The 57671-nt window shown below is 36.0% G+C and carries 39 protein-coding genes (2 of these 39 cut by a window edge); 28 read left to right on the forward strand and 11 right to left on the reverse strand.

Annotated elements, in window-relative coordinates:
- Positions 1-297, reverse strand: partial view of a hypothetical protein gene (locus HHU12_RS04950; protein ID WP_169655550.1) — the beginning only. 402 nt of this gene lie to the left of the window's left edge; only the first 297 of its 699 coding nucleotides appear in the window; its start codon is at positions 295-297; the stop codon falls past the left edge of the window.
- Between the two features lie 191 nt (positions 298-488).
- On the opposite strand from HHU12_RS04950, the gene HHU12_RS04955 reads away from it, so the two are divergent.
- The 3 genes from HHU12_RS04955 to HHU12_RS04960 all read left to right on the forward strand — a co-directional run bounded on the left by HHU12_RS04955 (position 489) and on the right by HHU12_RS04960 (position 3489).
- Complete coding sequence (locus tag HHU12_RS04955) at positions 489-1970, forward strand: SDR family oxidoreductase (RefSeq protein ID WP_169655552.1); 1482 nt, start codon at positions 489-491, stop codon at positions 1968-1970.
- Positions 1971-2577: 607 nt separating this feature from the next.
- Complete coding sequence (locus HHU12_RS35590) at positions 2578-2700, forward strand: hypothetical protein (RefSeq protein WP_262889372.1); 123 nt, start codon at positions 2578-2580, stop codon at positions 2698-2700.
- 462 nt (positions 2701-3162) lie between these two features.
- The gene (locus HHU12_RS04960) at positions 3163-3489 is read left to right on the forward strand and encodes a nucleotide pyrophosphohydrolase (RefSeq protein WP_062619048.1); all 327 of its coding nucleotides are present in this window, start codon (positions 3163-3165) and stop codon (positions 3487-3489) included.
- Between the two features lie 63 nt (positions 3490-3552).
- Here HHU12_RS04960 and HHU12_RS04965 read toward each other — a convergent pair whose 3' ends face one another.
- The gene (locus HHU12_RS04965; protein ID WP_169655554.1) at positions 3553-4293 is read right to left on the reverse strand and encodes a shikimate dehydrogenase family protein; all 741 of its coding nucleotides are present in this window, start codon (positions 4291-4293) and stop codon (positions 3553-3555) included.
- A gap of 252 nt (positions 4294-4545) precedes the next feature.
- On the opposite strand from HHU12_RS04965, the gene HHU12_RS04970 reads away from it, so the two are divergent.
- Positions 4546-5631, forward strand: coding sequence for a sensor histidine kinase (locus HHU12_RS04970; RefSeq protein WP_169655556.1), 1086 nt, complete (start codon positions 4546-4548; stop codon positions 5629-5631).
- An 82-nt stretch (positions 5632-5713) separates the two neighbouring features.
- Here the strand turns inward: HHU12_RS04970 and HHU12_RS04975 are convergent, their stop codons facing one another.
- Both HHU12_RS04975 and HHU12_RS04980 read right to left on the reverse strand, forming a co-directional pair.
- Entirely contained in the window at positions 5714-7909 is a 2196-nt protein-coding gene (locus HHU12_RS04975; protein ID WP_169655558.1) for a B12-binding domain-containing radical SAM protein, read from the reverse strand.
- Positions 7910-8246: 337 nt separating this feature from the next.
- Entirely contained in the window at positions 8247-8618 is a 372-nt protein-coding gene (locus tag HHU12_RS04980; protein WP_169655560.1) for a DUF4296 domain-containing protein, read from the reverse strand.
- A 171-nt stretch (positions 8619-8789) separates the two neighbouring features.
- Between HHU12_RS04980 and HHU12_RS04985 the strand changes: the two genes are divergently transcribed.
- The 4 genes from HHU12_RS04985 to mrdA are packed head-to-tail and all read left to right on the forward strand — an operon-like array spanning position 8790 to position 13622.
- On the forward strand, positions 8790-9662 hold the full coding sequence (locus HHU12_RS04985; protein ID WP_044207638.1) for a DUF58 domain-containing protein: 873 nt from the start codon (positions 8790-8792) through the stop codon (positions 9660-9662).
- A gap of 30 nt (positions 9663-9692) precedes the next feature.
- Complete coding sequence (locus HHU12_RS04990; protein WP_169655562.1) at positions 9693-10598, forward strand: hypothetical protein; 906 nt, start codon at positions 9693-9695, stop codon at positions 10596-10598.
- Positions 10599-10622: 24 nt separating this feature from the next.
- Positions 10623-11657: a vWA domain-containing protein gene (locus HHU12_RS04995; protein ID WP_169655564.1), complete on the forward strand. Its 1035-nt coding sequence runs from the start codon at positions 10623-10625 to the stop codon at positions 11655-11657.
- Positions 11658-11675: 18 nt separating this feature from the next.
- Positions 11676-13622 (forward strand): penicillin-binding protein 2, encoded by a 1947-nt coding sequence (mrdA, locus tag HHU12_RS05000; RefSeq protein WP_169655566.1) that lies wholly within the window; start codon positions 11676-11678, stop codon positions 13620-13622.
- Positions 13623-13847: 225 nt separating this feature from the next.
- Here the strand turns inward: mrdA and HHU12_RS05005 are convergent, their stop codons facing one another.
- Both HHU12_RS05005 and HHU12_RS05010 read right to left on the reverse strand, forming a co-directional pair.
- Complete coding sequence (locus HHU12_RS05005) at positions 13848-15140, reverse strand: amidohydrolase family protein (RefSeq protein WP_169655568.1); 1293 nt, start codon at positions 15138-15140, stop codon at positions 13848-13850.
- Between the two features lie 57 nt (positions 15141-15197).
- Positions 15198-18206: an amidohydrolase family protein gene (locus tag HHU12_RS05010; protein WP_169655570.1), complete on the reverse strand. Its 3009-nt coding sequence runs from the start codon at positions 18204-18206 to the stop codon at positions 15198-15200.
- Positions 18207-18336: 130 nt separating this feature from the next.
- Here HHU12_RS05010 and HHU12_RS05015 point away from each other — a divergent pair, with 130 nt between their 5' ends.
- From HHU12_RS05015 to guaA, 13 genes are all read left to right on the forward strand, one after another.
- Positions 18337-19215 (forward strand): TIGR01777 family oxidoreductase, encoded by an 879-nt coding sequence (locus HHU12_RS05015; protein WP_169655572.1) that lies wholly within the window; start codon positions 18337-18339, stop codon positions 19213-19215.
- A gap of 1040 nt (positions 19216-20255) precedes the next feature.
- Complete coding sequence (locus HHU12_RS05020) at positions 20256-23435, forward strand: SusC/RagA family TonB-linked outer membrane protein (RefSeq protein WP_169655574.1); 3180 nt, start codon at positions 20256-20258, stop codon at positions 23433-23435.
- Between the two features lie 21 nt (positions 23436-23456).
- Positions 23457-24962, forward strand: a complete 1506-nt coding sequence (locus HHU12_RS05025; protein ID WP_169655576.1) for a SusD/RagB family nutrient-binding outer membrane lipoprotein — start codon at positions 23457-23459, stop codon at positions 24960-24962.
- Positions 24963-25395: 433 nt separating this feature from the next.
- Entirely contained in the window at positions 25396-28593 is a 3198-nt protein-coding gene (locus HHU12_RS05030) for a SusC/RagA family TonB-linked outer membrane protein (protein WP_169655578.1), read from the forward strand.
- 11 nt (positions 28594-28604) lie between these two features.
- A complete protein-coding gene (locus HHU12_RS05035) occupies positions 28605-30047 on the forward strand; it encodes a SusD/RagB family nutrient-binding outer membrane lipoprotein (protein WP_169655580.1) in 1443 nt (480 codons plus the stop codon).
- An 814-nt stretch (positions 30048-30861) separates the two neighbouring features.
- Positions 30862-34056, forward strand: a complete 3195-nt coding sequence (locus HHU12_RS05040) for a SusC/RagA family TonB-linked outer membrane protein (protein ID WP_169655582.1) — start codon at positions 30862-30864, stop codon at positions 34054-34056.
- A 10-nt stretch (positions 34057-34066) separates the two neighbouring features.
- Positions 34067-35560, forward strand: a complete 1494-nt coding sequence (locus HHU12_RS05045; RefSeq protein ID WP_169655584.1) for a SusD/RagB family nutrient-binding outer membrane lipoprotein — start codon at positions 34067-34069, stop codon at positions 35558-35560.
- Between the two features lie 543 nt (positions 35561-36103).
- Complete coding sequence (locus tag HHU12_RS05050) at positions 36104-39304, forward strand: SusC/RagA family TonB-linked outer membrane protein (protein WP_169655586.1); 3201 nt, start codon at positions 36104-36106, stop codon at positions 39302-39304.
- Between the two features lie 83 nt (positions 39305-39387).
- The gene (locus tag HHU12_RS05055; RefSeq protein WP_169655588.1) at positions 39388-40875 is read left to right on the forward strand and encodes a SusD/RagB family nutrient-binding outer membrane lipoprotein; all 1488 of its coding nucleotides are present in this window, start codon (positions 39388-39390) and stop codon (positions 40873-40875) included.
- A gap of 508 nt (positions 40876-41383) precedes the next feature.
- Complete coding sequence (locus tag HHU12_RS05060) at positions 41384-44452, forward strand: SusC/RagA family TonB-linked outer membrane protein (protein WP_169655590.1); 3069 nt, start codon at positions 41384-41386, stop codon at positions 44450-44452.
- A gap of 89 nt (positions 44453-44541) precedes the next feature.
- Entirely contained in the window at positions 44542-46290 is a 1749-nt protein-coding gene (locus HHU12_RS05065) for a SusD/RagB family nutrient-binding outer membrane lipoprotein (RefSeq protein ID WP_169655592.1), read from the forward strand.
- A gap of 27 nt (positions 46291-46317) precedes the next feature.
- The gene (locus HHU12_RS05070; protein ID WP_169655594.1) at positions 46318-46794 is read left to right on the forward strand and encodes a hypothetical protein; all 477 of its coding nucleotides are present in this window, start codon (positions 46318-46320) and stop codon (positions 46792-46794) included.
- Positions 46795-47174: 380 nt separating this feature from the next.
- Positions 47175-48704 (forward strand): glutamine-hydrolyzing GMP synthase, encoded by a 1530-nt coding sequence (guaA, locus tag HHU12_RS05075; RefSeq protein ID WP_169655596.1) that lies wholly within the window; start codon positions 47175-47177, stop codon positions 48702-48704.
- 304 nt (positions 48705-49008) lie between these two features.
- Here the strand turns inward: guaA and HHU12_RS05080 are convergent, their stop codons facing one another.
- Both HHU12_RS05080 and HHU12_RS05085 read right to left on the reverse strand, forming a co-directional pair.
- On the reverse strand, positions 49009-49539 hold the full coding sequence (locus HHU12_RS05080; protein WP_169655598.1) for an RNA methyltransferase: 531 nt from the start codon (positions 49537-49539) through the stop codon (positions 49009-49011).
- 5 nt (positions 49540-49544) lie between these two features.
- The gene (locus tag HHU12_RS05085; protein WP_062619791.1) at positions 49545-49943 is read right to left on the reverse strand and encodes an ArsR/SmtB family transcription factor; all 399 of its coding nucleotides are present in this window, start codon (positions 49941-49943) and stop codon (positions 49545-49547) included.
- A gap of 374 nt (positions 49944-50317) precedes the next feature.
- On the opposite strand from HHU12_RS05085, the gene hemC reads away from it, so the two are divergent.
- Genes hemC through HHU12_RS05100 form a run of 3 tightly spaced genes read left to right on the forward strand, consistent with a single transcriptional unit; the run spans position 50318 to position 52282 of the window.
- Entirely contained in the window at positions 50318-51247 is a 930-nt protein-coding gene (gene hemC / locus HHU12_RS05090) for a hydroxymethylbilane synthase (protein ID WP_169655600.1), read from the forward strand.
- Between the two features lie 28 nt (positions 51248-51275).
- Positions 51276-51788 carry an NADH-quinone oxidoreductase subunit NuoB gene (gene nuoB, locus HHU12_RS05095; protein ID WP_240970851.1) on the forward strand — a complete coding sequence of 171 codons (513 nt, stop codon included), beginning with the start codon at positions 51276-51278 and terminating at the stop codon, positions 51786-51788.
- Between the two features lie 2 nt (positions 51789-51790).
- Positions 51791-52282 (forward strand): NADH-quinone oxidoreductase subunit C, encoded by a 492-nt coding sequence (locus HHU12_RS05100; protein ID WP_169655604.1) that lies wholly within the window; start codon positions 51791-51793, stop codon positions 52280-52282.
- Positions 52283-52451: 169 nt separating this feature from the next.
- Here the strand turns inward: HHU12_RS05100 and HHU12_RS05105 are convergent, their stop codons facing one another.
- From HHU12_RS05105 to HHU12_RS35270, 3 genes are read right to left on the reverse strand one after another with little or no spacing between them, the layout of a single operon-like run.
- The gene (locus HHU12_RS05105) at positions 52452-53387 is read right to left on the reverse strand and encodes a hypothetical protein (RefSeq protein WP_169655605.1); all 936 of its coding nucleotides are present in this window, start codon (positions 53385-53387) and stop codon (positions 52452-52454) included.
- A 36-nt stretch (positions 53388-53423) separates the two neighbouring features.
- On the reverse strand, positions 53424-54005 hold the full coding sequence (locus HHU12_RS05110) for a non-canonical purine NTP diphosphatase (protein WP_169655607.1): 582 nt from the start codon (positions 54003-54005) through the stop codon (positions 53424-53426).
- A gap of 39 nt (positions 54006-54044) precedes the next feature.
- A complete protein-coding gene (locus HHU12_RS35270; RefSeq protein ID WP_169655609.1) occupies positions 54045-54701 on the reverse strand; it encodes a GNAT family N-acetyltransferase in 657 nt (218 codons plus the stop codon).
- Between the two features lie 18 nt (positions 54702-54719).
- On the opposite strand from HHU12_RS35270, the gene HHU12_RS05120 reads away from it, so the two are divergent.
- The 4 genes from HHU12_RS05120 to lipB form a co-directional block, all read left to right on the forward strand.
- Positions 54720-55346, forward strand: coding sequence for an L-threonylcarbamoyladenylate synthase (locus HHU12_RS05120; RefSeq protein WP_169655611.1), 627 nt, complete (start codon positions 54720-54722; stop codon positions 55344-55346).
- A gap of 53 nt (positions 55347-55399) precedes the next feature.
- The gene (locus HHU12_RS05125; RefSeq protein ID WP_169655613.1) at positions 55400-56335 is read left to right on the forward strand and encodes a UDP-glucuronic acid decarboxylase family protein; all 936 of its coding nucleotides are present in this window, start codon (positions 55400-55402) and stop codon (positions 56333-56335) included.
- A 241-nt stretch (positions 56336-56576) separates the two neighbouring features.
- On the forward strand, positions 56577-56948 hold the full coding sequence (locus HHU12_RS05130) for a hypothetical protein (protein WP_044211452.1): 372 nt from the start codon (positions 56577-56579) through the stop codon (positions 56946-56948).
- 111 nt (positions 56949-57059) lie between these two features.
- Positions 57060-57671: the 5' portion of a lipoyl(octanoyl) transferase LipB gene (lipB, locus tag HHU12_RS05135; RefSeq protein WP_262889373.1), read on the forward strand. Its footprint extends 147 nt past the window's final position; only the first 612 of its 759 coding nucleotides appear in the window; it begins with the start codon at positions 57060-57062; its stop codon lies beyond the right edge, outside the window.

The following is a 57671-nucleotide window of genomic DNA, read 5'->3' on the forward strand; positions in this document are numbered from 1 at the left end:
AAAAAGTCTAGAAACCATAAAACTGGAAGATCCATAATAGACTTTACCATCATAGGGCTTAGTATAATCTATTGCTCCCCTTATAAACCACTTATCAGTAGTATAGTTGACAATGTTTTGAAGCTCTACTTGATTAGGTTTAAAACGCCCAATCTGATAAGCATTCAATCCTTTAGATAGAGGATTACTCGCATCGACTTCCTCTTCAGGACTGTGAACAGCAGTGCTGTCTTGTCCCATTGTGATTGTTGTACTGATGATTATGGATAGTAGGGTAAATAAAATTTTCTTGTACATATCTGTTTAATTGTGTTTATGATAGTACAAATCTTGAATAATTAAGTTTAATATTAAACAATTTAAAGTTATAGATCATAACATTTAGTTATATCAAGAACTTATTAGATTGGAATGGAAAAATCAGAGTTGCTGATAACAATTTGAATGCTTTTATTGTTGATGTTTTACACCAATACACTATTTCACTTATGAGAATACTACTTACTGGATCAACAGGATATATAGGAAGACGTTTGTTGCCTTTATTAGTAGAGGCAGGGCATGAAGTTATTTGTGTGTGCAGAGACCCGAGGCGGTTTGACTTTGAAGACTTCGATTACTCTTTCTTGGATTCGGTGACAGTGGTGAAAGGTGACTTACTTAATGCAGATTCCTTAGAGAATATCCCTAAAGATTTTGATGTCGCTTATTACTTGGTGCACTCCATGAGTAACTCTTTTGATGATTTTGAGAAAATGGAGAAAACAGCAGCGATTAACTTTAGAGATTTTATCAAGACCACAGAATGTCAGCAAATTATTTATTTGGGAGGGATAGCCAATTGCAAAAAGCTATCAAGGCACCTACAATCAAGAGTGGAGGTGGAGCATATTTTAGGTGAAACTCAGAGTGCATTGACGGTTTTAAGAGCAGCGATAATTATTGGTTCAGGTGGAGCTTCTTTTGAGATCATTAGAGATTTAGTGGAAAAATTGCCTGTGATGGTGGCCCCAAAATGGCTGTTGACCAAATGCCAGCCCATAGCTATTCGTAATGTAATGGATTATTTGATGGGTGTCATGCTCAAAGAGGAAGCCTATAATAAAGTCTTTGATATAGGTGGAAAGGACGTTTTGAACTATAAAGACATGCTATTGCAGTTTGCGAAAGTAAGAGGATTACAAAGGCGGATTCTCGTAGTTCCTGTCTTTACACCTAATCTGTCTTCTTATTGGTTGTATTTCGTGACATCTACAACTTATTCATTGGCTCGAAGCCTTGTAGAAAGTATGGGAAATGAAGTGGTTTGTAATGATAGTGAGATTCAGAAAATCGTTCCTGTAAAACTCTTAACCTATGAAGAGGCATTAGAAAGTGCTTTTCAGAAAATTGCTCAAAATGAAGTAGTATCAAGTTGGAAAGAATCTATTATTGGTCCTATTCGTGAAGACTTTTTAGATATGATTCAAGTACCTAAATATGGCTGTTTTGTCGACTTTAGAAAATTTCAAATTCAACGTCCTGTAGATGAAGTATTGGATAATGTTTGGGCTATTGGTGGTGAAAGAGGGTGGTATTATGGTACATGGCTTTGGAAAATTCGTGGCTTTATGGATAAAATGGTAGGAGGTGTTGGATTAAGAAGAGGAAGAAGAAGCCAATACGATTTGAAAACAGGTGAAGCGTTGGACTTTTGGAGAGTGATCTTAGCAGATAAAAAACATAAGAGGCTATTGTTGTTTGCCGAGATGAAATTGCCGGGTGAGGCTTGGCTGGAATTTAGAGTGAAGAACAAAGACGGAAAACAATGGTTGGAGCAAAAAGCAACTTTCAGGCCTTTGGGAGTTTGGGGCAGATTGTATTGGTACTTAGTATTTCCATTGCACATGTTTGTCTTTCCAGGCATGGCCAAAAACATTTTAGCTTATCAAGATTCACATCATGTGAAAAAGCGTCTAAAAGTCACTTAACTACAAAGAGTTACATTTTCGGAGAGATTTTACTGGAAATTCGAGGAATTAAAACATTAACAATTTGTTAACATTGAAAATTTCGATTAAGTGTACACTCAGACACTTGCATCAATTCTATAAATGATGCGTGTACACTTCTATTTCTTTTTCCTTTTATAAGTTTAAATGTCAAAATAAAATATAATAAAGTGTGTAAATGAGCATTATTAATATTTCGTTTATTTAGCTTTTAATTGTATAAATACACTTTATTAATTCGAAACTTTCCTACACCTTTGTCGTGTAATAATAATGAAAACAAAATCGAAAACATTTAAACAAAAAGAAAAATGAATAAGTTAGAAAACACAATCGTAATAATGACTCCAACAGGATTTCCAGTTGTAATTAAAACAGTAAAATAATTTGTATAACAATTAAAATAAAAAAATCATGAAAATTACATTCGTAACAATAACACCGACAGGTTACCCAGTAGTAATCAGAAAATAATTTAAACTATATCAAAAATTAAAATTTAAGAATTATGAAAAATACAGTAATCACAACAACCCCATCAGGTTTTCCAATAGTAATTAAAACAAACAAATAAATATTTAAAATTATGAAAACAATTATAACAGTAACACCAACAGGCTTTCCTGTAAGAATTGCGGTAGCAGAGCCAAAAGTAAAAACAGCAACAATCTCTAAGGAGATAAAGGGTACGGTTAAGCAAGGAGCTTAAGCAATACCCGACTTTCCAATCGGTGGAAAGTCGAAATATGATAATGATTTGATGCCCTTGAGGGCTTTTTTTATACCCAAATATTTCAATCAATCCGGCGACCAATTTCAAAATAGGGCGTAACATAATTTCATCTTTACCCTTCCAAATACTGTCTTCTTCATTTTTTCCATTGATGAAAAAACGAAGCAAAAAAATCTAGGTTGTGATTGCAAAAGCTAAATTTCATTTCTCTTGCCTAAATGATTTTAAACTCGCTGTGCTCAAACAAGAAAATCATTTTTAACGGCTCAATCCATGAAATTCTTAACGCTTTTCCATTCAATGCCACTAGGAAAAAATCTGCAAGTACAAAATCAACTCATCGATGAATTTATGAGTAATATTTTATCGTTCATTTTCTTAATTCTTCATTGTTAATTTTTAATTCCTTTATTTTACCCCAAAATAAAATAAGAAATCATGACACTAGAAGAAGTACAAAAAGTTGTTGATGAATGGATCAACACTACAGGCGTTCGCTATTTCAATGAACTGACTAATACTGCTATTTTAATGGAAGAAGTGGGGGAAGTGGCTAGAATTATGTCTAGAAAATATGGGGAGCAATCTTTCAAAAAGTCTGACGAAGAAGTGGATTTAGGTGATGAGATGGCAGATGTATTATTTGTATTGGTTTGTTTAGCGAATCAAACGGGTATTGATCTGACAGAGGCATTAAAGAAGAACCTTGAAAAGAAATCAATCAGAGATGCTGACCGTCATAAAAACAATGAGAAATTGAAATAAAAATTAAGAATGTAGAATGAAGAATTAGGTCTACATTCTTCATTCTACACACTTCATTCAAATTTAAAACTCTCCGTTCCAAATTTTCCAAGAGGCTTCTGCTTGACCAATTAGCATATCTAAACCATTTAAGGTTTTTGCACCATTTTCAGCACCTAATTTCATGAATTCGGTAACAGATGGATTATATACTACATCAAAGAAGTAGTGGTTTTCAGTCGTCAATTCATAAGGCAACTTGGGAGCAATTCCTTCATTAGGATGCATACCAAGAGGAGTTGTATTGATCACTAAAGTGTGAGTGGCGTAAATCTCTTCTGTAATATCAGCATAAGAAATACTTTCCTCAGTCCTATTTCTAGAAACATACTGATATGGAATGTCCAAGTCTTCTAAAGTTACTTTGATGGCTTTTGAAGCACCGCCCGTACCTAAAATCAAAGCCTTGAATTTTGTATGAGGTAAAAACTCTAAAAGTGATGTTTTAAATCCATAATAATCTGAGTTGTAGCCTGTTTTTGTGCCGTCTTCCTCAAATTTAATAACGTTGACTGCTCCAATTTTACCTGCAGTGGCAGGGTCCAATCGATCTAAGTAAGGAATAACATCCTGTTTGTAAGGAATAGTTACATTCAGGCCAGTTAACTCAGTATTAGAAACTAAATCAGAGAAAATGTCAATTTTTTCAAGCTCGTAAAGTTCGTATTCGCACCCTTCAATTCCTTCCTCTTGGAATTTTTCTGTAAAGTATTTTTTTGAAAAAGAATGACCCAAAGGGTATCCTATTAAACCAAATTTTTTCATAGTCTTATATTAATTTGGCCTACAATTTACGAACAACTTTTCTTTTTTCACGCTTTCCATTTTTCTTTCATCATTCAAATGGATCAGGAAATTTGAGGTTTGAGTCTTTAAAACAATATGCAATGATATCCTCACAACATTTTGCACTTTTTGCACAAAGTGTTTTGATGTTTCATTATAGGAGGAATGATAGCAGGTGTAATTTTGTATTTGAGGAAAAGAATAGCTAAAATCTGAAAAGATCTGACCAAAATGAGTGAAACTCTAAACGCATTATACATTTTAGAAAAGTTACCTATTCCTCTGGTTGTATTTAAACTTTTGGATAGGGAAACACGAGACTTTGAATTTGTCTATGCCAATCAAGCAAATCAAAAAGCCTCAAGAGTAGATATAAAAGAATTTATCGGAACAAGGCTTATTGATTCTTTTCCAGGAATTTATGAATTAGGATTGCCAGAACTTTACCTTCAATGTATTGAAAAACAAGAAGCTGTAGATGTAGGGGAGATTGAGTTTGGAGATGAAAAAGTAAATTATATAAAGAGATCTTACCGTATAAAGGCCTTTCCATTGACAGACAATGAATTGGTGATTTTATATGAAGACGTTACGTCTTTAAAGAAAGCAGAAAATGAGTTGAGAAAGAAGAATGAAATTCTCGAAGAGAAGAATAAGTCCTTGGAAGAATTTGCTTATATCACCTCTCATGATTTGCAAGAACCGCTGGGTACAATTGCAAGTTTTGTGGAAATGTTACTGTTGGGATATAAAGACCTTCTGGATGATCAAGGAGAGCAGATATTAGATTATATCGGTACTTCAACTTTGCGTGTGAAAGGAATGGTCCACAATATATTGCAGTACTCTAGATTGGGCAGTGAAAAGGAGATGGTTACTGTGGATTGTAATGTGGTGCTTTCGGAAATAAGAAGTGATTTGAAGAAGTTGCTGGATGATAAAAAAGTGGATCTAAAAGTGGATGAACTTCCTTCTATCGTTGGTGCTGAATCTGAAATCCGAATGCTTTTCCAGAACTTAATTACTAATGCCATAAAATATCAATCCAAAGATAATGTACCAGAGGTGGGGATCTCGGTAAAAGAAGAAGTGGACAGACAAGTATTTTCCGTAAGAGATAATGGTATTGGGATAGCGGAGGAAAACCAGAAGAAAATCTTTAGAATGTTTCAGCGTCTACATTTAGAAAAGGAATATGAAGGAGTAGGGATTGGATTGGCCAACTGTCAGAAAATCGTAGATGGTCATAAAGGAGAAATCTGGGTAGAATCTGAATTGGGAAAAGGAAGTACTTTTTACTTTTCCATTCCGAAATAAACGATCATTCATCAACATAAAAAAAGTCTGTCATTGCCTTAAATTGGTGCATGACAGACTTTTTATTTATTGGAAAATCGGATTAAAGTCGAATAACCAATAAACCATTTTCTCTTAAGGTTTTCCAAACTTCACTTTCTGTAAAATCGATAAAGGAGAATCCTGTTTCTTCTTCAAAGGCCTCAGCAATCTCTTCTATTTTTAAGAAACCTTCTTCATTATAGATACTAAATGTCTCAATATTGTTAGCAATCCATTCTGCTAAAATAGGATGGCATTCAATTTCTAAATCTTCCTTTTTATTAATGAAAATAAGTTGACCGAAATCTTCCTCTTCATCAATTTCCAGCATTGGTGTTTTTCCAAGCCAAATCAATGAATGCTTTGAGAGTTCATGATCTTCTTTTCCTTTTTCAGCTAAATAATCTTCAATGAGATTAGGAGCTAATGAAGTAGAAGAGGTAGAGAAATTAAACCATCGGTGAACCGGCAAGTCTAATTCCACTCCGTGCATATAATTGAAAATTGAAGCTTTCAAACCTTCACTGAAACGGGTATGCTTTGCTCCAGTGGGGTCTTTGTGTGGAAGATCATTCCATGCAAAACCTTCAAACTCAAAATCTTTTTGCTCCACTTGATAAACCTCTGGGTCCAACCCTACAGGGGCATGTGCCGTCATGGCAAATTGATGCCAGAAGCCAGAGTGAAGACAGTGATTACTGAACATTTGTCGAACTACTTCCAATGAATCAATCGTCTCTTGTGTGGTTTGAGTAGGGAAACCATACATCAAGTAAGCATGAACCATAATTCCCGCTTCGCTGAATGCACGAGTCACCTGTGTGGCTTGTTTTACCGAAACTCCTTTTTTCATCAATTGGAGTAAACGGTCAGATGCTACCTCAATTCCTCCTGATACGGCCACACAGCCCGAAAGTTCTAGTAACTTACAAAGGTCAGGAGTAAATGTTTTTTCAAATCGAATATTTCCCCACCAAGTAATTTTAGTCCCTCTGCGGATCAGTTCAATAGCAATATCTCTTAAAGCCAAAGGAGGAGCGGCTTCATCTACAAAGTGAAAGCCCGTCTGTCCTGTCTCTGCAACAATCTTCTCTATTCTGTCTACAATCATATTGGCAGGAGCAGGATCATATCTTCCGATATAATCAAGAGAGATGTCACAGAAAGTACATTTTTTCCAGTAGCAACCATGAGCGACCGTCAGTTTATTCCAACGTCCGTCATTCCAAAGTCGGTGCATTGGATTGGCTACATCAATTACAGAAAGGTATTGATCCAGAAGCAGGTCAGAATAGTCTGGTGTGCCTACTTCAGCATGTGGAATTACACTCTGTACTTTTTGGTCTATAAACTGCAACGTTCCTTCCTCATTGATAAGGTAAGTGCGTTGTAATTGTTGTGAAGCTATTTTCCCTTCTAGGAATTTAAGAAGGTTGATTAGTGGTCCCTCGCCATCATCCAGTGTGATGAAATCAAGGTATTGAAAAACGCGTTGATCTTGCAGTGATCTTAATTCAGTATTAGGATAACCGCCACCCATAGCCACTTTTACATCAGTGTGATTTTCTTTGATGTATTTACCGCATTTCAATGCACCATAAAGGTTGCCAGGGAATGGAACTGTGAGCGCTATAAGATCAGGATTGACGAGTTGAATTTTCTCTTCAAGAATTTCTAATAACCATTGGTCAAGTATATGAGAAGGCTGTTGTAATGCTTCCTCGATTGGAGAGAAATTCGTTGCCGACATTGCTATTCGTTCGGCGTATCTGCTAAAACCAAAATCTTCTGTGATGGCCTCAATAATAAAGTCACCTAGGTCTTCAAGGTATAAAGTAGCCAAATACCTTGCTTTGTCATTGATGCCCATAGTACCAAAAGTCCAGTCCACATTATTGACTTGCTGAAACCTTTTAGCTCTTGGCAGGAAGTTTTCCTGACAGATACTATGAGCGAGCGTGTTGTCTTTATTTTGAAGAAAACGAACTACGGGAGTGATCGTTTCCAGGTAATCATCCTGCAGCATAAATATCCTCTGCACATTGTCAGAACAATCGCCGATGACCTCTTCAGCTTCGTCAAACAAAGCCGAAAGTCCCTCCTCACTGAATATTTTCAATACCAATTCCAAGCCTAAATCGACCTGAAAAGCATCAATATTCTTCTCTCTTAAAAAGCCCTTCAAATACGCAGTAGCAGGATAGGGTGTGTTCAACTGTGTAAGTGGAGGGGTGACTAATAATGTTTTTATGGACATTTATGAATGATCTATTGATTTCATAATTTTCTATATCAAGTTTATGCCTGATATAAACAGAAAAAGGCACGCAAAGGTGCCTAAAAGCCTTCTTTACCATAAGATAATTAAAAAAGGCTTTGAAAAGGAGTTAAAGTACTAGGACAGAGGAAAAGGGATAATTTTAGGATAAAAAAGATAAAATAAAATGTCCGTTTTCATTTGCCCTGGTACTTAAGATAGTTGAATTATTAAATTCAGCCTTAAAAAAAGCATTATCAATACTTCGACTATATATCCTCTCTCAATATTTTGATCAAGCTGCCACGGACTATACCGTTTTAGGCTCACTTGTTTTTTACTTTTTTGACGAGCTGGCTTTCGCTTCAGCCAATGCTTCTTTCGCCTTTTTTAATTGCTCAACAACTTCCTTCTGGATTTCAGCGGCAGTTTCCACATCTTCCTTCAAGTAGTATGCATAGCTTTTATTGAAAGCAGCAGAGTCGATATCGTTTTTAGAGTATACTCCACCTTCCAATTGCTGGTAAGCGTTCATTGCTTCATCCTTCGGAAGGTGTTGCGTAGAAACGGTAGCTTCCGCTTTGTAGAGATCTATTAATACTTCAACCATTTTATCCTTTGGCACTAAATCCGCCGGAGCTTGTGGTTTTTCAGGACCGCAACCGATAAGTAAAAGTCCTAATGCGAGTACATTAAATATTCTTTTCATAAAGGCAAAAATACCCAAAGTGTTTAAATGCAGGAATCATATTTTGTTACCACAGCTAAAATTGTGGTTAAATAGTGTTAAATGAGCTTTCAAGTTGCTCACAACAATATGGTTGAACTAAATTTGGTAACTCGGAAAAGAGAAAATGTTAAGAAGAAACACCGAATTGTAATGAAAGAACTGCTCAAAAAGCTAAGACGCTACGAAATTCGTATCAGAAAAGCGATCGACTCGCATATGCAAGGCGATTACCACTCTGTATTCAAAGGGTCAGGTTTGGAGTTCGATGATGTGAGGTTGTATCAGTACGGAGACGACATCCGACATATAGATTGGAATGTAAGCGCAAAGGGACATGGAACTTTTGTCAAGACATTTAAGGAAGAAAAAGAACAAAGTGTTTTCTTTGTAGTGGACGTGAGTGCCTCTCAGGATATTGGTAAGCAGGGAAGGAAAAAAATAGATATCTCCAAAGAAATAACAGGTGTATTGTCTCTATCAGCCATCAAGGAAGCAAGTTCTGTAGGACTGCTTTGTTTCTCTGATGACAAGGAAAGATACATGAAGCCCAATAAAGGTCAGAAACATGCTTATCAGCTTTTTGGTGAGTTGTTCAGGCTAAAACCACGATCGCCTAAAACAAATATCGGCAGGGCTTTGGGACAAGCTTTGGCTATGCTGAAAAGAAAAACAATTGTGATTGTGATTTCCGATTTTGTGGACGAGGGTTATGAAAGACACTTGAAAGCATTGTGCAGAAAACATGACCTGATTGTGATTCACGTGGGCGATGATAGAGAAACCACTTTCCCAAGAATCGGTATTGCACCTCTTTTTGATAAAGAAGCAGGCAAGACGATTTGGGTCAATACCTCTTCAAAACAATTCAGAGACCGTTTGGATAAGTTCTATGCTAAAAACAGAATAGCTCTGAGTGATCTGATCAGAAGAAATGGAGGCAACTATCTTTTTGTAAATGCGCAGGAAGATTATGTACCAAAGCTGATCAACTTGTTTAAAGTCAGAAATGCATCAAAAAAATAAAAATTAGAGTGACTGATAATGCGTATTCTAATGAATAAGATTTTAACTAATATACTTTTTATCACATTCATACTAACAGCAAATGCAGTAGTAGGGCAACAGGACAATCTTCCTTATGGCCGTTTTAATACTGACAGTATTATGCTGGGTGAAGAAGTGAAATACACGCTCCGTTATGAACACTCTTCAGATGCGGAAGTCTTATTTCCTGATTCTACCTATAATTTTGCTCCTTTTGAACTGTTGGATAAGACTTATTTCCCCACAAGAACCACCAATGACGTCAGTGTGGATTGTGTGGAATACACTTTAGCGGCGTATGACATCGATTCGGTTTATGAATTAGGTTTGCCGGTTTGGGTATACAATCAGGGAGAAAAAGATTCTGTGATGGCTATGCTGGACGGTATTTTCTTTAAAGATTTAATTAAAGTAATGCCTGATTCCTTACAGTTGTATGCCAATGCGGAATATGTTCCTTTAGAAGAGAAATTCAACTACCCTTATTACCTGATCTTTTTGGGAATATTAGTAGTCATTGCTTTGGTGGTCTTAGTTGGATTTGGTGGAAAGATCAAAGAGTATTTCAGAAGGAAAAAACTTCAGAAACGTTACGAGCAGTTCTTGCAGAATTACAGCAGTCATTTAAATGGAGATATGACTGTCAACAACGTAGAAGAATCGGTGGTCATCTGGAAGTCATTTATGTCTTCTGTGGTAGATGTGCCTATTCAAGCCATGACTTCTAAAGAAGCAGGACAGGCGTTGCATTCCAAAGAACTTGAAGGACAACTCAAAGTACTGGATAGAGTGATCTACGCCGGACAGGGTGAGGAAGAGGTAAAGGATATCCTTGAAGGATTAAAAGAGTGGGCAGAACAAGGGCAGGAGTATGCAATGGCTAAGCCTGAGGGAGCATTTGTTTTTAAGAAATAGAAAAGATTAAGTACGAAGACAATCATGTACGAAAATATATTATCACTTGACTGGTTTACACCTGCGGTCTTAAAAGGTTATGATTGGGGAAATATTATTTTCTTATACGGCATTTTAGGTATACCAATTCTCTTCTTATTAAGATGGTTATTTCGCTATAGAGTACGTCAGAAATTAGATGTAGCTTTACCTGAAGGCCATTTGAAAGCGGATTGGAGTACTTTATTGCGCTTTTTACCGCCTTTGATGCTTTCTATTGCTATAGCGTTGATGATGGTGGCAATGGCAAGACCTCAGAAAACCAATGAGCAGGTGGAACAATGGACGGAAGGTATTGACATTATGTTGATTCTCGATATCTCTCATTCCATGAAAATTGAAGATTTTGTACCGAATAGAATGGAAGCTGCCAAAAAAGTAGCCACTCGTTTTATTGATGGTAGAATTCAAGATAGAATCGGTTTGGTAATTTTCTCTGGAGAGGCCATTTCTTATGCACCTTTAACGACGGACTACAGCCTTCTGAAGAACTTGATCAAGGATATTGATTTTGATATGATCAAGGAGCCAGGAACGGCGATTGGTTCTGCTTTGGGTGTGGCAATTAACCGTATGAGAGAGTCTGAAACGAAATCAAAAGTTGCGATTTTGCTTTCAGATGGTGAGAATACAGCGGGTAGTATTGATCCAAAAACAGCCGCTGAATTGGCTTACGGTTACGGTGTGAAAGTATATGCTATTGGTGTGGGGAAAGAAGGTAGAGTACCTTACGGAACGGACATGTTTGGCAGACCAAGATATATTGAGCAACATTTGGATGAAACAGCGCTCAGAGAAATTGCAAAAATTGGTAAAGGGAAGTATTTTAGAGCTACGAATAATAAAGCTTTAACAGCCATCTTTGACCAGATTGATCAATACGAGAAAGCTGAAATCAAAGAAACAAGATATAAGGATACGAAAGATTTTTACCACATTTATTTAGTTTGGGGTATTGTTTTCTTCCTGATATGGATGGCGCTGAAGAGCACATTCCTTACAAATGCTTTAGAAGATTAAGAAGAACGAAGGGGAAGAATGGAAGTAAGACGTTGGCATATAATCATTGGCTTTTCTATACTATTTATCACTTATGCAATAGTGCTATTGAATATTCAGGTATTCAGTAAGAACTATAAAACAAGGGCAGAAGCCAACATTGTGGAAAGAGTGGTAGAATATCCATTGCGCGGTATGATTTACGACCGTAACGGAAAGCTACTGGCATCAAACGCAGCGGTGTTTGACATTATGATTGTACCCAAATATTTCAAGCTCGCTCCTGAAGATTCTACAGGACTTGCGCAAATGCTGGATTACACCATGGAGGAATTCAGGGATAATATCAAAAAAGCCAAAAGATATTCTTGGTATAAGCCTTCCATTTTCAAAAAGCAATTGACAGAACAGGAGTACGCTCAAATTCAGGATAGAATTATTTCTTTCAAAGGACTCAGTATACAAGCAAGAACTATCCGTTCTTATCCTCATAAAAGTTTAGCCAATGCACTTGGTTATGTAAAGGAAGTTTCGTCAACTTTTTTACAGAAAGATACAGCTAAATATTACCAAAGTGGTGACCTTATCGGTAAGAGTGGTGTAGAGAAATATTACGAAGAGCAATTGCGTGGTCAGCGTGGTGTAAGCTACATCATGAAAAACGTAAAAGGCGTTACGAAAGGTAAATTTGAAGATGGTAAGTTTGATACCATTCCTAGAGTAGGTGCCACTTTAACCTCTTCTATTGATCTTGATCTTCAAGCTTACGGAGAGCAGTTGATGAGAAGAAAGAAAGGGGCAATTGTAGCCATTGATCCAAGTACAGGAGAGATTTTAGCGATGATTTCAGCACCTTCTTATGACCCCAACGAATTGACTGGAGAAGGTAAAAGAGTCTCAAAAATATACAGTGAACTGTCGAGAAGTGAGGATAAACCACTTTTCAACAGAGCCATGCAATCCCGTTATCCTCCCGGATCTACTTTTAAAACCGTTATGGCAATGATTGGATTGCAGAACAGAGCTGTTGATACCTTGACAACTTATTTCAGCTGTAATAAACACCTGGTGGGCTGCCATGATCATAAATCACCATTAAATGTTTCTGGTTCTATTGTCAACTCTTGTAACCCTTGGTATTATCAAGAGATCCGAAGAATGTTGAACGACGAAGGAAAACGTTATGAGACGTCGGACCTTCTGCGTAAGACATTGGATGAATGGAAAGAAGAAGTGATGGAATATGGTTTAGGTCGTAAGCTTGGGGTGGATATGCCTTATGAGAAAGGTGGTTTAGTACCAAGTTCTAAATTATACGATAGAATTTATAAAGGCGGAGGCTGGAAAATCAGTACCATTCACTCCATCAGTATTGGGCAGGGTGAGGTGCTGGCGATGCCAATTCAATTGGCCAACCTAGGAGCAATCATCGCCAATCGAGGGTATTATTATACTCCTCATATCATTAAAGATGTTGGAGGAGAAGGACCACTGCCGGAATATAAGGAAAAACATAAGGTGAATGTAAAACCTGAATATGTAGATCATATTGCCAGAGCGATGTCAGAAGTACCACGCATTGGTACAGCGAAGAGAGCCTATAGCCCTGATATTGTAATCTGTGGTAAAACAGGTACAGCTCAAAACCCTCATGGTGAAGACCACTCCATATTTATGGGATTTGCTCCATTATATAACCCTAAGATCGCTATTGCTGTATATGTTGAAAATGCAGGTTTTGGTGGTACTTGGGCGGCGCCAATTGCCAGCTTGATGATGGAGAAATATGTAAATGGAGAAGCGAAAAGAGGTTATCTTGAAAAATATGTAGATAGCGTTGATCTGATTCAGAGAGAAAAGGATAGAAGGGAAAGAGAACGTATTTTGAAGGAAAAAAGGGAACAAGCAAAAGCAAGAAGATTAGAACTTCAAAAGAAAAGAGCAAAACAAGATTCAATCAAGGTGACAACATCACCTGAGGCATAACCCATAGGGGTAGACCTATGTGTCTACCCGCTGTCAATTTGTCTAATAATTTTATCAGATAAATGATAATGAATGGCTGAATCAATGAATACATTCAATGAACGTAGATTTTCATGAAGCACAAAAGGTCATAATTCTGTAAAATTATGACCTTTTGTGTTATTTGGTGGATTAGCGGGTAGACACATAGGTCTACCCCTACAGCCCCCCACGACCCCAATAAGATTACTGATTATCGTACTTCCCTTTGAATTTCTTGTACAACATACTGTGCTTGTTGTTTAAATCAATCTGTCTTCCATCAATAAACGCATGGTTGATTTTACTTGTTCTCATATCCAAAACATCACCTTCGCTGACAATGATAGTCGCTGATTTACCCACTTCAAGACTACCGTATTGCTTCTCAATTCCAAGAATTTTAGCAGTGTTAGAAGTGATCATTTTTAAAGCATCTTCTTTTTCCACCCCATAAGCGGCTACAGTACCGGCATAGAAAGGAAGGTTTCTTGAGTTTGAAGGACTTGAATGTGTAAGCCCTACTATCAAGCCAGCATCTTGTAAAAGTTTAGCTCTTTTGTAAGGTAGATCCACATCATCCTGTTCACGGACAGGCAAGCTATGAACGTCGGTCATTAAAACAGGAATAGCATTTGATTTTAAGAAGTCTGCCACTAACCAAGCATCAGTTCCACCTACCACTACAACGTTTTTGACATTATATTTTTGAGCTAATTTCACTGCCTCAACAATACTTTTTGCTTCATCCACATGAATAAAAAGTTGTTCTTTTCCAGAGAAAAGTTCCTTCATAGCTTCCAAAGGGAAATCAGGAACAGGAGTAGGTTCACCTTGACTATAAGCTTCGGCGTCTCTTAATGTTTTCTCAATTAAAGCCACTTGCTGATGATAGCTTTTAGAGATAATCAAACCTTTTTCTGGGCTTGTCCATGAAGGGCTGTAATACTTTCTTGGCCAACGTAAATGCTGAGCATCGTTTTCCTTGATTAAAGCATCTTCCCAGTTCCAAGCGTCGAGCTGTACCACTGAAGATCTTCCAGAGAAAATTCCACCTTTTGGCATTACTTGTTCTACTAAAACACCGTTGCTTCTCACTGTTGGGATAACATGTGAATCTGTATTGTAAGCAATGACAGAACGTACTTCAGGGTTGATTTTACCCGTTTCATAATTATCATTAGAGGCACTTACCGCTTCAATTTCCACTAATCCAAGCTCTGAAGTTGGCAGTACAAAACCAGGGTATACCTTTTGACCTGAGATATCAATTACTTCATAACTATCGTCAGAAAAGCTTTCACCGATAAAAGTGATTTTTCCCTCGTTGAAGGCGATGACAGCATTAGGAATTACTTTTCCTAACCCATCATGAATTTCTCCTCCTTTCAGCACAACACCTTTAGACTGTGCTTTGGCTGGTGTTGGTACCTGTGCATTTGCGTTGATCGACAAAAGCAATCCACAAATGACAGAAAATATATAATATGTTTTTTTCATGTTGAATGAGTTTTTCTTTTTTTTCGGGTAGATACATAGGTCTACCCCTACGTGGTATTAATCTAAATGCAAGTGATCACAGTGCATATGATGATTGATTTTTGGAGCAACATCTTTTGGCTTTGCACCGTTTTTAATCGCCTCTTGCATTTTAGCCACCAAGCGAGCACGTTCTGCTGTCATTTCCTTTTTTAATTGCTCATCATTTTCTAATGAAAAATACACCGTACCGTCCACTAAAGTGTAAGCTGATTTAGCATAAATAGAAAGTGGGTGATCTGTCCAAAGCACCACATCTGCAGATTTACCAACTTTGATTGATCCCACTTGATCATCGATTTGAAGTAATTTGGCAGGGTTAAGTGTCACCATTTTCAATGCTTCCTCTTCTGACATATCAGCATATTTTACACTTTTTGCTGCTTCTTGGTTTAATCTTCTTCCCATTTCAGAGTCATCAGAGTTGATAGCAACTGTCACACCTTGAGAAGTCATCAACGCAGCATTTTGAGGAATAGCTTCATAAACCTCAAATTTATAGGCCCACCAATCTGAGAAAGTGGAAGCACCTGCACCGTGTTCCTTCATTTTATCTGCTACTTTGTAGCCTTCCAAAATATGAGTGAAAGTATTTACTCTGAAATCAAAACTGTCAGCTACTTTCATCAACATATTGATTTCTGATTGCACATAAGAGTGACAAGAGATAAAACGCTCGTCATTTAAGATCTGTGCTAATGCTTCAAGTTGAAGATCCTTTCTTGGTTTTGGACCTTGACCAGCATATTCTTTATGAGCTTTATCGTATGCTCTTGCTCTAGCAAAACCGTCGTTATAAACCGCTTCAACACCCATTCTTGTTTGAGGGAAACGGTGAGACATTGGCCAGCTCGAACGTTTTACATTTTCACCCAAGGCAAATTTGATAAAAGGTTTTGCATTCGGGAAAAGAAGTTCTTCAGGGTTAGTGTGTCCCCATTTCATCTTAACAATAGCAGACTGACCGCCGATAGGATTGGCAGAACCGTGAAGTAATTGGGCTGAAGTAACACCACCGGCTAATTGACGGTAAATGTCTACATCATTGGGGTTGACAACATCTTCCATTCTTACCATTGAAGACATTACAGCTACATCGTTCACACTGAACAAGGCAATATGAGAGTGTTCATCTATAATACCAGCCGTAAGGTGTTTTCCTTTTCCATCAATAACACGTGTCTTTTTACTAGCCTTTAAACCTTGACCTATTTTGACGATTTTTCCTTCTTTAATCAAAACATCAGTGTTTTCTAAAACACCTTCATTTTCATTGGTCCAGACTGTAGCACCTGTTATTAAAATATCTTCTTGTTTTGCAATTTCCTTGCTCCCATAAGCACTGAAAGGATAAATAACATCACCAAGAACATTAGCTTTCTCCTCTTTATCTTTCTTTTGATCCTCTTTTTTATCAGAAGAAGCCACCGCTTTCACTGCAGTCCATTTCACCCATTCGCCTTTAGTGTCTTTACCTTCACCACTGAAATTACCGTTTTGATCAGCCCATCCCGAAAGACGAATTTTAGGAGCATTTTTAGTAGTATCACCTGCAAAAGCTAACGTCATCATTCCTTGGTGTAAAGTAGCTTTAGTGTCCAATTTTGTAGAGTCGTTGATAGAAACATTCCACTTAGGAGCAGAAGGGTTATCACCTGATGCTTTAAGGGTGTAAGTAGAACTATTCACTTTCAAGGCATAATTACCGATCAAATCTTCATTTGTCCATTTTTCAATGACAAACTGATGTCCTCTGATCCAGTTTTCAAGTACTTTTCCTTTTTTAGAAAAGATATTATCAGATGTGATAATGAAGTTGGCAATTTTACCAGGTTCCAAAGTACCTAATCTCGAAGAGGCATTGATATACTGTGCAGGAGTGACCGTAAGCGCTTCTAATGCTTTTTCTTCAGAAAGCCCTCTTTCAACTGCCAAACGTAAATTCTTTAAAAATGAAGTCTTTGAATCCAATTTTGAGGCTGTGATAGCAAATGTAAATCCTTCCTTTTCAAGCATAGCGAGGTTAGAAGGGGCTAATTCCCAGTGTTTCATTTCTGAGAAAGGAGCATTCATTGCATCAATAGGGTCAACTACATTGATAGGTTGAGGATAGCTGATAGGGATAATCAGAGAAGGCTGGAATTGCTTTAGGGTAGTTAAATCTTGGTATTCATCACCATTACCCACGTAGATATATTTTTTGTTGAATTCTTTCCCAACTTTAGCCGCTCTTTCCAAGTCAAAAAGGTCTTTGGTATCAAAGAATTGAGGGAAAGATTGTGTAGCATTAAATGCTTCCAACGTTAAGTCTGTAAATTTTTCTTTACCACCTTCAGCATACCATTGAGCATCATAATAAGTCTGTCTTAAAAGTGCTACATAACCCATGGTAGAAACAGGATACATTTGAGCCGAAGAACCTTTGTCAAAAGCATAATGAGCGCCTACTTGGTTTTCAAGAATTAAAGTATTGGCTCTTCCTTTGCCAAAAGTAATCAAAGCTGATGTACCTCTAGCTACGCCATCAGGCAGATAAGTCAAAGCACTGCCGAAACCTATTTTACGCATTGCCTCCGCTTTTTTGTCATCACTTTTAAAAAGTTCAGCGGCATTATTATTAGCTCTTATCGCATCGTTGGCATTGTAGGCTTTAGGGTTTTGAGGCCCAATATTTTCTGGTTTCGTCCATGACCAGAAACTGCCTTTTTTCACGCCGGGCATACCGTAATGTGAATTGGCATCGATGAATGAGGCGTAAACATGTTTTCCTTTCGCATTAATTTCCGCCGCACCTTTAGGAACTGCATTGCTTTTATTTACGCTTACAATTTTACCTTCTTTGATGACCAAAGTAGCATTTTCTAGTTTTTCAGAAGGGGAAATGTGGATTGTTGCATTGGTGATGGCATAATAATTACTCCTGTCGTCCCGAACACCGTTTATTGTAAATGTTTCCTGTGCAAGGGCATTGAAACAAGTACAAATCAATAACAGAACAACACTTAATAGTGAGTTGAGTCTAATCATATTGAAGTTATATTAAATTGAATTGGAAGTTGTGTTATATTGAACTACTAACTTAAGCAGTATTCAAAATAAAGCAAAACAACATCTTTATTAATTGGTTATATTGTTATCAATTGAACAGAAAATAACTATGAAAATACTTATAACAGGAGGTTCAGGACTTATAGGAAAAGAACTTTCAAAAGAATTAATCAGAGGAGGACATAAAGTAGGTTGGTTATCCCGGAAGGAGGACCTTAGTAAATCAATACCCCGCTATAAATGGGATTTGGAGAATAACGTAATTGATAAGAAAGCATTTGATGGAGTAGATGTTGTCATTCACTTGGCAGGGAAGAATGTGGGGGAAGGCAGGTGGACGCCAAAAGCGAAAGAAGAAATACTGAAGAGCAGAGTGGGGGCTACAACTTTATTGATGGAGACAATCAATGCACTGGAACATCCTCCGAAAGCAGTGATCTGTGCTTCAGCAATAGGTTATTACGGTGATAGAGCGGAAGAATGGCTGGATGAGAAAGCAGAGGTGGGCAGTGATTTTCTATCGGAAGTAGTGAAGAAATGGGAAGATACTATGGATGTTTTAACGGTAAGCCGATTGGTGAAATTGAGGTTAGGCGTTGTTTTGTCTAATAAAGGTGGAGCGCTCTCAAAAATTACGATGCCTATTAAGTTTGGAGTAGGTGCACCGTTGGGAACAGGAAAGCAATGGATGTCTTGGATAAGTCTGGAAGATATCGTCCGATTGATCATTTTTTCAATGGAAAATGAACAAATGGAAGGAATTCATAATGCAGTGACTCCAACACCAGTAACGAATAAGGAAATGACAAAGAGAGTGGCGAAGTTTTACCACCGTCCTTTATTACTCCCGAACGTGCCTGTTTTTGCACTTAAGTTATTATTAGGAGAAAGCGTAGCATTGGTTCTGAACAGTGCAAAGGTGAAATCATTGGATAAAAACTTGAATTTTGAGTTTAAAAATAAAGAAATTGAAACTGTCCTTGTTTAAACATGTGTTCTATAACATTTTACACTATTCTAATAAAAGAGGTGACAACATTAAGAATGTCGCCTCTTTTTTTTGTGAATACTAGACATTTAGCTTTCTGCATATTATAATCGTTCATATTATAAAACTTACTTATGCTAATTTCATTGAATCATAGGCACTGATGCTAAAAATTGAAACCCAAAGACTTTAACAACAATCAGTGCCTATTGTATGAAAGTTTATCTAATCTCATTATCATGTATATCTTAAAATTAAAGCCAATCCTAATGCACTGTGTTTTGTAGAATGTCCCTATTCTCAATCTTTTATAATGTTATGGGAAACCTTAAATTATTGATCAATTCTAGTGTATTTCAATATCTCATGTAATGTATTTATTGTTTTGTGAACATTTTTTTTGAATAAAACCAATGTAGTATTGTACTTCATTAAGTATTGATGTTAATATTTATTCATCTGTTAATGAATTGATTAAATTTATATGAAACGAAGACAATCTGTATCTTCTAACAATATATTAAGTCTAACATTAAAATTATACATTGCCTTGAAGCAACAGTTTTTCTACTTCTACTTTGACTCTTCTTAATCTTTTCTTTATTAGGTCATATGAAGTAAACAAAAATCCAAAACGAAAGAGATGGAGTTTTTATTGAAGCTTTTATTTAAATACTGAGACAAATCAGATCGGGTATTTAAATCAAATATGAAAATGCACCCAGAAATATCAACAATCACACATACCTAATTCTTGATGTAGGCTGGAATTGGTTTTTCGTTCAAAAATTTGTCTAGTAATTTTGATAACCACTCAATCTAAGTACTAAGCCAAAAGTAATTGATAGTTAATTCTTAATTATTTTTTGTGAGTACAACGCAAAAAAACGGATAAATAGCAGTTCTATTGATCGTTTTTTTAAGGCAGTAATCACAAAATAATAATTGGAATTAGTATTAAGTAATTTTGTCTTATTACTTACCTTAAATACTATTTCATTTTACTCCTCTCAAAGCTCAATTATTTCTTCTAAATTTTTATGAAAAAAATACTTTTACTCTTAGTTGCTGTTACAATTAGCTTTGTAGGAGCATACGGTCAAGAGCGTACCGTGACGGGTACAGTTTCTGACGGAGGAGAACCTTTACCAGGTGTTACAGTAGTGGTAAAAGGAACCTCAAAAGGTACGATTACAAATCTCGATGGTAAATTCACCTTGGGTGTTGATAATGACGATGTACTCGTTTTCAGTTTTATTGGTTACGCATCCCAAGAAGTTCCAGTAGGAACACAGTCAGTGATTGATGTGCCAATGGAGGTAGACGCTGAAGAACTTGATGAAGTTGTAGTCACAGCCATGGGGCAAACACAAGATAAAAAATCACTTGGATACGCAGTACAAGAAGTACAGACGGAAGATCTGCAGAGAACAGGTAACCCTGGTTTAGCGGGATCTATGCAAGGTAAAATTTCTGGTGTAGACATTAAACCATCATCAGGTATGCCGGGTGCTTCTACTCAGATCAACATCAGAGGTGCAAGATCTTTTACAGGAAATAACGCTCCTTTATACGTGATTGACGGTATGCCGATCAGCTCAAACCCTGACTTTAGTACTGGTAGTTCTGTAACAGGTAGTGATATCTCAAACAGAGCTGTGGATATTGATCCCAACGACATTGAAAGCATCAACATTCTGAAAGGTCAAGCTGCTGCTGCACTTTATGGTATTAGAGCATCGAATGGTGTGATTATTATCAAAACCAAAAGTGGTAAAGGCAATAAGATGGGTAAGCCGGTAGTAAGAATTAATAACTTCACCAGCTGGGAAACTGTTTCGCGTAAGCCAGAATACCAAACTGCTTACTCACAAGGTACTGGTGGAAATTATGTTTCTAATAGTTCGCAAGCTTGGGGTATCCCAATGTCTCAGCTTCCAGATGATCCCAACGTTGGTGGTAACAATCAAGGACAGCCAGGGAAATATTTTGTAGCACAAAGAGAGCAAGCAGGTCTTGATCCATGGGTAGCACCTAACACTTATGACAACTTTGGTGATTATTTCCGAACTGGTTCTACAGTAAACACATCAATTAGTGTCAGCCAGTCCACAGAAAACGCCAACTACAGTATTGGTTTAGGTAATACGACTCAGAACGGTGTAGCACCTTCCACAGGTATGGACAGATGGAATGCAAAAGGTAAGTTTGATGCTACAGTCAACAATTTCTTCTCTGTAGGTGTTTCAGCGAATTATGTAAATACAAACATCAATAAATTATCAGCAGGTAATGACGCAGCACTAGCGGGTGTTTATGCAGCACCAACCTCTTATGATTTGAAAGGTATTCCATTTGCAAACCCTGATAACCCTTATCAACAAATCTATTATCGTTCCCCAACATTTGACAACCCTTATTGGGCCGCTCAAAACAACGTTTTCAATGATAGAACGGATCGTTTCTTTGGTAATGCATACGTACAGTATGAAACAGATATCACACAAGACCTAGATATTAGAGTGAAATATCAATTGGGTGTTGATACTTATACCACCCACTTCCAGGATATTTTTGAATATGGTCACAGAGGTGCTGAAGGTAAAATTACCAACAGAGGTGTAACGAATAATATTTTGAATTCATTGACAACAGTGAATTTGAACTGGAAAATCAATACAGATAATAACTTGAGTGCCATCATTGGTAATGAGGTCAATGATACAAGAAAGAAGACCTATACTCAAGATGGTCAGCAGTTCAACTTCGGTGGATGGAAACATATTGAAAATACTAAGGTGATCACTGCACAAGAAGAACAAAGGAGAACACGTACAGTAGGTTTCTTTGCAAGTGTTTCTTACTCCTACAAGAGTTTACTTTACCTTACTGCAACAGGACGTACAGATTATGTTTCTACAATGCCTAGAAACAACAGAAACTTCTTCTATCCTTCTATATCGGGTAGTTTTGTGTTGAGTGAAATGGACTTTATGGATGATGTTGATAAGGTATCATTATTGAAATTGAGAGCGTCATGGGCACAAGTAGGACAAGCAGGTGAGTATTTTGAAAACTTTTATGCTTTACCTACCTATGGTGGCGGATGGTTTGGATCAGGACCATTCCCAATCAGTTATCCTTTAGCTATCAATGGAGCCAATGTGAATTCATATACTCAAAATGCTAAATTATTTGACCCTAACCTGAAACCACAAAATACTGCCTCTTATGAGTTGGGTGCAGACTTAGGATTCCTTAATGATAGAATTACCCTTTCATATACTTATTCAAGACAAAACGTAACGGATCAGATTTTTGCAGTACCTCTTACCGCATCTACAGGTTTTGAAGAATTAGAAACAAATGGAGGTAAGATTACAACTAATGCGCATGAGGTAACTTTAAATGTAATCCCTGTACAAACGCAAGATTGGACCTGGTCAGTGAATGTCAATTATTCAAGAATTATAAGTAAAGTAGATGAGTTGGCAGAAGGTGTAGAAAGTATCTTCTTAGGTGGATTTACTACACCACAAGTAAGAGCTGCGGCAGGGTTTGCTTTCCCAGTAATTTATGGTAGTAGTTTCCAAAGAGGTCCAAATGGCGGAATTCTAGTTAATGAAGACCCTAACTCAGCTGATTATGGTTTGCCAATGGCAGGACCTGCAAAAATTATTGGTGATGTAACGCCAGATTTCATTCTTGGTTTTGGTACCAACTTGAATTACAAAACATGGTCATTGGGAGCTACTTTTGAGTGGAAACAAGGAGGTCAAATGTATTCAGGTTCAAACGGTCTGATCAATCTTTACGGTGTAAGTGAAGTAACTGCTGATAGAACCAATCCATTTATTTATCCAGGTGAAAAAGCAGATGGATCACCAAATGATATTCAAAGAGGTGGTGAGTCTGACAGTGGTGCTTATCAAAGAAGATATGATAATGTAGAAGGAAATATTAATGAGGCTTATATCTATGACAACTCTTTCGTGAAACTAAGAGAGCTTTCGATAGGTTATAAATTCCCAAATAAAATCATCAAAGGAACAACAAGTCTTGGTTTATCTGTATTTGCTAGAAATATTTTACTATGGACAGAATTACCAAACTTTGATCCTGAATCATCTCAGGGTAATAACAATATGGGTGGATCTTTTGAGAGATTCTCTATGCCAAATACAAACAGTTTTGGTTTCGGTGTTGATATCACTTTCTAATCTAAAATCTTAACAAGAAAAATGGAAAAATTTAAATATATAAAATTGCTCCTGATTGGGGTAATGATCTCCTTAGCATCTTGTTCAGAAGATGTGTTGGATGAAATTAATAGAAATCCCAATAACCCTCTCGATACACCATCTCAGTTTGTAATAACTGACGCAATGAATGCATCTCTAGTAAGGGTAGCCAATGGTGATTATGCTTTTTATGCTTCTCTTTTTATCGAACATCAAGTAGGTGTTTTTAACCAGTTTCACCAAGCTGAAATTAGATTAGACGCATCTTTAACTCAAGCGACCACTTATAATTCCGCTTGGGTGGGCTCATATCAGGCAATGAGAAATTTAAAAGATGTAATAGCCAAATGTTCAGAAGGAGGTGCAGAGGTAGGAAACAATCATACACTAGGTGTAGCTCAGATATTAATGGCTTACAACCTATCTGTTGTGACAGATATGTGTGGAGATATACCTTGGTCACAAGCTCTTGATCCTGTTAATTACCTAAGACCAGATTTGGACAAGCAAGAAGCAATTTATACTGACATCTTCAAATTACTTGATGACGGTGTAGCAAACCTTGAGAAGGACAATGACGGTAACTATGATGCTATTGGGGTTCATGATATGATTTATGGTAACCTTAGACCAACGTCTTCAAACGGTAATGATCAAGTTTCATGGAGACAAGCTTGGGTAAAATTAGCTTGGGGTTTAAGAGCACGTTTCACAATGCGTTTGTCACATAAAACACCAAATTATGCAGATGTACTTGCTCATGCAGCAAAATCTTTCACATCAGCAGCAGATGAAGCAAAATCTACATACAATGGTTCAACATCTTATAACCCTTATTATTTGATGTATACGCAAAGAGATTACTATGGATCAAGCCAAAGTATGCGCAACAATATGGATGATAATGACCCAAGAATTGCAAATTACTTTATCCCTTATCCTAAAAGTGACCCTGCTGATGAGAAACTTGAATTTGCACCAAATGGCGATATTGATCAAATACAAGGTGTATATGGTATTTCAAGTTATTTCAACAATAGAACAGAAAATACTTTTATCATGAGTTATCATGAATTATTGTTCTTGATTGCAGAGGCAACAGCTAGAAATAATGGAAGTGCGGCAGAAATTCAAACAGCTACAGTAGCGGCAGTGAGAGCTGCATTAGCTTCAGCAAGTATTGCCCAGGCGGACATCGATGCGTATATCACATATATTGAGGGTAATAAAACTTTTGATGTCGATTATGTGATGAAAGAGAAGTACATTTCTCAATACATCTCAGAATCATTAGAAGCTTACAATGATTACAGAAGATTGAAAGCAATGAATGGCGGAACTGTTCCAACATATGTTACTTTCTTAAATCCTCAGCCAGCAAAGTTTCCTTTAAGAATGACTTATGGTGCTGATGATGTAAATAATAATCAAAATGTAAGAGATGCCCTTGGTGATGGCCAATATGTTTACACAGAAAACGTATGGTGGGCCGGAGGTTCTAGATAAAAATTATAAAATTTTTACAAGTAAAGGATACACTTATTTATATAAAGTGTATCCTTTTTTGTTATACATAAAATAAAACATATTGTACAATATACTATTTTATAATATATTCTGTTTTTCGTTGATTTTTTGGTTTTTTATACTATTTTTTTTAAAATTTTCAATTTTAAATATTGTAAATCAGTTAATTAGAAGTATAATAAACTGAACTTAAAATTCATTAACTTAAATAAATACAACTCATAAAGTTAAAAGTTGATATTGCGACACAAACAAAGGTTAATATTAAAAAAAGATTCACTTTTATCAAGAGCAATCTAAAACCTAATTAGAAACCAATTTAAATTTTGTATTAACGTTTTTTTTAGACTCCATTTCAATTATTTTCTTTCAAAAACGCATACTACAATCTTAGCTTAATTTAATCAATTATATGAACAAGCGACTTCTATCCACAATAGTGCTTGCATTGATAACAATGTTGAGTTCTATTGCGCAGGACCGCACCATTTCTGGTGTAGTGTCAGAGGAAGGTAATCCCCTTCCTGGTGTTACAGTTTTATTAAAAGGAACAAGTAAAGGTACTATTACTGACCTCGACGGTAAATATCACCTTACTATCGGAGATGATGCAACTCTAGTTTTCAGTTTTGTAGGTTACTCTACACAAGAAGTAAAAGTAGGACAAAGCTCTAGAATCGACATCTCTTTAGAGCAAGATGCTGAGCAATTAGACGAGGTTGTAGTAACAGCCATGGGACAGCAAACTGATAAGAAATCAATTGGTTATGCTTACCAAGAGGTAAAATCAGAAACATTACAGCAAGCGGGTAATCCTGGTTTAGCAGGAGCACTTCAAGGTAAAGTTTCTGGTGTAGACATTAAGCCATCATCGGGTATGCCAGGTGCATCGACACAAATCAACATCCGTGGTTCAAGATCGTTTACAGGAAACAATGCTCCATTATATGTAGTTGATGGTATGCCAATTTCATCAAACCCTGATTTCTCAACAGGTTCATCAGTAACAGGTGCTGACGTTGCAAACAGAGCAGTGGATATTGATCCAAACGATATTGCAAGTATCAACATCTTGAAAGGTCAAGCGGCAGCAGCTCTTTATGGTATTAGAGCATCTAATGGTGTAATTATCATTGAAACGAAATCTGGTAAAGGTGGAAGAAGTTCAAAACCTATCGTGAATGTTTCAAATACGACTTCATTTGATGTTGTTTCAAGAGCTCCTGAGTATCAGACAAAATATGCTCAAGGTTCTGCTGGTGTTTTCGATCCTTATTCATCAATGGCATGGGGACCAAGAATTTCAGATTTACCTAATGATATTAATAACCACCAAAATCCACCTACGGGACCTAATGGGACAGGTTATGGAGGTAATCACCAAGGTCATGAAGGTAAATATTTTGTACCTCAACTAGAACATGCAGGTATGAACCCTTGGGCTACTCCAGGTACATACGATAATTTTGGAGATTACTTTGGAACAGGTTATACAGTGAATACTTCTGCTAACATTAGTCAATCAACTGATAATGTAAACTATAGTGTTGGTATTTCAAATGTAGATCAAAAAGGTGTTGCTCCAGGTACTGGAATGACTAGATGGAATGCAAAAGCTAGATTGGATGCATCATTAAATGATAACTTTAGTACTGGTGCATCAGCAAATTATGTTCAATCTGAAATTGATAAGCTTTCAGCTGGTAACGATGCGGCTTTAGCAGGTGTTTATGCTGCACCTAATTCATATAACTTAAAAGGAATTCCTTCGGCAAACCCTACAGATCCTTATGATCAGATTTCTTATAGAAATTTGGGCTTCCCTAACCCTTATTGGGCAGCAGAAAACAATGTTTTCAATGAGAAAACAGACCGATTCTATGGTAATGCTTATTTACAATATGAATCTAAATTGAGAGATAACATGGATATCCGTGTGAAGTATCAATTGGGTGTTGATTCTTATACTTCACATTACCAAGATATTTTTGAATTTGGTAACAGAGGCGTATTCGATGGTGTTGGTGGAGGATCTATCAATAACTATGGTGTAACGAATAATACTATTAACTCTTTAGCTACTGTTAATTTCAATTGGGAAATCACTTCAAAGAGCAAAATTTCAGCAATTTTGGGTAATGAATTGAACGATAATACTCAAAAGAAATATGAGCAATACGGTGCGAACTTCAATAGTGGAGGTTGGCAACATATTTCAAATACTCAGGTTCAATCAATGAATGAGAACCAACGTATGAAAAGAACAGTTGGTTTCTTTGGTAGTTTGACTTATTCTTATGAACAACTATTCTTCTTAACAGCTACTGGTCGTAATGATTATGTATCGAGTATGCCAAGAGGTAATAGATCATTCTTCTACCCTTCAATCTCAACTTCAGTTGTATTGAGCGAGCTTGATTTCTTGAAAGATGTAGATGAATTATCATTATTTAAAGTAAGAGCATCATGGGCGCAGGTAGGTCAAGCAGGTGATTATTATGAAGACTATTATAGTATTCCATCATATGCTGGTGGATGGTGGTCTGGAGAATATCCAATTAACTACCCAATGAATGGTGTTACTGGTTTTAATAGATATGGAACACTTTATGATCCACAATTGAAGCCTCAAAATACTACATCATATGAATTGGGTACTGATTTAGGATTCTTCAATGACCGTATTGTATTCTCTTACACTTATTCTCGTCAAGATGTAGAAGATCAAATCTTTGCTGTGCCATTAGCAAAATCGACTGGTTATTCTCAGAAGTTAACAAATGGTGGTCGCATCAGTACGAACGCACATGAAATCAACTTAACATTAGTTCCAATTCAGAAGAAAGATTTAAGATGGGACATGACTTTCAACTATTCGAGAATTGTATCTGTAGTTGAAGAATTAGCACCAGGTGTGGAATCAATTTTCTTAGGTGGTTTTGTAACTCCACAAGTTAGAGCTGCAGAAGGATTTGCTTATCCTGTAATTTACGGTTCAACATACTTGAGAGATGACAATAACAATATTATTGTTGATAAAGATGGTTTACCAATGGTTGATAAAGAGGATATTATTGGTGATGTTACTCCTGATTTTATGTTAGGATTCAATACAAGTCTTCAATACAAAAACTGGAACTTATCTGCAGTATTTGATTGGAAACACGGTGGAGAAATGTACTCAGGTACTAATGGTTTGATGAACTTTTATGGTGTATCAAAAACAACTGAAAACAGAGACGAAGATTTTGTATTTCAGGGTGTAAAAGAGGATGGTACTCCAAATGACATTGTTATTGGACCAAATGGTGAAAAATCTCACCAAGATTTTTATAACAGAACAAATAGTATCAATGAGTCATTGATTTATGACAACTCATTCATCAAGTTAAGAGAATTAGCTGTTGGATATCAATTCCCAGAAAAAGTGTTCAATGGAACAACTGGAGTAAGATTATCAGCTTTTGCTCGTAACATCTTATTATGGTCTAAACTTCCAAACTTAGATCCTGAATCATCTCAAGGTAACAACAACATGGGTGGATCTTTCGAAAGATTCTCTATGCCAAACACTTCAAGCTTTGGTTTTGGTGTTGACTTAACATTCTAATTTGACATAACATGACAATCAAAAAATATATAAACAAGTTTGCCATTTTATGTGTGGCAGGTGCAACCTTATTCTCTTGTTCAGAGGATAAGATGGACGAAATCAATCAGAATCCAAATAACCCGACAGAGATGTCAACGAATTTGATTCTTACAGATTTGATCAACAGAACAGCAGTACAAGTAGCTAACGGAGATTTTGCTTTTTATGCATCATTATTTGTAGAGCACTATGTTGGTACTCACAATCAGTTTTATCAATCTGAAATTCGTGAAGACGGGCAGTTAGCAGTAGCATCAACTTACAATAACTCTTGGAATGGAGCGTATACAGCTTTAAGGGATGCAAAAGATGTAATTGACATTTGTTCTCCAGAAGGAAAAGAGCAAGGAAACACAGCTAATTTAGGTATTGCTCAAATATTAACAGCGTATAATTTATCAATTCTTACTGACGTTTGTGGTGATGTGCCTTGGTCTGAAGCATTGAATGCAAATGATTTTATGTTACCACATGTTGATAAGCAAGAAGATATTTACAATGAAATCTTTGCATATATCGATGCAGGTATTGAAAACTTAAGTATTCCTAGTGATTTCAACAGTATTGGTGGTTCTGACCATATTTATGGGGGTAAGGTAGATAAATGGACAAAATTTGCTCATGGTTTAAAAGCCAGACTTTTGATGCGTTTATCTCATGTGAGACCAAATGTTTATGATGAAGTGCTTGCTGAAGTTGCTAAATCATTTACAAATGCTGACGAAGAAGCCAAATATGTATATAATGGTACATCAAGTAACAATCCTTATACATTATTGTATATGACACGTGATCAATATGGTTCTTCAAAATCATTACATGATATGATGTCTGCAAATAATGACCCTAGAATCGTAGCTTATTTTATTCCAAAAAATGTTGGTGGTGAACTAGTTTTAGGAGAGAATGGTCAAAATGAGCAAACTCAAAATAAGTATGGTATCTCAACTTATTTCACAGATAGAAAAAACGCAACTCAGTTCTTATCATTCCACGAGTTGAAGTTTTTAGAAGCAGAAGCTTTAGAAAGAAAATCAGCAGGTTCTGGCCAAACTGCAGCTATCGAGGCAGTAAAAGCAGCATTCGTATATGCAAACTTAAGTGAAGTAGAAGCTAACAACTATATTGCAACTATCACTGATTTCAGTATTGATAGAATTATGGGTGAGAAGTATGTATCATTCTTCCAATCAGAGGCTATCGAAGCATATAATGACTTCCGTAGATTAAAAGCAATGAACGGAGGAGCACATCCATCTTATGTGAATTTCCAAAACCCTAAAGTGGAGAAATTCCCATTAAGATACACTTATGGTGCTGATGACGTTAACAATAATGTGAATGTTAGAGAGGCTTATTTAAAGGTTAATGTTTACACTGACAATGTTTGGTGGGCAGGCGGAAGCTTCTAAGCGAAAGTGCTAAATAAAAATAAGATAGAACAATTGTAAAGTTGTTATTATAATTTAAGGTTGAAGCCCGGTGAATTTATTTCATCGGGCTTTTTTATGCTTTATATACTGTTCATTTTTTTAATGAAAAAGAATACTGAAGTGTTCTAAAATAAGTGATTGAAGGAATGTGAAATTCACTCATTTTTATTTGAAATATGATGAAGAAGTGTTTCAAAAATGTGATAAGATGAAGGTGTTTTTAAAGGTGTGGAAATCCCTAAAATGGAAGTAGATGCAAAGTGAAATTGAAGCTAAATACAGATGTTTTTTTTAGGTCTTTCTAATCATTAAGTGTTTTTTTTGTTAAAAGACTATTCTAGTTGAGTTGAGTGTTAGAATGGTATTCTTTGTTATTTTTAGTTGGTTATTGTATTGTTTTTTTGTTACGTGTAGAATAAAAATACACCTATTTAAATTTGTTCGAGAATATAATTCTGATTTATAATCAATGTTACGGGGTTGTGTTAATGTTTTGACATTTTAACTTTATTTGTTTTTTATTTTCATGATATACAGTGTGTTGCATATTGTCCTCTTTGTTGTTAGGTCTCATTAACTAAAAATTGTAAAAAATAAAAATCTTTAAATATGATATTGCAATGTAAACATAGGTTAAATTTTTAAATATTTTCATCTTCAGCATAACGCAAAAAGAGGGGTATTTAAAGATTAAACAGAGTATAGTATTAACGTTTTTTTTACTTCCATTTCAATTATTCATTTAGCAAAAAACGCATACTAAAATCTTAAGCTTAATTTAATTAATTTATTTATGAACAAACGACTTCTATCATTGATCGTACTTGCGTTGATGACCATCGTAAGTACTTTTGCACAGGATCGTACTGTTTCAGGTGTAGTTTCTGAAGCAGGAGAACCTCTTCCAGGTGTAACAGTAGTGATCAAAGGTACTTCAAAAGGTACAATCACAGACTTAGACGGTAAATACCAAATCTCAGTTTCTGATGATGCGACACTAATTTTCAGTTTCGTAGGTTATTCAACTCAAGAAGTAGTAGTAGGGCAACAATCAGTTATTGACATTGCACTAGAGCAAGATGCAGAGCAATTAGACGAAGTAGTTGTAACTGCTTTAGGTCAAGAATCTGATAAAAAGTCTCTAGGTTATGCTTTCCAAGAAGTACAAACAGAAACTTTACAACAAACAGGTAACCCTGGTTTAGCAGGTGCATTACAAGGTAAAGTGACAGGTGTAGATATCAAGCCTTCATCAGGTGCACCAGGTGCTTCAGCTCAAATCAACATTCGTGGTGCTAGATCATTTACAGGAAACAACGCTCCATTATATGTAATTGATGGTATGCCAATTTCTTCTAACCCTGACTTCTCAACAGGTAATTCAGTTACAGGTGCAGATATTGCAAACAGAGCAGTGGATATTGATCCTAATGACATCGAGTCAATCAACATCTTGAAAGGTCAAGCAGCAGCAGCTCTTTATGGTATTAGAGCATCAAATGGTGTAATCATCATCACTACGAAAAGTGGTAAAGGAAATAAAGGAAAGCCAATTGTGAAAGTTTCGAATTTCACAAGTTTCGAAACTGTATCAAGAAAACCAAACTATCAGACCAAATATGCTCAAGGTACTACATCATTTAATAAAGAAACAGGTAAATTTGATATAGAGTATGATCCAAGTACTTCATTATCTTGGGGTCCAAAAATTTCTGATCTTCCAAATGACCCAACCTATGGAGGAAACAGTAATGGTCACCCAGGTATGTATAAAGTACCTCAAAGAGAAGAAGGAGGTATGGATCCTTGGGTGACACCACAAGTTTATGATAACTTTGGGGATTACTTCCAAACTGGTCATACTGTGAATACAAGTGCAAACATTAGTCAAGCTACAGAGTCAGCAAATTATAGTATTGGTTTGTCAAACACTTCTCAGCAAGGAGTTGCTCCTTCTACAGGAATGGAACGTTGGAATGTTAAAGGTAGATTTGATGGGACAATCAATGATAACTTCTCAACAGGTATTTCAGCAAACTTTGTTCAAAGTGAAATCGATAAGTTATCTGCAGGTAATGATGCCTCATTAGCAGGTGTATATGCTGCTCCAGTTTCATATAATTTGAAAGGTAACCCAAAAAATCTACCTTCAGATCCATATTCTCAAATATATTACAGAAGTTTAACATTTGACAATCCTTATTGGGCCATTGAAAATAATGTATTTAATGAGAAGTCACAACGTTTCTATGGTAATACGTATTTACAATATGAAGAAAGCTTAAGGGACAATATGAACGTAAGAGTGAAGTATCAGTTAGGTGTAGACTCTTACACTACTCATTATCAAGATATTTTTGAAAAAGGTAGTAAAGGTGACGCAGGAAGAATCCATAACCGCGGGATCACTAACAATACAATCAACTCATTATTGACTGTAAATTACTCATGGGATATTTCTGAAAAAGTCAAATTCTCGGCAATTTTGGGCAATGAGATCAATGATACAAGAAGAAAGAAATATGAACAAAAAGGTACAGGGTTTAACTTTGGAGGGTGGAAACATATTGATAACTCAATTGTTCAAACCGCAAATGAGAATCAAAGAAATACAAGAACTGTAGGTTTCTTTGGAAGTGCCTCATTATCGTATGATGATTTCCTTTTTGCAACTGTAACTGGTCGTAATGATTATGTTTCAACAATGCCAGAAGGTGCAAGATCTTTCTTCTACCCTTCAGTATCTCTTAGCTGGGTGTTAAGTGAAATGGACTTCCTTAAGAATTCTGATCATTTATCAATGTTGAAATTAAGAGGTTCATTTGCACAAGTTGGTCAAGCAGGTGATTACTATGAAGATTATTACAGCAAGCCAACTTACGATGGAGGTTGGTGGTCAAGTACTTACCCGATCAACTATCCAATGAGTGGTGTAAATGCATATACAAGGTACGAAAGAATTTATGACCCTAACTTAAAGCCTCAAAATACAATGTCGTATGAGATTGGTGCAGATGTTGGTTTCTTCAATGACCGTGTGAGCTTGAACTATACATACTCACGTCAGAATGTAACAGATCAAATTTTCCCAGTGCCATTAGCATCCTCTACAGGTTACAATAGTTTATTGACTAACGGTGGTCGTTTACACACTGATGCTCACGAATTGACATTAACATTAGTTCCAGTTCAGACAAAAGACTTTACTTGGGATGTGATGGTGAACTACTCTAAAATTACTTCAGTAGTAGATGAGTTAGCTCCAGGTGTTGAATCAATTTTCTTAGGTGGTTTTGTAACTCCACAAGTAAGGGCAGGTATCGGTTATGCATATCCAGTAATCTATGGTTCTACTTATGCTAGAGATGACCAAGGAAGAATTTTAGTAGATGAAAACCCTGATAGTCCTACTTATGGTATGCCAATGCAAGGGGCTGATGGTATCATTGGTGATGTTACTCCTGATTTTATTTTAGGTTTCAACTCAAACATGAGATATAAGAGTTGGACTTTATCAGCAGTATTTGACTGGAAAAATGGTGGTCAAATGTACCATGGTTCTAACAACTTGTTAAATCTATATGGTGTAGGTAAAGATACAGAAGATAGAGAGAGCAAATTTATCATGCCTGGTTATAAAGAGGATGGAACACCTAATGATATTGAAAGAGGTGGAGAAGGTGATGAAGACGCTTATTTTCAAAGATATTATAATGTAGAAGGTAATATTGATGAAGGTGCAATTTATAATAACTCTTTCTTGAAATTAAGAGAGTTATCATTAGGGTACAGATTCCCTAAAAAACTAATAAAAGGCACTACAGATGTTCGTTTGTCAGCATTTGCTAGAAATATTTTATTGTGGACTGAATTACCAAACTTTGATCCGGAATCATCTCAAGGTAACAACAATATGGGTGGAGCATTTGAGAGATTCTCAATGCCTAATACTTCAAGTTTCGGTTTTGGTGTAGACTTAACTTTCTAATTTTATTAACATGATCAAAAAATATTTAAAATATATAGCGTTAGGTTCTTTAGCATTATCATCTATGACGTCTTGTACAGATGATATTATGAATGAAATTAACAAGAACCCGAATAATCCAACAGAAGTACCAACTTCATTTACATTGACAGATGTGATTAGTAGAGCAGCAGCATCAGTATCAAGTGGTGATTTTGGTATGTATGCAGCACTATATGTCGAGCATCAAGTGGGTATAGATGGTCAATTCTATAATGCAGAAACAAGAATTGGACAGGTCACTCAAACTTCAACTTACAACAATGCTTGGGTAACAGCATATACAGGCCTAAGAGATGCTTCTGATATTATTGAACACTGTTCGGAAGGAGGACGAGAAGAAGGAAACTTCCAGATGCTAGGGAGAGCGTTAGTCTTAAAAGCATATTATATTTCTGTATTAACAGATGTATGTGGAGATGTTCCATTTACTGAAGCTTCTGATTACAAAAACTATTTAACTCCTAAGTTAGATAAGCAAGAGCAGATTTATGATGATGTTTTCAATATCTTAGATGAGGCAATCATCAATTTAAGCAAAGAAAATACATTTCAAGGTCAAGCTTCTGATCCTAGTATTCAAGATGTATTATACAATCGTTTAAATTCAAGAGCTAATCCTGATGCTTCAATAGATGCTTGGATCAAATTTGCTCATGGTTTAAAAGCAAGAGCTCATATGAGATTGTCTCATATCAACCCATCAGAGCACTCTTACCAAGATGTATTGGATGAAGTAGCATTATCTTTTACAAGTGATAGTGAAGAAGCTAGATTTGACTACAATGGTTCTACATCGCATAATCCGAATTCATTATTCCTTAATGTTAGAGCATATTACGGTGCTTCTCAAAGCTTGAGAGATAATATGGATGATAATGATCCAAGGATTGCTCAATTCTTTATACCAAATATTTATACCTCAAAAAATAGTCCCAATTTTGGTAAAATTATTTTTGCTCCAAATGGAATGGAAACTGCTGCCCCAGCTTATAATGTATATGGTGTATCTTCTTACTTCTTAGATGCAACTCAACCATCTTACTTAATGAGCTACCATGAATTGAAGTTCTTGGAAGCTGAAGCAAAAGAAAGAATGGCTGCGGGTAGTGGAGTTGAAACAGCAAAAGATGCTATCAGAGCTGCTTTTAAAGCATCTAAAACTGAGAATGTTGAAGATTATATTACGTCAATCACAACTTTTAGTATTGATCGTATCATGAAGGAAAAATATTTAGCCTTCTTCCAAGCTGAGTCTTTAGAGGCTTACAATGATATGAGACGTTTAAGAGCTATGGGTGAAACTTCATATATTACTTTACAGCACCATGCTCCAGATAAATTCCCATTACGTTATACTTACGGTGTAGGTGATGTGAGTAACAACCCTAACGTGAGTGAAGCACAAGGTGATGGTCAGTTTGTATTTACAGAAAAAGTTTGGTGGGCAGGTGGAAATCGCTAATCACACATCATAAAAAAATAACTTATAGAGTTGATTCTATAATTAGGTTTTAATAATAAATAAGCCCGGTGGATTCATTTCCATCGGGTTTATTTTGTATAGCTAACGATATGTAATCGTTCTTTAGATATGGTGAAAAACTGGGTTTCTCTATTAAAATTGACTTGGTGATTGTTAATATTTTAACGTTAACAAAAAAAAGTTTTAATTGATTTATTTTAATGTAAATGATTGATTTAGTGCTTTTTAATGTGATTAAATTGAGAATTGATTGAACTTTTTCACACTTTAATGAAAACAAAAGTTAAAATTTTAATAACAAATATTTACAATATCAAAAACTTTCTATTACATTTGGAACTGTAACTATGAAACAAAGCAAGGAAAATTGCTACAAGTTTTTATTCTACTAAGTACTAAATTTTTAAAGACAAAATATATTTTTTGCTACCAATTCTATAACAGCAGAATTTTTTAAGGGAGGGTTTTTGGACTAAACCTAACCATATTTAAACTTTAAGTTCCAATTCAATTTATTTTACTATGAAAAAAGCAATTATGCTTCTTTCTCTCTTAATGAGTATGGCTTTTGCTACGTTTGCTCAGGAGAGAACAGTATCCGGTGTAATCACGGATTCTAATGGTGAACCATTGCCTGGTGTAGCCGTAATCTTAAAAGGTACAACTCAAGGTACAGTATCAAACATCGATGGAGGATACAGATTAGCTGTATCAGGTCAGAACCCAACATTAGTTTATAAACTAGTTGGTTTTGTTGAAATTGAGAAAGCTGTAGGCTCTAGCTCGACAATTTCATTCTCAATGGAAGAAGACATGAAACAACTTGATGAAGTAGTTGTAACAGCCTTAGGTTTTGAAGAGAGCAGAGATAAGATGGGTTCAGCTCCTTCTAAGATTGCAGCTGAGAGTATTGTTGATTCAGGCGAAGCTAGTTTGATTAACGGTATGGCTGGTAAAGCTTCAGGTGTGAATATTGTAAGATCTTCAGGTGATCCAGGAGCTGGTTCATATATTCAGATTCGTGGTCAGTCGACTATCCAAAGTAACTTACAGCCATTAGTTGTAGTTGATGGTATTCCAATTAATAACAGTAGCCGTGGCGATGGTGTTGATGGTGTATCTCAACAATCACGTATGAATGATATCAACCCTAACGATATCGAGACAATGCAAATTCTTAAAGGTGCATCAGCAGCTGCACTTTGGGGATCAAGAGCAGCAAATGGTGTAATTGTAATTACAACAAAGAAAGGTTCTTCTGCAGGTAAAAAAATTAACGTTCAATATAGAACATCTTACTCTATTGACCAAGTGAACGTAAAACCTGAATTGCAATCTACTTTCGGACAAGGTAGAGGCGGTTCATGGAGTGTTTCTCCAGAGTCATGGGGAGATAAAATTTCAGAGAGAGCAGGTGGTTTAGATGAGGTAAATACTTCAGGTGCTAGCTTTGTATCAGCAACAGGAAATGTAATTTATCCAATCAATACTAAGAACTCAAAGACAACATATGATGATTCTAACTGGGATCAAGTTTATGGGACAGGTTCTTACTGGGAAAATAACTTATCTATTTCTGGTGGTGATAGAGATGGAAGTTTTATGTTCTCTATATCAGACTTAGATCAAAATGGTATCATTAAAAACTCTTCATACAAGAGGACAACAGCTCGTTTGAATACGATGAAACGTTTTGGAGATAAATTCAAATTAACGAATACGTTGAATTATACTCATACATCTTCTGATAGAGTACAAAAAGGTTCAAATACAGCAGGTTTGATGTTAGGTTTATTAAGAACACCAGCTGACTTTGATAATACAGACTATATAGGTACAATTGTAGAAGATGGAAAAGTACCTCAAGAAAATATGCACAGAGCTTATAGAGCTCCAAATGGTTCAAGTAACCCGATTTATAACAACCCTAATTGGACAGTTAACAATCAAAAGAACCCATCTAAAGTAAACCGTTTCATTGGTTCGGTTGAAGCACAATTATTACCAGCTTCATGGGTTGATGTTACTTTAAGAACTGGTGTAGATTACTATAATGAATTGCGTTCATCATATTTCCCTGTTAATTCAGCAGGAAACACCGCTGGTAAGTATGAAGAAGATAACCTATCGGAAATACAGTTCAACACAGATTTATTTGCAAGAGTGCAAAAAGAAATCACTCCTGATCTTCAATTCACAGGTTTACTTGGTTTTAACTATAACCAAAGAGATTATACTGCAAATGGAGCTGAAATGCAAAACTTTATTATCGCGGATGCACCTCCATCATTTGATAATGCAACTTCTGAAAATACGACTCCTTATAACTACTACGAAACAAAGAAAATTGCTGCGATGTATGGTTCAGTAAATTTCGGTTACAAAGATAAATTATTCGTAAACGGTACATTAAGAGGTGAAGCGGCTTCAACTTATGGTGAAAATGCGAACTCTGTATATTATTATCCTTCAGCGGATGCTGCTTATCAAATCTTAAACAACTCAACAGGTGCTTTAAGCTTTGCAAAAGTAAGAGCTTCAATTGGACAGGTAGGTATTGAGCCTCTTCCTTATAGATCATTAACATATTATGAGTCAGCTGAATTTACTGAGTCATGGGGACCTTCTTTAAATATGTCTGGCTATGGTGGCGGATTTAGAAGAAGTGATGTTTCAGGTAACCCTAACTTGAAGCCAGAGATCAAGACAGAGTGGGAAATTGGTACTGATTTAAGATTCTTAGCAGATAAAGGTCGTTTAGGTGTAACTTATTTCCAAAACGAAACCAAAGATGTATTATTCAACACTGAATTAGCCCCATCTTCAGGATATGCTGGACAGTATGGTAACTCTGCGACTTTAGAGAATCAAGGTATCGAAGTTGACTTAGGTTATGATGTATTTAGTAATTCAGATTGGAGAGTATCATTAGACCTTAACTGGACTAAGATTGAAAATAAAGTTACTGACCTAAAAGGTACAAAATCAATCTTCTTGAATGGATTTACAGGTTCTTCTTCAAGAGCAGTAGAAGGTTATCCTGTAGGTGTACTTTGGGGTGGTAAGTTTGCAAGAAATGAAGATGGTTCTTATGATTTAGATGACAATGGTTTCCCTAAACAAGCATTGGAAGAAGGCGTAATTGGTGATCCTAATCCAGATTGGAGAGGTGGTTTAGGCCTTACAGTTTCTTATAAAGGATTTAGAGTTTATGCTTTAATCGAGCATTCTCAAGGAGGTGATGTTTGGAATGGTACAAACGGAGTACTAGATCATTTCGGTCGTTCAGGAAGATCTGTAGTTGAGTCAGTAGCTCCTTCAGAATTAAAGACATATGGTGGCGGTGCTATTGCATCAGGTGATACATTCAGAGGTGTAGTAAGAGACTTCGGTGCAGGTCCAGTTGCATTAGATGAAAGCTGGTATAGAAGCTTAGGTGGTGGATTTGGTCCAGTAGGTGAGCAATTTGTGGAAGACGCGACTTGGACTAGATTAAGAGAGTTGACAATGAGCTATAGCTTAAGGTCACCAGGTTTGAAGAAAGCATTAAAAGTTTCATCAATTGATTTATCAATCACTGGTCGTAACTTGTTCTTATGGACAGATTACTCAGGTGTTGACCCAGAAACAAACTTAACTGGTGTTTCTAACGGTAGAGGTTTAGATTACTTCAACAACCCTAACACTAGATCTTGGGTATTTACAGCAGCATTTAATTGGTAAAAAACCTTTTTCATATTAATGGTGGTACATTCCACCATTAATATGTGCTTAACCTATTCAATTCTTTAAAAGAGAAATATTCAATGAAAAATATATTTAAAAACATATTATTAGCAGCAACTATTACGGCAGGATCTATGTCTTGTAATAAATTAGTTGAAGGAGAATCAATAAGCCCTAATGATCCTCAATCTGCACCTGCAGAGTTAGTTTTACCATCGGCTGAACTGGCTTTGGGTTTTGTTCATGAAGGAGAAATGGCAAGATTAGCTGGTATGTGGTCTGGTTACTTTACAGGTTCAGATCGTCAGTACATTGGCCTTAACTCATATAATGCTACTGCTGGTGATTTCGATAGTCCGTGGGAAAACTTGTATACAAGTTCTATTACAAATGCAATGTTGGCATTGAAAGAAGCGGAAGAGAAAAATAACAGAATCTTAGCAGGACAAGCAAAAGTTGTATTAGCAATTGGATTAGGAGTCGCAGCTGATTTGTGGGGTAATGTTCCTGCATCAGAGGTAGGTGACTATGAGAATATTCCAATGCCTAAATATGATGATCAAGCAAGTGTATATACTTATGTTCAAACTCTGTTAACAGATGCTATTGAAGATATCGAATCTGCTCAAGGTTTTGGTTCAAAAAACCTTATCAATACTAATATTGAAGCAATCAATACACTGAAAGCAAAATTTTATTTGCATGCAAAGGATTATGCTAATGCATATGCATACGCAGAGAAAGGAATCACGTCTTCTGCTTCAGATATGACATTATCTCATGAAGGTGCTACACCTTATGTAAATGCTAATACCTATTGGATGTTCCTAGAATATGATCGTTCAGGGTATATGACAGCTGAAACTGCGTATGCTCCTGGTTTTATCGAAGGGAGATCTAATGCTAAGACAGATTATCAGCACATCTGGAATTACTTGTATACAAATGAAGGATGGTATGGAGCTCCAGAACCAAATTCTCACCCTTCTTTCTGGGGTGGTCAAGGTAATGGCTTCTTCGATATTGCAACTAACTTCCCAATAACAACTTACCACCAAGGTTTGTTGATTAAAGCAGAAGCGGCAGCAAGAGAAGGTATGCTTACTGAAAGTTTAACGGCATTAAATGAGTACAGAGCATATATGGAAAAAGGTGGTTACCTTCATCCTCAATATCAAACTTACCTTGAGCCAATTTTAGATGGAAGTGGTGAGCCTGTATTAGATGCAGATGAGAAACCAACTTATGATACTCTAGCAATGAAGTATGAGGCGTTAACTACTGCAGATTTTGCAGTAGGTGGAATGTTAAATCCTGATGGATTAGCTGAAGGAAGAGCTTACATCAGAGAAATTTTAGCCGAAAAATATGTAGCCTCAGTTGGTTTGTTGGAAGGTTTTTCTGATTTGAGAAGAACTATTAAGGAAAATGATGTTAGAGTTCAAGTTCCTGTACTTTCAGGAAGTTCTATTCCACTAAGATTTGTATATCCTCAAGTAGAGATCAATACAAATACAAACATGCCAGAGGTAGTAGACTTGTTTACACCAACACCGGTAAATCAATAATTCGAAAATAATTGAAATTGGAAGTGGATTCTTCCTTATAAATTGAACGAGGTGGTCTCATTTTGAGATCACCTCTTTTTATTTTTTAGAAAAAAAACAGTGAAAATGAACTTTTTATTAAAATTGTATAATTTTTATCTTATTTATTAATATCAGTTGTATTTATTGTAATATTTCTATGTTTAAAATTGTTTAATAGTATTGTTGTGTTAAAAAACATAAATATTTTTATAACATATATTTAGAAATCAAAAGTTAATGTTATACATTAGCGACATGATAATTAGAAATAACATTAATTATCACATGAATCTACATTCTAATTTCAATTTATTTTAACAACTAATTTTATACTATGATCAAACTTTTATTTACTAGTTCAAAATCTCAAAATCATATTTTTTAACCATTTATTTTCCATTATCTCAAGATAATTTAGAGTCCATTTTTTAGACTATTCAATCTAGGTCTAGGACTGACTTTTAAGTTCCAATTCAATTATTTTATTATGAAGAAAGCACTATTATTAGTGTCTCTTATGCTTTCAGTAGTTTTTGCTGCGTTAGCACAGGAGAGAACAGTGTCTGGTGTAATTACAGACCCTACAGGGGAGACTTTACCAGGTGTAGCTGTTGTTGTAAAAGGTACTACTCAAGGTACTGTAACTGGAATCGACGGATCTTACCGTTTGATGGCCTCAGGCGATAATCCAGTATTAATTTTCAAGATTGTTGGTTACAAAACACAAGAAGTTCCTGTTGGAACTAGATCTGAAATCTCAATTACTTTAGAGGAAGATATTGAGCAACTTGACGAGATCGTTGTAACTGCATTAGGTATTGAAAAAGACAAAAAATCACTTGGTTACTCTGTTACAGAAGTGAAAGGTGATGACCTTAAAGGTGCTGAAAGCGGTGTTTTAAATAACCTAAACGGTAAAGTTGCAGGTGTTATGGTAAACACTTCTTCAGGAGCTCCAGGTGCATCTTCACGTATCACAATTCGTGGTAACTCATCATTAACAGGTAATAACCAACCATTATTCGTGATCGACGGTATTCCTGTAGATAACACTTATAACTCAGGTAATACATCAAGTGGTGGTGCTGACTACGGTTCACCAATCAATGATATTAATCCAGATGATATTGCTTCAATGTCAGTACTTAAGGGACCAAACGCAGCTGCCTTATATGGTTCAAGAGCACAAAATGGTGCAATTGTAATTACTACAAAATCAGGTAAAGGAACAAAAGGTTTAGGTGTATCATTATCACATTCGACTACTTTCCAAAATCCATTAGTTTTACCAGATTATCAAAATAGATATGGACAAGGATTCAATGGTGAATTTTCTTATGTAGATGGAACAGGTACTGGTGGAGGTATCAATGACGGATTTGATGAGTCATGGGGACCAAAATTAGATGCAGGTTTAATGTTGCCTCAGTTTAATACTGACGGAGTGGCTACACCATGGGTTTCAAGACCAGATAATATCAAAAACTTCTTTGAAACTGGACGTGTTTCTACAACAAACTTGTCAATCCAAAGTGCTTCAGATAAGTCAAATGTACGTTTCTCTATGATGTATTCTGACCAAAAGGGTATGGTACCTAACACAGGGTTAGAAAACTACTCTGCTAGCATTAACTTCGGACACAAGATTTCAGATAAATTACAGTTAGATTCAAAAATTGCTTACTCTCGTAGATCTTCAGACAACTTACCTCAACAAGGTTATGGTGCTGGTAACGTAATGCAGCAATTTGTATGGTTCGGTCGTCAAGTTGATATTGCAGCTTTGAAAAACTATAAAAAAGCTGATGGAACTCCATTCAACTGGAACTACAGCTACCATGATAACCCATACTGGATCTTAAATGAAAATACAAACTCACAATTAAGAGATCGTATCAATGGTTTTGCTTCATTGAAATGGAACATTACTGACTACTTGAACTTTAAAGTGAAAGGTGGTACTGACTTATATACTGAAAACCGTCTTGCAAAAACTGCAATGTACACGTTAAATGACAAGGATGGTGGTTTCAAAGAGTCAAACTATTTTGTGAACGAAACAAACTTTGATTTCTCATTCTCAAAAGACTTCGGTTCAGACTGGAATGTTAACGCTAACTTCGGTGGTAACAATATGTACAGAATGTACAGAAGAGGTAGTATGGAAGCATTTGGTTTAGCTTCACCAGGTGTATATACTCCTGCTAACGCAACAGGTGTGGTTGAGTCTACTTCATATTTCGAAGAGCAAATCATCAACTCTTTATATGGTACAGCATCAATTGGTTACAGAGATTTCTTATTCGCAGATATTTCTATCCGTAATGACTGGTCTTCTACACTTCCTATCAAGAATAATTCATTCTTATATCCTTCAGTGAACTTATCATATGTATTCTCTGAGCACTTTGATTTACCATCTTTCATTACTAGCGGTAAAGTTAGAGGTGGATGGGCTGAAGTAGGTAACGGAGCAGACCCTTACTCTACTAGAAACGTTTTTGTTTCAGCTTTACCATACAACGGTTACCCAATGTTCAAGCATGAGACTACTCAAGCAAACCCTGACCTAAAACCAGAAACTACTCAATCATGGGAAGTTGGTTTAGATATGGGATTCTTCAATGATCGTTTAGGTTTTGAAGCAGCTTACTATGAGAAATCAACTTATGACCAAATTGTTCCAGCTGACGTTTCTGCTGCATCAGGTTACAGATACTCATATATCAATGCAGGACAAATCGACAACAAAGGTTTCGAATTGATGGTTCGTGCAACACCAGTAAGAACAAGTGATATTACTTGGGATCTTTCATTCAACTTTGCTAAGAACCAAAATGAGGTTGTAGAATTAGCTGAAGGTATTGATTCATTCGTTCTTGGATCTTACTGGAGTGCAACTACTGAAGCTCGTCCAGGTGAGCAATTAGGTACTTTCTATGGTTATGCTTACGAAAGAGATGACAATGGAAACATCGTTGTTGGAGCAAACGGTACAGCAAACAGAACACAAGAAAAAGTGAAATTAGGTTCTATCAACCCTGATTGGAGAGGTGGTATCAGAAATACTGTTTCTTACAAGAACTTAACATTATCAGCATTAGTAGATGTTTCTATGGGAGGTGATATCTTCTCAGTAACAAACATGTTCGGTGAATATGCAGGTGTATTAGATCACACTGCAGAAGGCCGTGAATCAGGTAGAGTTGTTCAAGGTGTTACTGCAGACGGAGCAGTTAATACTAAAGTGATCAATGCTCAAACTTACTACCAATCTAAATATGGTATCCACGAGGCATTTATTTATGATGCTAGCTATGTAAAATTAGCGGAGTTATCACTTACATACAGCATCCCTTCTACAATTACTAAGAAGTATGGAGTACAAGGTATGAGTGTAGCATTTGTAGGTAACAACCTATTAATGATTTATAGAAATGCACCACACATTGACCCTCAATCAGGTTTTGGTTCAGGTCTTAGTGGTCAAGGTTTTGAGTTTGGTCAATTACCATCTCCAAGAAGCCTTGGTTTCGATATCAAGATGAAGTTCTAAGTTGAATCAAAAGATTTAAAAGCTTAGGAAAAATATTTTATGAATTGTTAGGGGAGTTTTTCTCCTCTGGCAACAAATTAAATGAAATAATGAAAAAATCAATTGTATATATAGCATCACTTGTCTTAGCGTTAAGCATGACTTCTTGTTTCAAAGACTTCGAAGAGATGCAAGTAAACCCAAATTACCCTACGAATGTAAATGCGGGTAACCTTTTTGCAAATGCATTATTCTCAAATATTGGTGGTATTTATGGTGTACAAGCAGAAGGCTTCAATATGACAGCTTCTGGTCTTTGGGCACAGAACTTTGCCAAAATCCAATATATCGATGAGGACTGGTATGAGTACAGATCAGATGCTATTGATGGCTACTGGAAATTTATGTATTCTGGTTCATCTTCAGATACAGGTGAAAAAACAGGTTCATTATATGAGTTAGAACTTGCGTTGAAAAAAACACAAGATTTAAAAGAAGCTTTATTAGCAGCGGACTCTAAAGATGCAGCAGCTATAGCTAATGCTCAAGCAATGGAAGGTGCAATGTTGGCAATGCGTGCATATTTCTTCTCTGTAACTACAGACGTTTGGGGTGATATTCCTTACTCTGAAGCTTTACAAACTGTAGCACTAGGTTATGATAATACAATTACTCAGCCTAAGTATGATGCTCAAAAAGATATCTATACTGACTTGTTTGCCCAGTTAGAAACAGCCAATGAATTATTATCAAATGGTGGTTCTGTTGAGGAAAGTGCTGATATGATTTACCGTGGTAGTGGTCAAAAATGGAGAAAGTTTACAAACTCTTTAGCAGCAAGATTATATATCCATATTTCTAAGGTAGATCCAGCAACAGCAAAAGCAGGTTTAGAGAAGATCTTTGGAGATGCTACAACTTACCCGGTATTTTCATCAATCGCTGATGATGCTATGTTGACTTATGCAGGTACTCAACCATATGAGCACCCGTTCTTCGAAAACTATGTACGTGATACTCGTGATGACTTTGCAGTTTCTAATACAGTAGTTGATTTATTACAAGATAGAAAAGATGCTCGTTTATACATCTATGCAACACCAACTCCGTCTTCAATTGATGCATTCAACACTAAGTTGGCAGAAGATGGCGTAAAAGATTATACTTTATTGAAATATGTAGGTCAAGAAAATGGTGTGCCTAAAGGAACAAGTTTCCAAATCTCTGACCGTTCAAGAGTAGGTGTGCTTTACAGATCAACTCCTAACGGTGTATCGCATATCATGTCTTACGCTGAATTGGAATTTATTAAAGCAGAGGCAATTGCTGTTCTTGGAATTGCAGGTGATGCAAAAACTGCTTACGAAAATGGTATTAAAGCTTCATTTGAAAGACAATATACTTTAGCAAATTCATATAGCGTGAAAACGGCTTCATACGGTGCTTCAAGTGGTGCAATTCCTTTCAAAGAGGATATCGTTGAAGAAGCAGATGGTTATCAGGTAACTATTTCTATGGAAAATATGCAAGAGCATATCGATAGAACTTTAGCTGAGCCAAATGTAGCTTGGGATGCTGGAAAAGCAGCTCAATTGATTGCAGAGCAAAAGTACATTGCAAACTTTACAAATGGTCCTGAGCAATTTACAGAAGTAAGAAGAACAAACTTCCCTCAGTTGACTAAAGTAAAAGGTGGTACAGTTTACGCAGGAAAAGGTTTACCTTACCGTTTCCCTTATGCTGCTTCTGAGTTAACTACGAACGCTGGTAATCTTTCTGAAGCTGCAAATGGTATTACTGATACTATGTATGGTAAACTTGTATGGTGGAATACTTCAGCATTCAACAATTACAAATAAGTCCTCTCAAGTTTAAATTTGATAAAAATGAAAAAGTTATTATATATTTTGTCACTAGTTGCCATGTTTGCAGCATGTTCTTCTGAAGATGACAAATCATTTACTCCTGCTGATCATTCAGGGGTTCATCAATGGACTACATCAGTGAAAATTGGTGTTGATAGTTCAGATGTTGATAATAAAAAAGATGTATACGCAACAGTTCCAACAAGAGAATTATCTGTGGAAGGAACTACAGCTATTCTTAAGTTTTATACTTATAAAGTTGTTCCTGTAGCTGATGCTCATGATCAAGTAGATCTTTATGTTGTAGAAACAAGAGACGGAGTTGTAAGACAGTCTGCAGTTGATGAATTAGTGGTTGAGTTCCAATCTTCATGTAAAGGTGGAAATCCTTCAAGTGAAAGATATGTTGGAAAATCTTTCCATGGAACTGAGTTTGCATCGTCTAGTAAAGTTGATAATTTAACGAAGAGTGAATGTTCGGAAGTAATTCCTGACTAATTCTGTAGTATTGATTTTCAATATAGAATGTAATATTATTTGAGTATTAGAAATGTAGTTTCTGATGAACTAAAATAGTTATTACCAAAATAGAAACCGGAGCTTTATATAATAAGGTTCCGGTTTTTTGTTTTTACAATTTTAATGAAAACAAGCGGTCACTCTTTTCAGGCTCTCAAGAATTATAAAAGATGGTATATAATTTATGCCAGAAGAACTGTGAGTAGTCTTTTATTCAAGAGTCCTGTCTCATTAATTTGAAGAGGGACTCTTGTTTTTCACTTAATTAAAACAAAAAAAAGATCCCTACTTGTCACTTTCTCAATAAAAAACAGCATCTTTGCACGATCAAAAAATAATCTCTGAATACAACCTTTGTTATGGACAAGATCCTAATTTACGACTTCGGTTCACAGTACACTCAGCTGATTGCAAGACGCATCAGGGAGTTAAACGTTTATTGTGAGATTTTCCCTTACAATCACGAGCCAAAGATTGATCACTCTGAGTATAAAGGTGTTATCCTTTCTGGTAGCCCTCACTCAGTTTTAGAAGAAGATGCACCTAATTTTGATGTTTCTGACATCAGAGGAAAAATGCCTTTATTGGGTGTATGTTTCGGAGCGCAAATGTTAGCTCACCAAAATGGAGGAACTGTAGCACGTTCAGAGCACCGTGAGTACGGTCGTGCAAACCTTGACTTCATTGACCACACGAGCCCAATGATGAAAGGTATTCCAAACGACACACAAGTTTGGATGTCACACGGCGATACTATCCTAAACCTTCCTTCTACTTTCAAGGTGATTGCAAGCACAAACAGTATCCCTGTTGCCGCTTTCAGAATCATCGGTGAAGATACATTCGGTTTACAATTCCACCCAGAAGTAACGCACTCTACAGACGGTAAATTCATGCTACAAGATTTTGTAGTAGGTGTTTGTGGTTGTGACCAAAACTGGACGCCTGAGTCTTTTGTAGATGCAACAGTAGCATCTTTAAAAGAGCAATTAGGTGATGATAGAGTAATTCTTGGTTTGTCTGGAGGGGTTGACTCTTCAGTGGCTGCGGTATTACTTCACAGAGCAATTGGAGCAAACTTACACTGTATTTTTGTAGACAATGGTTTACTTCGTAAAAACGAATTCGAATCAGTATTAAAATCGTATCATGGTTTAGGTCTTAATGTAAAAGGCGTAAATTCTAAAGATAAGTTCTATGCTGAATTAGAAGGAAAAACAGATCCGGAAGCAAAAAGAAAAGCAATCGGTAAAGTTTTCGTAGACGTTTTTGAAGAAGAATCTAAGAAAGTAGAAAACGCGAAGTGGTTAGGTCAAGGAACAATTTATCCTGACGTAATCGAGTCTGTTTCTGTAAAAGGACCTTCAGCTACTATCAAGTCTCACCACAACGTGGGTGGTCTTCCTGACTACATGAAATTGAAAGTAGTAGAGCCATTAAATACTTTATTCAAAGATGAAGTACGTTTGGTAGGTAAGGCATTAAACATCCCTCAAGAAATCTTAGGCCGTCATCCTTTCCCAGGTCCAGGTCTTGGTATTCGTATATTAGGTGACGTTACAGCTGAAAAGGTTGAAATCTTACAAGAAGTAGATCATATTTTCATCCAAGGTTTAAAAGACCACGGCTTATATGACGATGTATGGCAAGCAGGAGCAATGCTTCTTCCTGTACAGTCTGTAGGTGTAATGGGTGACGAGAGAACTTATGAAAAAGTAGTTGCACTAAGAGCAGTATCATCATTAGATGGTATGACTGCCGATTGGGTACACTTACCATATGAGTTCCTTGCTGAAATCAGTAACAATATCATCAATAGAGTAAAAGGTGTAAACAGAGTGGTATATGATATCAGTTCTAAACCACCTGCAACTATTGAGTGGGAATAAACATCGTATCGTAGGGGTAGACCTATGTGTCTACCCGCTATTTAATAGACATGTCTATTAATTGATACAAATAAAGGCATAGGGTAAATATGATATTACCTTATGCCTTTTATTTTTTGTTACAAAAAAATGATTAAATTGCATTTACAATTGTTTGCAATTGTATTTTGATTTGTAATGTATAATCTAGTCTTATCTAATAACTAGCAGAACCACCCTTTAAACCGGGGTGGTTTCTTTATATAAAAAAGGCTGTTTCAAGAATAAAATTGAAACAGCCCTTTTTATATTTTGAACTTGATAATTAACCAAGCTTCTGTTGTAAAACTTGCCATAATACAACCCCCAAAGTAACAGAAACGTTCAATGAGTGTTTTGTACCAAACTGAGGAATTTCTAAAGCGATATCAGAAGCTTCAATCGCTTCTTGACTCACACCCATCACTTCGTTACCGAAGATCAAAGCTACTTTTTCTTCAGGTGTAGTCTGAAAGTCCTGAAGAGAAGTAGATCCTTCAACCTGCTCAACAGCAATGATTTTATAACCTTCCTCTTTTAAGCTTTTGATCGCTTCCACTGTATCTGTAAAGTGTTCCCAAGTGACCGTGTCTTGAGCACCCAAGGCAGTTTTGTGGATATCGCGGTGAGGTGGCTTGCCAGTAATACCGCAAAGAACAACTTTTTCAATTGCGAAAGCATCACCTGTTCTAAAAGCAGAACCTACATTATTAAGGCTTCTGATGTTATCAAGAACAACTACAATATTATTTTTCTTCTGACTTTTGAACTCTTCAGCACTCACTCTGTTAAGTTCATCCATGCTTAATTTTCTCATATATATTAATCTCCTATTGGATAATGACTCATTCTTCTTCTTTCAATTTTATTGATCGCCAATTCACGATTGCTGAACAATGTATTGTAAGTCGTCTGATCCTCAATCAGTGTGGTGTCTTTCTCCATATAATTGAAGATTGTTTCTATGATACCAGAAATTTCTTCTTTAATAGAATAAAAAGACCATTGATCCACTTTTCTAACATTGAGCAATCCGGCATTCTTCATATAGATCAAATGCCTTGAAGTTTTAGTCTGGGTATAATCTAAAACCAGTTCAATATCTGAAATACACATTTCCTCATTTTCATAGAGAAGGTGCATGATACGTATTCTAGACTCCTCCCCAAGGGCCTTCATAATTTGTGTGCCGATGGAAAGATTAAAGTGTTTAAGTTTCATATAAAAGTCTCTGCATTAATTTGCATTGACAAATATACTAATCTTGATATCAAATAGGAATAATATCTGAATTTTACGTATTGTTAAGAAAAACAGGCTAAAAATTGAAGTTTTGATGAAATATCATATTAAAATTCTAAGAAAATCATTTTTATTTCTAAAAATGTTTCGCAATGAACTTTCTATACCTTATTATTGTTATAGGTAAAGATAATAGGTTAGTCACCTATTATATGGCATGATACACCAGTAACATTAACCAGTTGTGGAAAGACATTCGATACATATTGAATGTCTTTTTTTTGTATTCCATTATAAGCCCTTTATTTTGAATTTCTTAGTGTGTATCTTCGCGTCATTAGAAAGATACAATTATGGCAGAAAGAATAATTAAAATCGGTACTAGAAAAAGTAAGCTCGCTTTATGGCAAGCTTATTATGTAAAAGAGCTTTTGGAAAAGAATAATCATAAAGCTGAATTAGTACTGATTGAAACAAAAGGAGATAAAATTTTAGACCGTTCATTATCAAAAATTGGCTCAAAAGGTGTTTTCACTGAAGAGCTGGAAGAACAGTTGAGAAATGGCGGTATTGATATAGCAGTACACAGTGCAAAAGATATGCAAGCTTCGTTAGGTGATGATTTTGAGTTGATTGCCTTTACAGAAAGAGAAGCGTGTCATGATGTATTTGTGAGCCATAAAGAAGGATTGGAAATCAATGCTTCTTCTGAGATTGTCATCGGTACATCTTCAGTAAGAAGAGTGGCAATGCTGAAAAAGCACTTTCCTAATGCAAAAATTGTTGATGTAAGAGGAAATCTTCAAACAAGAATTCAGAAAATGAAAGACGGTTTATGTGATGTATTGATGCTTGCTTACGCTGGAGTTCATAGAATGGAATACGATGATATGATCGTACATGAACTACCGTTAGATACTTTTACTCCTGCAACTGGTCAAGGTTGTGTCGCTATTGAATCAGCCGTTACATTGGATTCTGAGGTGAAAGAAGCGGTACGAAAAGCTATCAATGACGAAGATACTGAGCGTTGTGTAAGAGGGGAAAGAGCTTTCTTAAAAGAGTTGCAGGGTGGATGTAGTATTCCTGCATTTTGTTTGGCAACTTGGACAGAAGATAAACAAATTAATATCACAGGTGGTTTAGCAGTTCCGGAAGGTAAACCGCAAATCCGTTACACCTATACTGTAGATGCCGATAAAGTAGAAGAGGCAGGAACTCAAATTGCAAAGGAAACTTTAGCGAATGGAGGTGCTGAGTTATTGGCAGAATTAAAAAACTAAACTTTACTACATTACTATGAAAGGACTGATGGACCAGAATTTTGGTCAAGGAGAAATAGTTATATCAAAAGTAGACGATTTAATCAACTGGGCTCGTTTGTCATCACTATGGCCTTTGGGTTTTGGTTTGGCTTGCTGTGCCATTGAAATGATGAGTACGTTTGCTTCCAATTATGATTTGGACCGTTTTGGGGTCTTTCCTAGAGCTTCACCTAGGCAATCGGATTGTATGATTATTTCAGGAACAGTAACTTTCAAAATGGCTGACAGAGTTCGTCGTTTGTACGAGCAAATGGCAGAGCCTAGATATGTGATTTCAATGGGGTCTTGCTCTAACTGTGGAGGTCCATACTGGGAACACGGCTATAATGTAGTAAAAGGAGTAGATAGAATTATTCCGGTAGATGTCTATGTGCCAGGGTGCCCACCAAGACCAGAAGCGCTGATTGGAGGTATTTTGAAGCTGAGAGATGAGATCAAGAAGGAAACTTTAATGGCTCCAACTGCTGTTGAAAATCTATTAAAAGAACAAACTGCCTAACAATGACAACAGAAGAAATATTAGCATTGATCAATGAAAATCTTTCAGATTGTACATTGACTTATAACCCGATCAAACCACAAGATGAAATTATTGTGGAGGGAAAGGATATTGCGACAGTTTGCCAGTTTTTAAAAGAGAATAAAACGACTTACTTCGATACACTTTCTTGCTTGACAGGGGTAGACAATGGTCCTGCAAAGAAGACTATGGAAGTGATTTATCATTTGTATTCTATTCCTTTTGGTCATAAACTGACGTTGAAAGTGATGTTGGATAGAGAGTCACCTTCACTGCCAAGTGTGACATCTGTGTGGAAAGCAGCGGATTGGCATGAAAGAGAAGCGTATGATTTAGTGGGGATGAAATTTGAAAACCATCCTGATCTCAGAAGAATTCTTTCGCCAGACGATTGGGTAGGACATCCATTACAGAAAGATTATGAGCCAGAGGAAAGATACCATGGCATCAAAATCAAGTACGAAAAAGATTAATGTAGGGGTAAACCTATGTGTTTACCCGCCTTTGATGAATGCCTAACCTCATAAGTTCACCAAATATTGGTGAGGGAGAAGTATCCATCAATTTTTCAATAATAAAAAAAGAGCAATTGTATTTTTTATAGATTACAATTGCTCTTTTTTATTAAGTAGGAAGTTGAATTTATTTCTTCGATTTTTGACCAAATTGTCTTCTTGACATTTCAAATAAAACTAAGAATACCAATGTTATAGCAACTCCTATTACATTCATAACACTCATATCTTTTGAGAAAGCGATGATTCTACCAATAAGAGATAGAAGCGTCAATGCCATGCCAATTGTAATGATATTTTTAGTGAAATAAATAATACCCACAGAAGCATAAAGCAATTGAAAAAGTATATTGACATTCGTTCTTAAGCTTGATTGTCCCATCCAGATATCTGAAAAGTATAAGCAGAAGATCATAAAGTAGAAGATCAGTTGGGAATTATGTAAACCTTGAGTTTCAACTGTCGCATCTTTTCCTTCGTGGTCATTATTTCCTGAGAAAATACGGAGTAAAATATAACCAGCGCCTATACCAAATACGTAGATTAAAGCTCCCCAAAGTACTTGACTGATAATGATATCATTACTAAGACTGTCCCTGAACTGAATAAAAGAACTAGTAGCAGACATCAGTACGTAAATACCAAAACCTGCAATTAAGTGCATCAAGTTTTTAGTAGTTATAAAATGACGTATGATCAATAATGAAATGATCAAAACGACAAGTTTTCTAGAAAGCTTATGCAATATCGTTTCTAAAAGTATCTCTTCTCCTCCATGAAGAATGTAAAGATTCAGCATCACACTTAACCATAGGCCAAGGATACCAATCCAGAACACTGCTTTTTCTTTATATCCTTTTAAAAACCCTATTCCTAAAAATAGAATAGCAGGTGAACTGAAAAAACTTGTAAAGATAAGTCCAATTGTAGTCCATGTGCTCGCACCTGCTCCACTGATTAATCCATATATAAGTGGAATAATTTGTACAATGACAAAACCAAGTCCAAAGGCTAGACCAAAGTTTTTGTACTCTTTTTCTGTTTGTAATGTTAGTTTATTCATAAAAATAAAAAAGTAGTGAAAGTAAGATCAATAAATTTAAACCTTATCTTTTAATAATTCAATTAATTTAGAAACCGCTCTTCCTCTATGGCTAATTTTATTTTTCTCAGTAGAAGATAACTGAGCAAAGGTTTTGGTTTCATTCTCAGGCTGGAAAATAGGGTCATATCCAAATCCTTGATCACCTGTTCTTTCAGAAATAATTTCACCTTTCGCTTCTCCCTCTACTTGTTCTATATTTCCTTCCCAAAGCAACGTAATGACCGTTCTAAATCTAGCGGATCTGTCTTCTTTTCCTTCAAGGTTTTTCAAAACCAAATCCATATTATCTTCAGAATCACGTTGAGGACCTGCGTATCTTGCAGAGTAAACACCTGGCTCATTGTTAAGTGCCGTTACTTCTAAGCCTGTGTCATCCGCAAAGCAACTTACCCCATAATTATCCCAAACGTATTGTGCCTTTTGTAAAGAGTTTCCTTCTAAAGTTTCTTGTGTTTCAGGCAACTCTTCTTCACAGCCAATTTCTTTAAGACTTACAATTGTGTAAAGTCCATCCAATTGCTGTTGTATTTCCTTTAATTTATTGACATTGTTTGTCGCAAAACAGATTTTTTTCATTTTAAATAAGATTAATTACGCACACTTTTTTTATGGCCACTAATTACGGAACTTTTCTTTAAACTCTTTCAAAAAATCCTCATCATAAGGTTCCTTATCCACTTCTTCTTTATAAACTTCAAATCCAGCTTTTTGATAGACTTTAATTGCTGAAGGGTGATCATATTCACAAGTATGCAACCATACATTTTCTACCTCCTCTAACTTTTCGATTTGATGAGTGGCATGAGTAAGGAAAGGCAATCCCAATTGTTTTCCGATATAATCTGGCATCAGACCGAAGTAAACGATTTCGGGTCTTGTTACATCTTTAAAATCAAATTCTATAAAACCGGCTGTTTTTCCTTCTACTTCTAGTAAATAGAATTTAGACTCCGGTGAGTTTAACCAGTCGCTTAATTCTTCTTCAGCCATCAAAACTCTTCCAGTCCAGCCCCAATCTTTCCCAATAGCATTATACACATCAAGGTATTCTACGTTATTTTTAGGGGCCCACTCTTTGATTTCTCCCTTCAAAGAAAACTTTAAATGTGTCTGTATTTGTTTGTCTTTCTGTAAATACCATGTTTTTACAGGAATAGTGATATAACCCATTGTCTTCTCTAATTTTTTATTCAGATCTTCAATATTAATGAAAAGTTTTGTTGAGTTTACCGTAAGATATGGGTAATTTAATAATGTATAGATTATCTTCACTCCTTTAAAAGTAAAGCCATGGCAGAATTTTTTAGAATAAACGCAGATAATCCCCAAGAGAGATTACTCAATCAGGTGGTAAATATCTTAAGAAAAGGAGGGTTAATAATTTATCCAACGGATACAGTTTACGGTGTAGGGTGTGACCTTATGAATCAAAATGCATTGAAGAAGCTGATCCGTTTTAAAGGATTAAAACCAAATAAAATGAACCTGTCTTTTATCTGTTATGATCTTTCAGATATTACTAACTATGTAAAGCACATTGAAACACCTACATTCAGGTTGTTGAAAAAAGCTTTACCGGGACCGTTTACCTTTATCATGCAAGCGAGTAATTCAGTACCAAAGCTGGTGGACTCCAAGAAAAAAGAGGTAGGTATTCGTGTGCCGGATCACAATATTCCAAGAGAACTAGTCAATCTATTAGGTAACCCAATTGTAACCACTTCATTGAAAATGGATGATGATATTCAAGAATATCCAACAGATCCAGAATTGATTTATGAAGAATATGGCCACTTAGTAGATGCTGTAATTGATGGTGGATACGGAAATATCCATTTATCTACAGTAATTAACCTAGTTGGCGGAGATTTTGATGTAGTTCGTCAAGGTTTGGGAGAAATAGAAGATTATCTGTAAGAAGCATAATCGAGCTACGTTTAAAGACAAAATTTACATATTTACAATAAATCATGAAACGAGTATTAATCACGGGAGCCGCCGGTTTCCTTGGGTCACATCTGTGTGACAAATTTTTGGCAAATGGTTTCAAAGTAGTAGGGATGGATAACTTCCTTACAGGTAGTGAAGATAACATTTCGCACCTTTTTGGAAATCCAAACTTTGAGTTCTACCACCATGATGTTACAAAGTTTGTACACGTATCAGGTGATTTAGATTACATCCTTCACTTTGCCTCTCCTGCAAGCCCAATTGACTATCTAGAAATGCCAATCCAAACATTGAAAGTAGGTTCATTAGCACCTTACAACTTATTAGGTTTGGCAAGAGTGAAAAAAGCACGTTTTATGATTGCTTCTACTTCAGAGGTATATGGTGACCCTAATGTACACCCTCAAAAAGAGGATTACTGGGGTAACGTAAATCCAATTGGACCAAGAGGAGTTTATGATGAAGCAAAGCGTTTTCAGGAAGCAATTACGATGGGATACCATACATTCCATGGTGTGAATACGGGTATGGTAAGAATCTTTAATACTTACGGACCTCGTATGCGTCTGAATGACGGTAGAGCATTGCCGGCATTTATGAGCCAAGCATTAAGAGGAGAAGATATTACAGTTTTCGGTGATGGTTCACAAACAAGGTCGTTCTGTTATGTAGACGATTTAGTGGAAGGTATTTACAGATTAACAATGTCTGATTACCATGATCCAGTAAATATTGGTAATCCTCAGGAAATCACTATTAAAGAATTTGCTGAAGAGATTGTGAAGTTGACGGACTCAGGTTCTAAGATTGTTTATCATGATCTTCCTAAAGATGATCCAAAACAGCGTCAGCCAGATATTACTAGAGCAAAAGAAATTTTAGATTGGGAACCGAAAGTAGATCGATCTGAAGGACTTAAGCGTACTTTAGAATATTTTATGCAAAAAGTGAAATAGATTTTGACTTTAAAGTACACTTAGCTGTATATTGAGTTTAGAAAAGAATTTAGAGCATGTTTAATGTATTTTTATGAAAATAATTTACATTGATATGCTCTAAAGTTTATAAAAATAAACGAATGAAAATTCATTATTAAACTATTTTTGTAAGCAGTTTTTTATTTTAATCATTAACGTTTATTTGCTTGAACTAACATTAATGTTATATTTGTCTAGACAAAACCTCCAATTATAAAAAATGACTAGTGAAGAGAAAAAAGCTTATCTATTAATCAAATCGGTGATATTCCATTATCACGGGCTAGATGAGGATGAACAAGCAATCTTGGAGGAGACTGCCACTAACATTCAAGGTCATGAAGAATTGGAATGGGCAACACAGTTTATCGGAGAAGATTATGTCAATGCTTTCGATAGAGCAAAAGATTATCTCTCTGATGTAATGATGGATTTTCCTCCAGAAACGAGATTAAAATATATACGTCTTGCATGGGATGCCAACAATAGAAAAGGGTATATCAGTGAGATGGAAGCTACCGCTATGCTCAAATTAGCCAACACTTTAGGTGTGCAAGGCGACTTCTTAGCGTATATTAAGTCAGCGAATTAGAAAAAAAAGACACTTTTTAGTAGATATGAACCTCTTCTTTATAAAGGAGAGGTTTTTTTTGTGCAAATTCGCGTAAGTATTCGTATTCGTGAGAATGTAGTCTGTGACTTCATGTCATGTATTACAACAGAAAAAGAGAGGAACATGAATAAAAAAGTTGAGTTTCAACACATCGGTAAAATGCCTTATGCCAAGGCGTGGGATTACCAAACAGAATTGTTTGATGCTATTGTTCAGACAAAACTAGAAAATAGAAAGAGAACAGACAGAGGAGAGGAACCAATTGAAACAAAAAATTATTTGTTGTTTGTGGAGCACCCTCATGTGTATACATTAGGAAAAAGTGGTAAAGAAGAACACCTTTTGTTAGATCAGCAAGGGTTGGAGAAAGAGCACGTTGAGTTTTTTAAAATCAACAGAGGAGGAGATATCACTTATCATGGTCCCGGGCAGATAGTTGGTTACCCTATTTTAGACCTTGATAATTTCTTCACGGATATACACAAATACCTTCGCTTTTTAGAAGAAGCTATCATTTTAACGTTAGCGGATTTCGGTATAAAAGCAGGTAGAATAGACGGTTTAACGGGTGTTTGGATTGGAGAGGAAAATGATCCAAACCCTAGAAAAATATGTGCGATGGGTGTCAAAACAAGTAGATGGGTGACCATGCATGGTTTTGCACTTAATGTCAATGCGGATCTAAAATTCTTTGGAAACATT

Origin of the sequence: Flammeovirga aprica JL-4, from assembly GCF_012844305.1 — a bacterium.
Classification (GTDB): Bacteria; Bacteroidota; Bacteroidia; order Cytophagales; family Flammeovirgaceae; genus Flammeovirga; species Flammeovirga aprica.

What these genes read in the sequence shown, in the direction of transcription:
- HHU12_RS04955 (WP_169655552.1), top strand. Translation starts at nt 489, where the DNA reads ATGAGAATACTACTTACTGGATCAACAGGATATATAGGAAGACGTTTG.
- HHU12_RS35590 (WP_262889372.1), top strand. Translation starts at nt 2,578, where the DNA reads ATGAAAACAATTATAACAGTAACACCAACAGGCTTTCCTGTAAGAATT.
- HHU12_RS04960 (WP_062619048.1), top strand. Translation starts at nt 3,163, where the DNA reads ATGACACTAGAAGAAGTACAAAAAGTTGTTGATGAATGGATCAACACT.
- HHU12_RS04965 (WP_169655554.1), bottom strand. Translation starts at nt 4,293, where the DNA reads ATGAAAAAATTTGGTTTAATAGGATACCCTTTGGGTCATTCTTTTTCA.
- HHU12_RS04970 (WP_169655556.1), top strand. Translation starts at nt 4,546, where the DNA reads ATGAGTGAAACTCTAAACGCATTATACATTTTAGAAAAGTTACCTATT.
- HHU12_RS04975 (WP_169655558.1), bottom strand. Translation starts at nt 7,909, where the DNA reads ATGTCCATAAAAACATTATTAGTCACCCCTCCACTTACACAGTTGAAC.
- HHU12_RS04980 (WP_169655560.1), bottom strand. Translation starts at nt 8,618, where the DNA reads ATGAAAAGAATATTTAATGTACTCGCATTAGGACTTTTACTTATCGGT.
- HHU12_RS04985 (WP_044207638.1), top strand. Translation starts at nt 8,790, where the DNA reads ATGAAAGAACTGCTCAAAAAGCTAAGACGCTACGAAATTCGTATCAGA.
- HHU12_RS04990 (WP_169655562.1), top strand. Translation starts at nt 9,693, where the DNA reads ATGAATAAGATTTTAACTAATATACTTTTTATCACATTCATACTAACA.
- HHU12_RS04995 (WP_169655564.1), top strand. Translation starts at nt 10,623, where the DNA reads ATGTACGAAAATATATTATCACTTGACTGGTTTACACCTGCGGTCTTA.
- mrdA (WP_169655566.1), top strand. Translation starts at nt 11,676, where the DNA reads ATGGAAGTAAGACGTTGGCATATAATCATTGGCTTTTCTATACTATTT.
- HHU12_RS05005 (WP_169655568.1), bottom strand. Translation starts at nt 15,140, where the DNA reads ATGAAAAAAACATATTATATATTTTCTGTCATTTGTGGATTGCTTTTG.
- HHU12_RS05010 (WP_169655570.1), bottom strand. Translation starts at nt 18,206, where the DNA reads ATGATTAGACTCAACTCACTATTAAGTGTTGTTCTGTTATTGATTTGT.
- HHU12_RS05015 (WP_169655572.1), top strand. Translation starts at nt 18,337, where the DNA reads ATGAAAATACTTATAACAGGAGGTTCAGGACTTATAGGAAAAGAACTT.
- HHU12_RS05020 (WP_169655574.1), top strand. Translation starts at nt 20,256, where the DNA reads ATGAAAAAAATACTTTTACTCTTAGTTGCTGTTACAATTAGCTTTGTA.
- HHU12_RS05025 (WP_169655576.1), top strand. Translation starts at nt 23,457, where the DNA reads ATGGAAAAATTTAAATATATAAAATTGCTCCTGATTGGGGTAATGATC.
- HHU12_RS05030 (WP_169655578.1), top strand. Translation starts at nt 25,396, where the DNA reads ATGAACAAGCGACTTCTATCCACAATAGTGCTTGCATTGATAACAATG.
- HHU12_RS05035 (WP_169655580.1), top strand. Translation starts at nt 28,605, where the DNA reads ATGACAATCAAAAAATATATAAACAAGTTTGCCATTTTATGTGTGGCA.
- HHU12_RS05040 (WP_169655582.1), top strand. Translation starts at nt 30,862, where the DNA reads ATGAACAAACGACTTCTATCATTGATCGTACTTGCGTTGATGACCATC.
- HHU12_RS05045 (WP_169655584.1), top strand. Translation starts at nt 34,067, where the DNA reads ATGATCAAAAAATATTTAAAATATATAGCGTTAGGTTCTTTAGCATTA.
- HHU12_RS05050 (WP_169655586.1), top strand. Translation starts at nt 36,104, where the DNA reads ATGAAAAAAGCAATTATGCTTCTTTCTCTCTTAATGAGTATGGCTTTT.
- HHU12_RS05055 (WP_169655588.1), top strand. Translation starts at nt 39,388, where the DNA reads ATGAAAAATATATTTAAAAACATATTATTAGCAGCAACTATTACGGCA.
- HHU12_RS05060 (WP_169655590.1), top strand. Translation starts at nt 41,384, where the DNA reads ATGAAGAAAGCACTATTATTAGTGTCTCTTATGCTTTCAGTAGTTTTT.
- HHU12_RS05065 (WP_169655592.1), top strand. Translation starts at nt 44,542, where the DNA reads ATGAAAAAATCAATTGTATATATAGCATCACTTGTCTTAGCGTTAAGC.
- HHU12_RS05070 (WP_169655594.1), top strand. Translation starts at nt 46,318, where the DNA reads ATGAAAAAGTTATTATATATTTTGTCACTAGTTGCCATGTTTGCAGCA.
- guaA (WP_169655596.1), top strand. Translation starts at nt 47,175, where the DNA reads ATGGACAAGATCCTAATTTACGACTTCGGTTCACAGTACACTCAGCTG.
- HHU12_RS05080 (WP_169655598.1), bottom strand. Translation starts at nt 49,539, where the DNA reads ATGAGAAAATTAAGCATGGATGAACTTAACAGAGTGAGTGCTGAAGAG.
- HHU12_RS05085 (WP_062619791.1), bottom strand. Translation starts at nt 49,943, where the DNA reads ATGAAACTTAAACACTTTAATCTTTCCATCGGCACACAAATTATGAAG.
- hemC (WP_169655600.1), top strand. Translation starts at nt 50,318, where the DNA reads ATGGCAGAAAGAATAATTAAAATCGGTACTAGAAAAAGTAAGCTCGCT.
- nuoB (WP_240970851.1), top strand. Translation starts at nt 51,276, where the DNA reads ATGGACCAGAATTTTGGTCAAGGAGAAATAGTTATATCAAAAGTAGAC.
- HHU12_RS05100 (WP_169655604.1), top strand. Translation starts at nt 51,791, where the DNA reads ATGACAACAGAAGAAATATTAGCATTGATCAATGAAAATCTTTCAGAT.
- HHU12_RS05105 (WP_169655605.1), bottom strand. Translation starts at nt 53,387, where the DNA reads ATGAATAAACTAACATTACAAACAGAAAAAGAGTACAAAAACTTTGGT.
- HHU12_RS05110 (WP_169655607.1), bottom strand. Translation starts at nt 54,005, where the DNA reads ATGAAAAAAATCTGTTTTGCGACAAACAATGTCAATAAATTAAAGGAA.
- HHU12_RS05120 (WP_169655611.1), top strand. Translation starts at nt 54,720, where the DNA reads ATGGCAGAATTTTTTAGAATAAACGCAGATAATCCCCAAGAGAGATTA.
- HHU12_RS05125 (WP_169655613.1), top strand. Translation starts at nt 55,400, where the DNA reads ATGAAACGAGTATTAATCACGGGAGCCGCCGGTTTCCTTGGGTCACAT.
- HHU12_RS05130 (WP_044211452.1), top strand. Translation starts at nt 56,577, where the DNA reads ATGACTAGTGAAGAGAAAAAAGCTTATCTATTAATCAAATCGGTGATA.